The organism is Neorhizobium sp. USDA 3394 (assembly GCF_056280385.1).
The window spans coordinates 3,967,501-4,024,144 of sequence record NZ_JBWCDU010000001.1 but is presented as its reverse complement, the minus strand read 5'-3'; the positions used below and the strand labels follow the sequence as shown (position 1 = coordinate 4,024,144).

The 56,644-nt window shown below is 62.3% G+C and carries 48 protein-coding genes, 1 tRNA gene, 2 rRNA genes and 1 pseudogene (1 of these 52 cut by a window edge); 30 read left to right on the top strand and 22 right to left on the bottom strand.

What is annotated here, in order from left to right; translation table 11 throughout:
* Nucleotides 1-265: 265 nt before the first annotated feature.
* The gene (locus tag ACZ9EJ_RS19795; RefSeq protein ID WP_046641777.1) at nt 266-1,084 is read left to right on the top strand and encodes a sugar phosphate isomerase/epimerase family protein; all 819 of its coding nucleotides are present in this window, start codon (nt 266-268) and stop codon (nt 1,082-1,084) included.
* Between the two features lie 41 nt (nt 1,085-1,125).
* Here ACZ9EJ_RS19795 and ACZ9EJ_RS19790 read toward each other — a convergent pair whose 3' ends face one another.
* On the bottom strand, nt 1,126-1,818 hold the full coding sequence (locus tag ACZ9EJ_RS19790; RefSeq protein ID WP_046641757.1) for a GntR family transcriptional regulator: 693 nt from the start codon (nt 1,816-1,818) through the stop codon (nt 1,126-1,128).
* Between the two features lie 249 nt (nt 1,819-2,067).
* On the opposite strand from ACZ9EJ_RS19790, the gene ACZ9EJ_RS19785 reads away from it, so the two are divergent.
* The gene (locus ACZ9EJ_RS19785; protein ID WP_046641756.1) at nt 2,068-3,345 is read left to right on the top strand and encodes a cysteine desulfurase-like protein; all 1,278 of its coding nucleotides are present in this window, start codon (nt 2,068-2,070) and stop codon (nt 3,343-3,345) included.
* Between the two features lie 43 nt (nt 3,346-3,388).
* Here the strand turns inward: ACZ9EJ_RS19785 and ACZ9EJ_RS19780 are convergent, their stop codons facing one another.
* Genes ACZ9EJ_RS19780 through ACZ9EJ_RS19770 form a run of 3 tightly spaced genes read right to left on the bottom strand, consistent with a single transcriptional unit; the run spans nt 3,389 to nt 5,690 of the window.
* Entirely contained in the window at nt 3,389-3,898 is a 510-nt protein-coding gene (locus ACZ9EJ_RS19780; protein ID WP_046631610.1) for a flavin reductase, read from the bottom strand.
* A complete protein-coding gene (locus tag ACZ9EJ_RS19775; protein WP_046641755.1) occupies nt 3,895-4,989 on the bottom strand; it encodes an LLM class flavin-dependent oxidoreductase in 1,095 nt (364 codons plus the stop codon). Before ACZ9EJ_RS19775 ends, ACZ9EJ_RS19780 begins: the two co-directional genes overlap by 4 nt.
* Nucleotides 4,986-5,690, bottom strand: coding sequence for a GntR family transcriptional regulator (locus tag ACZ9EJ_RS19770; protein ID WP_251090430.1), 705 nt, complete (start codon nt 5,688-5,690; stop codon nt 4,986-4,988). The genes ACZ9EJ_RS19775 and ACZ9EJ_RS19770 overlap by 4 nt, the downstream gene beginning before the upstream one ends.
* Nucleotides 5,691-5,888: 198 nt before the next feature.
* Between ACZ9EJ_RS19770 and ACZ9EJ_RS19765 the strand changes: the two genes are divergently transcribed.
* Nucleotides 5,889-6,644 carry an HpcH/HpaI aldolase family protein gene (locus ACZ9EJ_RS19765; RefSeq protein WP_046641754.1) on the top strand — a complete coding sequence of 252 codons (756 nt, stop codon included), beginning with the start codon at nt 5,889-5,891 and terminating at the stop codon, nt 6,642-6,644.
* A 28-nt stretch (nt 6,645-6,672) separates the two neighbouring features.
* The gene (locus ACZ9EJ_RS19760; RefSeq protein WP_046641753.1) at nt 6,673-7,599 is read left to right on the top strand and encodes an NADP-dependent oxidoreductase; all 927 of its coding nucleotides are present in this window, start codon (nt 6,673-6,675) and stop codon (nt 7,597-7,599) included.
* A gap of 6 nt (nt 7,600-7,605) precedes the next feature.
* On the opposite strand, the gene ACZ9EJ_RS19755 is transcribed toward ACZ9EJ_RS19760, so the two are convergent.
* On the bottom strand, nt 7,606-8,412 hold the full coding sequence (locus ACZ9EJ_RS19755) for an aspartate/glutamate racemase family protein (RefSeq protein ID WP_046641752.1): 807 nt from the start codon (nt 8,410-8,412) through the stop codon (nt 7,606-7,608).
* Between the two features lie 98 nt (nt 8,413-8,510).
* Here ACZ9EJ_RS19755 and ACZ9EJ_RS19750 point away from each other — a divergent pair, with 98 nt between their 5' ends.
* Nucleotides 8,511-9,053: a winged helix DNA-binding protein gene (locus ACZ9EJ_RS19750; RefSeq protein WP_051903914.1), complete on the top strand. Its 543-nt coding sequence runs from the start codon at nt 8,511-8,513 to the stop codon at nt 9,051-9,053.
* Here ACZ9EJ_RS19750 and ACZ9EJ_RS19745 read toward each other — a convergent pair.
* From ACZ9EJ_RS19745 to ACZ9EJ_RS19720, 6 genes are all read right to left on the bottom strand, one after another.
* Nucleotides 9,032-9,823, bottom strand: a complete 792-nt coding sequence (locus ACZ9EJ_RS19745; protein ID WP_046641751.1) for a cyclase family protein — start codon at nt 9,821-9,823, stop codon at nt 9,032-9,034. The two genes, ACZ9EJ_RS19750 and ACZ9EJ_RS19745, sit on opposite strands and share 22 nt — an antisense overlap.
* Nucleotides 9,820-11,064 (bottom strand): SDR family NAD(P)-dependent oxidoreductase, encoded by a 1,245-nt coding sequence (locus tag ACZ9EJ_RS19740; RefSeq protein ID WP_046641750.1) that lies wholly within the window; start codon nt 11,062-11,064, stop codon nt 9,820-9,822. Before ACZ9EJ_RS19740 ends, ACZ9EJ_RS19745 begins: the two co-directional genes overlap by 4 nt.
* Nucleotides 11,061-12,239 (bottom strand): thiolase family protein, encoded by a 1,179-nt coding sequence (locus tag ACZ9EJ_RS19735; RefSeq protein WP_046641749.1) that lies wholly within the window; start codon nt 12,237-12,239, stop codon nt 11,061-11,063. The genes ACZ9EJ_RS19740 and ACZ9EJ_RS19735 overlap by 4 nt, the downstream gene beginning before the upstream one ends.
* Complete coding sequence (locus ACZ9EJ_RS19730; protein WP_046631594.1) at nt 12,239-12,664, bottom strand: organic hydroperoxide resistance protein; 426 nt, start codon at nt 12,662-12,664, stop codon at nt 12,239-12,241. Before ACZ9EJ_RS19730 ends, ACZ9EJ_RS19735 begins: the two co-directional genes overlap by 1 nt.
* Nucleotides 12,665-12,738: 74 nt before the next feature.
* Complete coding sequence (locus ACZ9EJ_RS19725; protein ID WP_046641748.1) at nt 12,739-14,349, bottom strand: AMP-binding protein; 1,611 nt, start codon at nt 14,347-14,349, stop codon at nt 12,739-12,741.
* Between the two features lie 10 nt (nt 14,350-14,359).
* Entirely contained in the window at nt 14,360-14,788 is a 429-nt protein-coding gene (locus ACZ9EJ_RS19720) for a hypothetical protein (protein WP_046641747.1), read from the bottom strand.
* A 400-nt stretch (nt 14,789-15,188) separates the two neighbouring features.
* On the opposite strand from ACZ9EJ_RS19720, the gene ACZ9EJ_RS19715 reads away from it, so the two are divergent.
* The 5 genes from ACZ9EJ_RS19715 to ACZ9EJ_RS19695 all read left to right on the top strand — a co-directional run bounded on the left by ACZ9EJ_RS19715 (nt 15,189) and on the right by ACZ9EJ_RS19695 (nt 21,748).
* A complete protein-coding gene (locus ACZ9EJ_RS19715) occupies nt 15,189-16,724 on the top strand; it encodes an ABC transporter substrate-binding protein (protein ID WP_052764671.1) in 1,536 nt (511 codons plus the stop codon).
* A gap of 76 nt (nt 16,725-16,800) precedes the next feature.
* Nucleotides 16,801-17,817, top strand: coding sequence for an ABC transporter permease (locus ACZ9EJ_RS19710; RefSeq protein WP_046631936.1), 1,017 nt, complete (start codon nt 16,801-16,803; stop codon nt 17,815-17,817).
* 1 nt (nt 17,818) lies between these two features.
* Nucleotides 17,819-18,694, top strand: a complete 876-nt coding sequence (locus tag ACZ9EJ_RS19705; RefSeq protein WP_046631587.1) for an ABC transporter permease — start codon at nt 17,819-17,821, stop codon at nt 18,692-18,694.
* 1 nt (nt 18,695) lies between these two features.
* Complete coding sequence (locus ACZ9EJ_RS19700) at nt 18,696-20,573, top strand: dipeptide ABC transporter ATP-binding protein (protein ID WP_052764670.1); 1,878 nt, start codon at nt 18,696-18,698, stop codon at nt 20,571-20,573.
* Nucleotides 20,573-21,748 carry an alpha-hydroxy acid oxidase gene (locus ACZ9EJ_RS19695; RefSeq protein ID WP_046641746.1) on the top strand — a complete coding sequence of 392 codons (1,176 nt, stop codon included), beginning with the start codon at nt 20,573-20,575 and terminating at the stop codon, nt 21,746-21,748. Before ACZ9EJ_RS19700 ends, ACZ9EJ_RS19695 begins: the two co-directional genes overlap by 1 nt.
* A 16-nt stretch (nt 21,749-21,764) precedes the next feature.
* On the opposite strand, the gene ACZ9EJ_RS19690 is transcribed toward ACZ9EJ_RS19695, so the two are convergent.
* Nucleotides 21,765-22,469, bottom strand: a complete 705-nt coding sequence (locus tag ACZ9EJ_RS19690; RefSeq protein WP_046641745.1) for an EthD domain-containing protein — start codon at nt 22,467-22,469, stop codon at nt 21,765-21,767.
* Between the two features lie 374 nt (nt 22,470-22,843).
* Here ACZ9EJ_RS19690 and ACZ9EJ_RS19685 point away from each other — a divergent pair, with 374 nt between their 5' ends.
* Both ACZ9EJ_RS19685 and ACZ9EJ_RS19680 read left to right on the top strand, forming a co-directional pair.
* The gene (locus ACZ9EJ_RS19685; protein WP_046641773.1) at nt 22,844-23,641 is read left to right on the top strand and encodes an ABC transporter substrate-binding protein; all 798 of its coding nucleotides are present in this window, start codon (nt 22,844-22,846) and stop codon (nt 23,639-23,641) included.
* A gap of 79 nt (nt 23,642-23,720) precedes the next feature.
* A complete protein-coding gene (locus ACZ9EJ_RS19680) occupies nt 23,721-24,395 on the top strand; it encodes an amino acid ABC transporter permease (RefSeq protein ID WP_007754488.1) in 675 nt (224 codons plus the stop codon).
* Between the two features lie 9 nt (nt 24,396-24,404).
* Here ACZ9EJ_RS19680 and ACZ9EJ_RS19675 read toward each other — a convergent pair whose 3' ends face one another.
* Nucleotides 24,405-24,920 carry a MarR family winged helix-turn-helix transcriptional regulator gene (locus ACZ9EJ_RS19675; protein ID WP_046631578.1) on the bottom strand — a complete coding sequence of 172 codons (516 nt, stop codon included), beginning with the start codon at nt 24,918-24,920 and terminating at the stop codon, nt 24,405-24,407.
* Nucleotides 24,921-25,377: 457 nt separating this feature from the next.
* On the opposite strand from ACZ9EJ_RS19675, the gene ACZ9EJ_RS19670 reads away from it, so the two are divergent.
* The 3 genes from ACZ9EJ_RS19670 to ACZ9EJ_RS19660 all read left to right on the top strand — a co-directional run bounded on the left by ACZ9EJ_RS19670 (nt 25,378) and on the right by ACZ9EJ_RS19660 (nt 28,354).
* Nucleotides 25,378-26,160 (top strand): cyclase family protein, encoded by a 783-nt coding sequence (locus ACZ9EJ_RS19670; protein ID WP_046641744.1) that lies wholly within the window; start codon nt 25,378-25,380, stop codon nt 26,158-26,160.
* 65 nt (nt 26,161-26,225) lie between these two features.
* On the top strand, nt 26,226-27,815 hold the full coding sequence (locus ACZ9EJ_RS19665) for a phytoene desaturase family protein (protein ID WP_046641743.1): 1,590 nt from the start codon (nt 26,226-26,228) through the stop codon (nt 27,813-27,815).
* A gap of 29 nt (nt 27,816-27,844) precedes the next feature.
* A complete protein-coding gene (locus ACZ9EJ_RS19660; protein ID WP_046631931.1) occupies nt 27,845-28,354 on the top strand; it encodes a MarR family winged helix-turn-helix transcriptional regulator in 510 nt (169 codons plus the stop codon).
* A gap of 5 nt (nt 28,355-28,359) precedes the next feature.
* On the opposite strand, the gene ACZ9EJ_RS19655 is transcribed toward ACZ9EJ_RS19660, so the two are convergent.
* The 4 genes from ACZ9EJ_RS19655 to ACZ9EJ_RS19640 form a co-directional block, all read right to left on the bottom strand.
* Complete coding sequence (locus ACZ9EJ_RS19655; protein WP_046641742.1) at nt 28,360-29,730, bottom strand: virulence factor family protein; 1,371 nt, start codon at nt 29,728-29,730, stop codon at nt 28,360-28,362.
* Nucleotides 29,727-32,309 carry a bifunctional lysylphosphatidylglycerol flippase/synthetase MprF gene (gene mprF, locus ACZ9EJ_RS19650; protein ID WP_046641741.1) on the bottom strand — a complete coding sequence of 861 codons (2,583 nt, stop codon included), beginning with the start codon at nt 32,307-32,309 and terminating at the stop codon, nt 29,727-29,729. Before mprF ends, ACZ9EJ_RS19655 begins: the two co-directional genes overlap by 4 nt.
* A gap of 99 nt (nt 32,310-32,408) precedes the next feature.
* The gene (locus ACZ9EJ_RS19645; RefSeq protein ID WP_046641740.1) at nt 32,409-33,956 is read right to left on the bottom strand and encodes an indolepyruvate oxidoreductase subunit beta family protein; all 1,548 of its coding nucleotides are present in this window, start codon (nt 33,954-33,956) and stop codon (nt 32,409-32,411) included.
* A 3-nt stretch (nt 33,957-33,959) separates the two neighbouring features.
* A complete protein-coding gene (locus tag ACZ9EJ_RS19640) occupies nt 33,960-36,116 on the bottom strand; it encodes an indolepyruvate ferredoxin oxidoreductase subunit alpha (RefSeq protein ID WP_046631566.1) in 2,157 nt (718 codons plus the stop codon).
* Nucleotides 36,117-36,413: 297 nt separating this feature from the next.
* Between ACZ9EJ_RS19640 and ACZ9EJ_RS19635 the strand changes: the two genes are divergently transcribed.
* The 15 genes from ACZ9EJ_RS19635 (at nt 36,414) to ACZ9EJ_RS19565 (ending at nt 53,313) form a co-directional block, all read left to right on the top strand.
* Complete coding sequence (locus tag ACZ9EJ_RS19635; RefSeq protein WP_046641739.1) at nt 36,414-38,759, top strand: bifunctional salicylyl-CoA 5-hydroxylase/oxidoreductase; 2,346 nt, start codon at nt 36,414-36,416, stop codon at nt 38,757-38,759.
* A 10-nt stretch (nt 38,760-38,769) separates the two neighbouring features.
* Nucleotides 38,770-39,567 carry an SDR family NAD(P)-dependent oxidoreductase gene (locus tag ACZ9EJ_RS19630; RefSeq protein WP_046641738.1) on the top strand — a complete coding sequence of 266 codons (798 nt, stop codon included), beginning with the start codon at nt 38,770-38,772 and terminating at the stop codon, nt 39,565-39,567.
* 42 nt (nt 39,568-39,609) lie between these two features.
* The gene (locus tag ACZ9EJ_RS19625) at nt 39,610-40,056 is read left to right on the top strand and encodes a cupin domain-containing protein (RefSeq protein WP_038594288.1); all 447 of its coding nucleotides are present in this window, start codon (nt 39,610-39,612) and stop codon (nt 40,054-40,056) included.
* 59 nt (nt 40,057-40,115) lie between these two features.
* Nucleotides 40,116-40,958 (top strand): enoyl-CoA hydratase family protein, encoded by an 843-nt coding sequence (locus ACZ9EJ_RS19620; RefSeq protein WP_046641737.1) that lies wholly within the window; start codon nt 40,116-40,118, stop codon nt 40,956-40,958.
* The gene (locus ACZ9EJ_RS19615) at nt 40,958-42,133 is read left to right on the top strand and encodes an acyl-CoA dehydrogenase family protein (RefSeq protein ID WP_046641735.1); all 1,176 of its coding nucleotides are present in this window, start codon (nt 40,958-40,960) and stop codon (nt 42,131-42,133) included. Before ACZ9EJ_RS19620 ends, ACZ9EJ_RS19615 begins: the two co-directional genes overlap by 1 nt.
* An 8-nt stretch (nt 42,134-42,141) precedes the next feature.
* On the top strand, nt 42,142-42,573 hold the full coding sequence (locus tag ACZ9EJ_RS19610) for an acyl-CoA thioesterase (protein ID WP_046641734.1): 432 nt from the start codon (nt 42,142-42,144) through the stop codon (nt 42,571-42,573).
* Complete coding sequence (locus ACZ9EJ_RS19605; protein WP_046641733.1) at nt 42,551-42,946, top strand: RidA family protein; 396 nt, start codon at nt 42,551-42,553, stop codon at nt 42,944-42,946. Before ACZ9EJ_RS19610 ends, ACZ9EJ_RS19605 begins: the two co-directional genes overlap by 23 nt.
* A gap of 7 nt (nt 42,947-42,953) precedes the next feature.
* Entirely contained in the window at nt 42,954-44,915 is a 1,962-nt protein-coding gene (locus ACZ9EJ_RS19600) for a 3-hydroxyacyl-CoA dehydrogenase NAD-binding domain-containing protein (protein ID WP_046641732.1), read from the top strand.
* A 353-nt stretch (nt 44,916-45,268) separates the two neighbouring features.
* Complete coding sequence (locus ACZ9EJ_RS19595; RefSeq protein ID WP_255743269.1) at nt 45,269-46,840, top strand: ABC transporter substrate-binding protein; 1,572 nt, start codon at nt 45,269-45,271, stop codon at nt 46,838-46,840.
* Nucleotides 46,840-47,994 (top strand): acetylornithine deacetylase, encoded by a 1,155-nt coding sequence (gene argE, locus ACZ9EJ_RS19590; RefSeq protein ID WP_046641730.1) that lies wholly within the window; start codon nt 46,840-46,842, stop codon nt 47,992-47,994. The genes ACZ9EJ_RS19595 and argE overlap by 1 nt, the downstream gene beginning before the upstream one ends.
* Nucleotides 47,995-48,004: 10 nt before the next feature.
* Nucleotides 48,005-48,976 (top strand): ABC transporter permease, encoded by a 972-nt coding sequence (locus ACZ9EJ_RS19585; protein ID WP_046641729.1) that lies wholly within the window; start codon nt 48,005-48,007, stop codon nt 48,974-48,976.
* Nucleotides 48,973-49,917, top strand: a complete 945-nt coding sequence (locus ACZ9EJ_RS19580) for an ABC transporter permease (RefSeq protein WP_046641728.1) — start codon at nt 48,973-48,975, stop codon at nt 49,915-49,917. Before ACZ9EJ_RS19585 ends, ACZ9EJ_RS19580 begins: the two co-directional genes overlap by 4 nt.
* Nucleotides 49,914-50,903, top strand: coding sequence for an ABC transporter ATP-binding protein (locus ACZ9EJ_RS19575; RefSeq protein WP_046641727.1), 990 nt, complete (start codon nt 49,914-49,916; stop codon nt 50,901-50,903). Before ACZ9EJ_RS19580 ends, ACZ9EJ_RS19575 begins: the two co-directional genes overlap by 4 nt.
* Complete coding sequence (locus tag ACZ9EJ_RS19570) at nt 50,900-51,907, top strand: ABC transporter ATP-binding protein (protein ID WP_046641726.1); 1,008 nt, start codon at nt 50,900-50,902, stop codon at nt 51,905-51,907. Before ACZ9EJ_RS19575 ends, ACZ9EJ_RS19570 begins: the two co-directional genes overlap by 4 nt.
* A 17-nt stretch (nt 51,908-51,924) precedes the next feature.
* Nucleotides 51,925-53,313: a M20 family metallopeptidase gene (locus tag ACZ9EJ_RS19565; RefSeq protein ID WP_046641725.1), complete on the top strand. Its 1,389-nt coding sequence runs from the start codon at nt 51,925-51,927 to the stop codon at nt 53,311-53,313.
* Between the two features lie 15 nt (nt 53,314-53,328).
* Here the strand turns inward: ACZ9EJ_RS19565 and ACZ9EJ_RS19560 are convergent.
* The 5 genes and pseudogenes from ACZ9EJ_RS19560 to ACZ9EJ_RS19540 form a co-directional block, all read right to left on the bottom strand.
* Nucleotides 53,329-54,046 (bottom strand): annotated as a pseudogene (locus ACZ9EJ_RS19560) (anti-sigma factor).
* Nucleotides 54,043-54,585, bottom strand: a complete 543-nt coding sequence (locus tag ACZ9EJ_RS19555) for a sigma-70 family RNA polymerase sigma factor (protein WP_046641723.1) — start codon at nt 54,583-54,585, stop codon at nt 54,043-54,045. Before ACZ9EJ_RS19555 ends, ACZ9EJ_RS19560 begins: the two are co-directional and overlap by 4 nt.
* Nucleotides 54,586-54,810: 225 nt before the next feature.
* Nucleotides 54,811-54,887, bottom strand: a tRNA-Met gene (locus ACZ9EJ_RS19550).
* A gap of 259 nt (nt 54,888-55,146) precedes the next feature.
* Nucleotides 55,147-55,261: ribosomal RNA gene (gene rrf / locus ACZ9EJ_RS19545) — 5S ribosomal RNA — on the bottom strand.
* Between the two features lie 236 nt (nt 55,262-55,497).
* Nucleotides 55,498-56,644 (bottom strand): 23S ribosomal RNA (locus ACZ9EJ_RS19540); it runs 1,654 nt beyond the window's last position.

Sequence of the window (56,644 nt, the reverse complement as noted above, 5' to 3'; positions counted from 1 at the left end):
CGCCCGCCCGAAGAAAAACGATAAGAAGCGTCTTGCTGCCGCTCACGACGACCCCCTGATTTGCAGGGGTTATTTGGCCAGCCTGTGTTTCAGTTCCGTGACGCTATCTTGGCGATTCGATGAAATTGAACACGGATGCAAATTTCATCATCGCGCGTTACAAATGTAATATTGCCGACACAAAATTCTGACATCGAACCCTCCGCGCGGATTTTCTTCCGACGCGTTCCCCTCCCCAAATTTCCTTTGTTTAATGGAGTTTTCCATGTCCTCCCTCCCCGTGATCGGCGCCGCCATGACGCTCGGCGAGCTCGAAATTCACCGCAACTGGCTTTTCGAAAAGCAGCGCGATCTCGAACTCCAGGATTTCACCACCGGTGACATATTGAACGGCGACTGGACGCCGCTCGCCGAGCGCGCCAGGAAGCTGCTCGATGGTTTCGAAGGCCGCCTCGGCATCCACGGCCCGTTCTGGGGCTTCACCATCGCCTCCCAGGATCCGGACATCCGCGCCGTCGTCGCCAAGCGCCTTAAGCAGGGCCTCGACGTCTGCGCCGCGATCGGCGCAACCCAGATGGTCGCCCACAGCCCCTACACGACCTGGTCCTACAACAACCTCGACAACAACAAGGGCGAGGGCGAGCGCGTCGTCGAACACGTGCACATGACGATGCGCGATGCCGTCAAGCAGGCCGAGGATATCGGCGCTGTAATCGTTCTGGAAAACATCGAGGATATCGACCAGCATATCCGCGTGGCGCTTGCCGACAGCTTCAACTCGCCGGCCGTCGCCGTGTCGATCGATACCGGCCACGCGCATTATGCGCATGGTTCCACCGGCGCTCCGCCGGTCGACTATTATGTGAAGGCCGCCGGCAACCGCCTGCAGCATGTCCACCTGCAGGATGCCGACGGTTACGCAGACCGCCACTGGGCACTCGGCGAAGGCAATATCCTCTGGCCGTCGGTCTTCCAGGCACTTGCCGATCTCACCAGCAATCCGCGCCTGATCGTCGAGATCAGGGACAAGTCGAAGATCCCGGCTTCGGTCGAGTATCTCGCTTCGCTCGGCCTCGGCCAGTAAGTCTGATTCTAAGGCTTAAGCCCCGGCGCACCGCGCCGGGGTCACCGCAATTCCGGGGACATGTCCCGCAGGTGCGACTGGGTGGCGAGGATATCCCCCACCATCATCTCTCGCGCCAGCGCGCCGTTGCGCTCTCGAAGCGCCGCGACGATCCGGAAATGATAGGACGAGAACGGGTACACGACGCCCTTGTCGAATTCCTTTTCCACGTAGTTGGTCAGCATCCGCATATAGGGGCCGAACCGCAGCCAGAGCATTTCGATATGCTGTGGCAGCACTTCGGAGCGCGATGCCTCGTAGATACCAAAATGGAATTCCTGGTTCTTGCGCAGCATGCCATAGACGTCGCCGGCCTTGCCGGTCTCGTCATGCTCGCGGGCGAGCGCTTCCGAACGGTCGATATCCTCGTCGGTCATATGCGCGGCGGCGAGTTCCGTCGCCAGACCCTCGAGCGCGATGCGCGCCTGGCAGAGATCGTCGAGCCGCTCGCGGGAAACCGCCGGCACCCGCGCCGATCCGTTATGGCCGATCTCCAGTCCGTTCTCCGCCGCGAGCCGCCTCAACGCCTCGCGCACCGGCATGTGGCTGGTGCCGAACTCGGTTGCCAGCGACGAAATGGTAATGGCCTGCGCCGGAGCGAAGGAACCCCACATCAACGCCCGGCGCAACTGTTCGTAGACCGTATCCTGAACAGTCACGCGCGACGTGACCTTCAAAAGCCCGCTATCCGCCATCCTTGTCCTCTGATCCATTCCCATCACAACCAGGCCTCGCATAACGGGCCGCGCTCTTCAAGTCTCCTCGCGTCCGGCCATCCACTGCTCCCGACGCGATTCCCCTTGATCAAATGCCAACAGCACAATAGAACATTTGAAATTTTGATCAAATGCTCATTCAGCAACAAGCCAAAACATAGACAGGGGGAAGCTCGTTGTCACCTGCATCCCTCTTCTTCGACGAATATGACACCCTGGGAGAAATCCATGAACACTCATGTTACGGCAGGCGACAACCTCGCCAAGGCTTTTCCGGTCGATGAACTCAGGCTGAAATTTCCGGCTCTCCAGAAATACAAGGAATTCATCTTCTTCGAAAATGCCGGCGGCGCTCAGGTGCCCCAGGCCGTGGTCGACGCCGTCGCAGCCCATCTCGTCGATTGCAACGTGCAGCGCATGGCGCCCTATCTGCACAGCCAGGGCGTCGACCGCACGATCACCGATGCTCGCGTCTCGGTCGGCCTGCTGGTAAATGCCTACCGTCCGGAGGAAATCTCCTTCGGGCTCAACGCCACGTCCTTCATCCGCCTCGTCAGCCTCGGCATCGCCAAGATGCTTCAGGAGCGCAACGAGATCATCGTCACCGACATGGACCATGACGCCGACATCGCCACCTGGATGGCGCTGGAAGCCGACGGCGCCAAGATCGTCTGGTGGAAGATGCGCGAAGACGGCATGCTGCATACCGACGACCTGAAGCCGCTGCTGAACGACAGGACCCGTCTCGTCGCCTGCACCGTGACTGCCCATTCGATCGGCACGATCGTCGACGTGGCGACCGTCGGCAAGCTGGCGCATGCCGCCGGCGCCGAGGTCTTCCTCGACTGCGTGCATTACGGCCCGCATGCGCTGATCGACGTTCAGGCCTGGGATTGCGACTATCTGGTCTGCTCCGGCTACAAGAACTTTTCGCCGCATATGGGCTTCCTCTGGGGGCGCTATGACGCGCTGGTCAAGCTCCCCACATTCAAGGAAGACTTCATTCCGGACGTTCCGCCCTACAAGATCGAGGTCGGCACCTTCACCTACGAGAACGTCGCCGGCATGAATGCCGCGGTGCTTTATCTCGAGGACCTCGGCCGCAGGTTCCTGCCCGAAGGCGAACATTCGCGCCGCGCCGCGCTTGCCGCCGCCATGGGCGCCATCCGCGCCTACGAGCAGACGTTGTCGAAGAAGATGCTGTCTGTACTGAAGAAGCACGGTGCCACGATCTACGGCGTTTCCGATGAAAGCCAGGTGGAAAAGCGCGTTCCGACGATCTGCTTCAACATTCCGGGCCTGACGCCGCAATACCTCTCCGCCGAACTCGGCAAGAACAGCATCGGCAGCCGCGACGGCCACATGTTTGCGCCGCGCCTGATGAAGCGTCTCGGGCTCACCATGGAAACCGGCTGTATGCGGGTCTCCATGGTCCACTACAACAAGGTGGAAGAGATCGACCGTTTCGACACGGTGCTCGGCGAGATCATCGCCAAGGCCAGGTAATGCAAAGCCCTCCGCGGGACGCTTTCCCGCGGAGGGCTTCATCTCACTTGAGATGGTGATAGCGGCGCCGGAAATAGACGAGCGCCTCTTCGTCCTCCGGGCCATGGGCAATCCCGACGACCCGGCAGAACAGCACGTGATGGGTGCCGCTCGCAACCGCATTCTCCACTTCGCAATCGAAGGACACGACCGCATCGGTCAACCGCGGCGATCCCGTCGCGGCGAGCACCCAGTCGCCCACCGCGAACCGGTCGTCCTGCGGCGTCGAACCGCCGAACAGTCTCGACATCGGCTCGTGGCCAGCACCCAGAGTGTTGACGCAGAGCACGCGATTTTTCTCGAACATCCCTGCAACCGAACTCGACCGGTTGAGGCAGACGAGCAGCGTCGGCGGCCGGTCCGTCACGCTGCAGACAGCTGAGGCCGTGAAGCCCGCAAGCCCGCCCGGCCCATCTGTCGTGACGATGTTCACTGCCGCCGCCAGCCGCGCCATGCCTTCCCGGAAGGCGAGCCGCGTCGCGTCCACTTCGTCGCTCAAGATATCCACCGTCATTCGCCCCTCAGTCCCGCCTTCCTCAACAAAGGCATGACGCGATCGCAGAAGAAAGGCAGCTCATAGGTGTAGTTTACGAAGGACATGGCAATACCGGAATACCCCTGTTTGGAGATCGCGATCATGTCTTCGACGATCTTTTCCGGTGTGCCGACCAGCGGATAACCGCCCGCGCCGCCTGCAAACCGCTTGCGATAGAGATCGTAGGCGCTTTTGTCATGAGACTGGGTAAATTCCTTCTTGCCCGCCATATGCGCATCGACGGCCGCGTGATCGGCCATCGTCACCGCGTAACGCTCGTAGTAATCTTCCGCCTCCTGTTGCGTTTCTCGGCAGACGACGTGGCAGACCGTATAGGCACCGACCTCGCGATCGAGCTTGTCCGCACGGGCCTTGATGTCTTCCACATGCTTTCCGGCCTCGGAAATCTCGGTGAACGTGGTGAACAGATATTCGCAGTTCTTGGCCGCGAAATCCCGGCCCGGCCCGCCAAAGGCGGCATTCATGGTGACCGGCCGCGGTGACTGCAGGCTGGCCGGCCGGCTGACGACGTCCTTGAGCTTGTAATAGGTGCCATCGTAATCGAACGGAGCGTCGGACGTATAGGCCCGCTCCATGATCTCCAGCCATTCGCGGGCCTGGTCGTACCCCTTCTCGACCAGCGGTACGCCGAACATGCCGAATTCCTTGGGGTTCCAGCCGCATACGATGTTGAGGCCTGCCCGGCCGCCGCTGATATGATCGACGGTCGCCAGCGCCTTCGCCGCGTAGAGAGGGTGTACGAGCGGCACATGCACAGTCATAAAAAGCCCGATCCGCTCGGTGACGGAAGCAAGGCCGGCCGCCCAGGTGAAGGTCTCGAACGACCATTCGCGCACCCGGTTCTTGCCGCCGAACCCCTTCCAGCGGGCGATCGGCAGGAAGAAATCCAGCCCGCCGCGATCGGCGATCTGCACGGCGTTGAGATTGTCTTCCCAGCGCGCCTGCCAGCGTTCCGGCACGTCGGTAATCGCAAGCCCACCGTCTGCATTCGGAGAAAACACGCCGAGTTTCAGTCTGCTGGGGCCTTTCAGCGGATGCGGCTTGATCATGCTGTTCCTCTCTTTTGTGTTCTTCTGCGGGCGGGGCGTTGGGCCTCCGCCTCTTCCAACTGGCGCCGCCGGACGGAGAGATAGGCCTCCTCCGCCGCGAACATGAAAAGCGTCATGCGGTCCTGGACCATCAGCGGATCGTGCGCGAGGAAGGCCGCGTGAATGCGGGAAAGACCGTCGATATACTGGTAGGCGGCGCTCGGATCGGCGAACGTGCCGAGCCGTACCGACTGGAAATAATCGATGAAGCGGGAAATCGTCGCCGCCATATGCGGATTGTTGACCGCCTTCAGCCAGGCATTGCGAAAATCGACATTGGCCGCCAGCAGCGCCGGAATATCGCTTTCGCTCAGCGCCCGTTCCACCCGGTTCATCGCCGCCGTGATCTCCGCCTCGATCTCCGGCGTCATGTCGCGGGCAGCACCGGCCGCCGCGCGGGGCTCCAGCTGGCGGCGCACTTCGAAAAGCCCGGAAATGTCTTCAAGCGATAATTCCCGAACTGCAAAGCCGCGCGTCGTGCCGACGAGATAGCCTTCCGAAACCAACCGAAGCAGGGCCTCACGCGCCGGCATGCGGGAAATGCCATGGGCATGAGCGATCTCGGTATCCACCAGGCGATCGGTCGGCGAAACGGCACTCCGCTGCAGCTTCAGCCGCAGATCGGCGTAGATCGCATCCACCAGATTGTCACTCGGCTTCAATATGGGCATCTCCTGTCAAAACAGTATACTGCTTTTGCCATTCTTCAAGCTAATTTTTACGAAAACCGCTGCAACGGCAAAAATTATGTCATTTTTAGTATACTGTTTAATTCGCTTGCGGCACCAGGAATTTTAGGCTTAAACTTTAATTTGGCGCGGCTTTCATAGCCGTATCAGCAGATGTCACAGGGCCTTACGATGAGCGAATTCCGCAGGAAATGTATCGGTCATGAGCGCGTCATCGGCACATTCGCGGCCATCCCTCATCCGGTCGCAATCGAAGTGACGGCTGCGGCGGGCCTCGACTTCATCTGCATCGACGCCGAGCATGCTCAGATCGGCCGTGAGCTGATCGAAAATCTCGTCCGCGCCGCCGATGTCCATCGCGTGCCCGCCATGGTCCGCGTTCCGGGCCACGCCCCCGAATCGATCGCCGGCGTGCTCGACGCCGGAGCTGCCGGCGTGCTGGTGCCGCGGGTATCGAACGCCGCCCAGGCCAAGGCCGCCGTTCTGGCGACCCGTTATCCGCCGGCCGGCGAACGCGGCGTCGGCCCCGGACGCGCCGCCGGCTACGGTTACCGTATTCCCGACTATCTGAAATCGGCGAATGAAAGCCTCGTCCTCGCAATTCAGGTCGAGACCGCCGAAGGGCTTGCCAATGTCGAGGAAATCGCCGCCGTCGAGGGGATCGACGTGATCTTCATCGGGCCTGGCGACCTTTCCGTCTCGATCGACGCGATGGGGCCAAAAGGCGCCAAAAAGCTCGACGCGGCCATTCTCAAGATCACCAAGGCCGCCCGCAATGCCGGCAAGGCTGTCGGCATCTTCCGCCCCTCCGCCGACGACGTCGGCAAATGGTCGGAAGCCGGCATCAGCTTCTATCTGCTCTCGAGCGATACGAGGTTTCTCGGCGCCGGCATCGCTGCCGACGTGGCCGCGGCGCGCTCCGCATAAGCCGCATCAACTTCCAGGGAGCGAAGACATGAAGGCCATCCAGTACAGCGAACACGGCCCGGCCGATGTCATGCACTATGTCGATCTGCCCGATCCGGTCGCCGGACCGGGCCAGATCCTGGTGAAGCTCGAGGCTGCCAGCGTCACGCCTTTCGACTGGAAACTCCGCGCCGGACACCTGCAAAGTCACTTCACCCTGCCGATGCCGAGCGTGCCCGGCCGCGACGGTGGCGGCACGGTGATTTCCGTCGGCGACGGCGTCACCGAGTTCAAGGTAGGCGACCGGGCCGCGGTCATGGCCGGTGCCTTCGCACAAGGCGGTTATGCGGAAATGATCGCCGTCGATGAAAAGCATGCTGTCAAAATTCCGGATAACCTCTCGACCGTCAATGCGGTGGCGCTGACCAATGCCAGCTTGAGCACCTGGATCGCGGTGCGGACTGCCGAAGTCAAATCCGGTGACAGGGTTCTCGTCCATTCCGGTTCCGGCGCAGTCGGCGGATTGCTGGTCCAGCTCTGCCACCACCTCGGCGCCCACGTCACGGCCACCTGCCGCTCGACCAATCGGGACTATGTGCTCAGCCTCGGCGCCGACCGCGTCATTGCCTATGACGAGGAGGACTTTTCCGAACTCCTCGCCGATCAGGATATCGTCTTCGACCTGATGGGCGGCGAAGTTCACGACAAGTCCTACAAGGTGCTCAAGAAGGGCGGCCATATGGTCTGGCTGGTCGCCGACCCGATCCGGGATCGCGGCGAGGAATTCGACGTCAAGGTCACCCGGGCGATGATCACCGACGACAAGTCGGCGCTTCAATCGATGATGGATCTCGCCGGCGCCGGCCTGCTCAAACCCCAGGTCGCCCGCACCATGCCCCTGTCGGAAGCGGCCGAAGCCCATCGCCTGATGGAAAAAGGCGCCATTTCGCGCGGACGGCTGATGCTGACGATGTGACGTTCTTCAGGTGCCGCTCGGAAACAGCGGCGCCTGACGGCCGTTGGCGACAAAAGTCCGGAAATCCTCGATCGCATGCTCGTTGGCGAGCGAACAGAACGGCCCGCGGCTCACCTCGATCCCGTTGATCTTCTGAAGCCGCACATCCATTTCGGCGCTCTTCAGTGCCACCGCCGCCGTGTTGACGACCGGCGCATGCAGCACCTTGAACCCGTATTCGCCCCCGACCAGCAGGCCCGGCAATACGCCTGCCGGCACCACGACGTCGGCGCCGTCCCGCACCAGCGGCTCGGCGCAGGCCGTGAAATTGGCAAGCATCCGCCGCCGCGCTTCGTCGTCGCCCGCAAAGGCGGCGCTGAAATCCGAAGGCTCGCAATTCATGCCGACGACGTGCTTCACGCGGCCGCCGAGACCGTAGAGATCGGCCTGCTCGTAATGCCAGGCCTGGAAGACGTCATCGAGCGTAACCAATGCCATGCGCCGCCCGAGCCGGGCGGCATAATGCATGCAGACCTCTCCGGCGCCGATCACCGGAATGGTCAGCGCCGACTTGAGCTCATAGAGGCCGGGATCCTGGAAATGGCCGATGACGACGGCGTCATATCCGCGGCTCGCCGCTTCCAGCCCGTTATCGATGGCGATCGCCGCGCAGCGGAACTCCGCCAGCCGCCCGAAATGCCGGTCCGGCGGACTGATACCGAAGACGTCCACTGTCGTGCCCGGCTCGGCAATGTTGTTCAGATAGTCCGAGAGCCGCGTCATATAGGCGGCGCTTGCGGTGGCATCGATGAAGCTTTGCCAGAAGATGCGCATATTCCCCTCGTTCCGTTCATTTCCCGGGTGCGATTCGCACTCGTCAAAACACCAATTTAAGGCTTTACTCCGGGCCCAGAAACCGCCCGGAGAGCCGCATGACTGTGTCGACCACGCCCGAGAACCCGCTGAGCGATACGACCGTCGAGATGTCGGAAGCAGCGCTGACCGAGTTCGAATGGTCGCTCTGGCGGATTTCCGCTGCCTTCCTGCGATGGCAGTCGGAAAGTTCAAGCGAGCTTGCGGGCGCGGGCCTGAGTGGCCTCGACACCGCCATCCTGCACACGATCCGCTACCGCAACAAGCCGAAGGGACTTGGCGAAATCTCCCGCCTGCTCGGCCGCGACGACACCGCCAACATCCAGTATGCCATCAAGAAGCTGCAAACCCTGCAGCTGATCGAGCGGGTCAAGGGTCGGTCGCGCAAGGACACGCTCTACACGCCGACCCGCAAGGGCACCAAGCTTACCCAGGATTATCGGGCCCTGCGGCGGCAGCTTCTCGTGTCGCTGATCCAGAAGATGGATCACGCGGAACAGGGGCTTGGCGAGGCGACCGAAATGCTGGAACTGCTCACAAGCTTCTACGACACCGCCGCCAGACGCGTGGCGAGCGGATCTCATCTGGTGGAGCGCTCCTGAACCAGCGCCAGAACGCGCAAGGGACTGCCCGAACCGTTCTGGATCTTCAGCGGCGCGGCGACGATCATCGCGCCGGTCGGCGGCAGTTGGTCGAGATTGGTGAGGCATTGCAGGCCGTAGCGGCCGGCGCCATGAAGGTAATGGTGCGCCGGATAGGGCGGCGAGAAATGCCCCGCCTGGCCGGCGTCGGTGCCGATCGTCTCGGTGCCGAAGCCGATAATCCCACGTTCCTCGACCAGAAAGCGCATTACCTCCGCATCCGGCCCGGGGGTATGGGCACCGTCTGCTTGCAGATTGGCATAGGCGGCGGCAGACTTCTTGGACCAGTCGGTGCGCAACAAGACCCATGATCGTGCGGGAATGCTGCCGTGCTGTTCTTCCCACTTCACGATGTCGGCAACCGTCAGCAGGAAATCCGCATCCTCGCTCGCCTGCCGCGAACAATCGATTACGCAGGCCGGCGCGATCATATCGGCCGGCGGCAGGGTATCGACGGAATTGAGCGGCAGATCGCGGCCCGTATACCAATGGATCGGCGCGTCGAAATGGGTGCCGGTATGCTCGCCGAAGGAGAGGTTGTTCCAGTACCAGGCCGGCCCGCCGCCATCGTAGCGGGAGATCCTCTCCATGCGGAACGGCGCCGATTGCCCCAGTTCCGGCGGCATGACGATGACCGGGAAATCCGGCGACAGCGTGTGGGTGAGATCGACGACGCGGACCGCGCCGCTCGCCAATGCCCCCGCAAAGACACCAAGAATATCGCCGCTCATTGGCCAGCCTCCCGCTCGACGGCTTTCGGATTGTCGAACAGACGCGCCTCGATATCCTTGGCGACATCGCCGACATAAATGTCTTCCAGCCCGCGCTTCAGCCCGTCGAGAACGGCATCGGCCACGGCCTTTGGCGCCACCTTCGGCGGCGGCAACGTCTGGAACCATTCGGTATCGAGCGGCCCGGTGAATGTGTTGATGACCCGGACACCGCCCGGCCTGAGCTCGGTGCGCAGCCATTGCGACAGCGACAGGCAGGCGGCATGCGCGGCGGAATGGACGCCGAACTGCGGCACATTGCTGAGCCCATGGACCGAGAGTACGTTGACCCAGGCAACGGCTCCGGCCGCGCCGTCGGCGCCGCGCGAACGCATCACCGGCCCAAAAGCCTGGGCAAGGCGCATCAGTCCCATCACGGTATGATCCATCGCCTCCCGCGCCGCATTGGCCGCGCCGGCATCGAAGAGATGCGCGGGCCGGACATGATCGGCCGTATTGACCAGGATCTCGACCTTGGCGCCGATATCCATCGCCAGCTCCTGCACGGAACGCTCGCTCGTCAGATCCAGATCGACGAATTCGACGCCCTCGATCGCCGCCAGCAACGCCTGCTGGTCAAGAGGTTTCCACCGATCGGCCACGCCGACGAAAATCCTGGCCGCTCCCGCTTTCTTGAGAGCCTGCGCCATTGGCAACGCAAGCGGGCTGCGCCCGTCGGTGATCAAGACCCGCCTGTGCTTCGGATCGGCTGTCATCTCGCGCCATTGGGGATCGTCTTCCATGTGCGGGGTCTCCGAAACGGGTTTGGCGAAGAACACGGCCTGTCCAGCCCGGTCCAGCTGCAAAGACAGCTTGAGCTGACTACCGGGCCCGCCGCAACCGCCATGCAGATGCACGATAACAATCGGCCCGCAATCGAGCTGAACCAGCCCGGTGCGCCAGGGCATATGCTCGCGGAAATAGGGGTCGCTGGTGACCTCGATCCGCGTTTCCGACAGCAGCGAACCGCCGGTCGGCGCGTCCTTGAACGTCAGGTCGGACGAAAGGCAGTTCGCGCAGGCCTCGCGTGCGGGATAGGTGTAGCGGCCGCATTCGCCGCAGCATTGCAGCACGAAGCGGCCGGTCGCGGCAGCGAGCGTCAACCCATGCGCCTTGCGGCTGCGCGCTTGAGGCGGCAGCAGCGGCTGCGTGGTGCGGGCGAGCGGATTCTTTCGCTTCGGCTTGAGAAAGGGTCCGGTCATGATGCCCTCGCCAGAATGGCGGTCGCGGAAGCGAGCCCTCGGTCGTAGTTGATCATGCCGAAACCTGAAACCAGCCCGAGCTTCGCATCCTTGACCTGCGTACCCTCTGCCGTCCCCAGAAGCTGGCGCATCGCTTCGGTAAGCCCGAGATGCCCGCCCGCGGCACCCGCCTGACCGGCAGAAAGCTGGCCGCCGGACGTATTGTGCGGAAAGGACCCGTCCACCGTGAACGTGTGCTGGCGCACGAAATCCGGTCCCTCGCCCTTGGCGCAGAAACCCAGATCCTCAAACTGCATCATCGAGATCACCGCATAATCGTCATAGGTCTGGACAAAATCCATATCGCCGGGCGTCGAACCGGCCATGCCGTAAAGCTCGTCGCGATCGACCACCCAGCCGCCCCGCACCTGTACCGGATCCTCGGCAAACGCATTGTGGCGCTCGGTGGCCGAGAGCAGCCGGACGAAGGGAAGCCCGAGCGAAACGGCCGTCTCTTCACGCATCACCAGAAAGGCCTCCGCACCGGCGCAGGGCATGACGCAATCGAACAGATGGAACGGCTCGGCGATCGGCCGCGCCGACATATATTGCTCCAGCGTCAGCGGCTTTTTCATCAGCGCATTCGGGTTTTTGAGGGCGTTGTCGCGCTGGGCGACGCAGAGCTTTCCGAAATCCTCGCGCGTCGCGCCGTAACGATCCATGTAGTGACGTGCGATCAACGCAAAACTCGCATTGGGGCCGCCTGCGCCGTAGGGATAGGACGCGTCCTGCGCGAAGCGGGAGAAGTTGGCGAGCGTCTTGCGGAACGTATCAACCTGGTTGGTGTCGGCCGCCACGCAGGCGACGATATCCGCGTCGCCCGCCTGAACTGCCCGCGCCGCGCGGCGGAGCGAGACGATGCCCGCAGCGCCACCCATGGGAACGTGGTCGATATGGCGCGGCGACAGCCCGAAATGCTGAGTCAGAGCGACGGCCACATCCGGCCCCATGGTGAAGCTCGCGACCGAAAAGCCGTCGAAATCCCGGTGGCTGATGCCGGCGCCATCGGCAAGAGCCCTGAGCGCCTTGCCCATCCACCAATGCGCGGTCTCGATGGAATAGCGCTGGTAAGGCACCGTCACCGGCAACGCCAGAACCACGCCGTCGTAGGATTGCCGCGCGCGGGACAAGACCATCAGGCCACCGTCAGCTTGACGTCGACATTGCCGCGCGTCGCATTGGAATAGGGGCAGCGTTCATGCGCCCCGGCGACGATCTCTTCCGCGACCGCACGCTCGATGCCGGGCAAGGACGCGACGAGCTCGACTGCCAATGCATAACCGACCGGCACGGGTCCGATGCCCACCTTGGCAGTGATCGAAACGTCGTCCGGCAACGCGATCTTGCTGGTGCGTGCCACGAGCTTCACCGCGCCGAGGAAGCAGGCCGCATAACCGGCGGCGAAAAGCTGCTCCGGATTGGTCCCCTCGCCTCCGGGCCCGCCGAGCCCCTTCGGCACGGAAAGGTTGACGGCAAAGCTGCCGTCGGTGCTCTGCGCCTTTCCTTCCCGGCCGCCATGGGCGGTGACGGACGTCTCATAAAGGATTTTCTCCGGGGTCATGCCTGCCTCCATGGCGTTATTTAAGCTGTAATTCATGTTATAACAGACGGGATGATGAATCCTAAGGGAATTCATCAAGCCTTGCGGATCGAAGCCTTCAGCTTCCGCAGATCGATCGCCGAACCGTCCTCGACGGCCTTCGCCGCCATCGCCTTGATCTCGCCACGCTGCAATTTCTGGGTCGAGCTCACCGGCAGCCTGTCGATGAAGACCACGTAGCCGGGAAGCTTGTGATAGGCGATATGAGCGCCGGCGGTTTCGATGATGCGCTTGGCCTTCCCGGCCGGCTCGTCCGCTCCCGCGGGTTCGTTCTCGACGATGAAGGCAAAAACTTCCTCGCCGCGCAGATCGTCCGGCACCGGCGTCACCGCCGATGCCTTGACCCCCGGATCCTTGGCAAGGGCCGCTTCCACTTCCAGAACCGCGATGTTCTCGCCGCTGCGGCGTACGATGCTCTTCTTGCGGTCGAAGAAATAGAGAAGTCCCTTCTCGTCGGCATAAACGACATCGCCGGTATGGAACCAACCGCCCTCCCACGCCTCTTCGGTCGCCTTTTCGTCGTTGAGATAGCCGCTGAAGAAACCGTCGCGCGGGTTTGCGCCCTCGGCGCGCACCAGCAGTTCCCCGGGCTTGCCGAGCTCCGCATCATTCCCCGCATCGTCGACGATCCGAAAATCCATGCCCGCACGTGGCCGGCCGATACAGCGCAGGCCCGGCGTATAGTCATCCGCCGCGGTGGTGGTCACGGCCCGGCCGCCGGTTTCGGTCATTGCCCAGGCCTCGACGATCGGAATGCCGTAGCGCGACTCGAACTCGATCTTGTGGCGGGCATCGACGCCCGGTCCCAGCGCGAATTTCACCCTGTGTGCCCGCTCGGCTTCGACGGCCGGAAGTTGCAGCAGGATCGCGGGAATGACGCCCAGACAATGAATGATCGTCGCGCCCGAATCGGCGATCGACGCCCACCAGCTGCTCGAATGGAACCGATCGAGCGGCACGATCGCGCCGCCCTTCATGATCATGCCGACAGCGGTGCAGCCGAGCGCATTCATGTGGAACATCGGTAGCGGCGTCAGCGCCACTTCGGTTCCCTCGCCCATCTCGGCGATGCCGCCCTGCGTCGTGTACCATTCGGCGATGCCGATGAAGTAGATATTCGAAAGAATGCAGCCCTTCGGCTTGCCGGTGCTGCCGGAGGTAAAGAGCAGAGCGCATTCGGCATCCGGGCCGCCGGGCCGTGCCTCGCGTGTTTCCGGCGAAGGCGGAATGTCGTCGCCCGCACCGATCACCGCCACCTTGCCCGGCGATATGGAACGCAGATCATCCAGCCGCTCACGGACGACGACCATCAACGAAGCCTCGGACATGTCGAGCTGAAAGAGCAACTCGTCGCGCCGCAGGTCGGGATTGATCGGCACGATCGAGACGCCGATCGCGTTCAACGCCAGCCAGTAGTCGAAGAATTCCGGGCGGTTTTCGAGCAGGAGGGCGACGCGGGCGCCGATCCCATATCCTGCCGCCGCGAACTTCTGCTTCAGCAGACCGACGCGCGCGAAAACCTCGCCATAGCTGTAGCGAAAGCCCTTAGGCGCATAGGGAAGCTTGGCGCTGGCCGGCGCGATCAGCATCGGCGCATCGGGGCTTTTCAGCGCTTGGTTTTCGAATAGGAGATAGGGAGAATGCATGGTCCTGTCCTTATGCCCGTTCCAAGATGCCTTTGATCAGGAACATTTCTGCCTCGTGGATCGTGCCGAACTGGATCCACTCCGCATCCGTCTGCGTCTCCAGCCGCCAGGTCAGCAGCGTCACCACGCACCTGTCCGGCGACATGCGCAGGAGTTCGCCCGGGATGACCCGGGACATGTTGCGAAACTGCATGGCGTCCTTGGTCGCGCCGACTTCGTAGTCCACCTGGAAGCGGGGCCGGTCGACATTGAGCCGCACGAATGTCTGTTTTCCCGTGAAGGTCGAGGTGCCGGCGAAGAGACCCGGCTCGACCTCCGTGCGGTTGAGGCTGCCCCACGCCCACTGGCCCTGTTTCAGCCCGTCCGACATCAGATCGAATGCGACCGCCGCCGGGCGCTCCACCATGATGCTGCTGGAATGACAATGCGGATCGATCATGAGCGTCCCTCTTTCAGCTGCGCTGAGGCGTCATTTTTCTAAAAGACATTTTAAGCATAAAATAATTGGAAAGGACGTCAATGGATTTTTACCGGGGTGTTTTTTGACCGCCCATTTAGTGATCGCCGTCATCAGGTCCTCAACCTGCAGGCTGACAAAAAACCGGCATTTCCGGCCTTTACACGCATAAGTCGACGGGATTCTCAATTTCTCATGATCGGAAATTTTAGGCTTGAAGTAATTTATACCGCGTTCTACGATCCCCTCAATTGTTAAGGGGACGACCGCAAAAAGCGGCATCGAAAATCAAGAGAAGCCCCTGGCAGGATTGCAGGCTTGCGTTTCACCAACCGCCGCAGGTCCGTCGGTCACGATCGACGGGCAAACCAGAGGGATCGTCATGACTTTTGAAATCGACCGCAGAAATCTCCTGCAGATGCTCGGCCTTGCCGCGGTCAGCGGCTCCGTGCTCTCGCAGGCCAGCTTCGCCTTCGCCCAGGGCACCGAGAGCGTCACCATCGGCTGGCCGTCCGACGTGCCGTCCTGGGACCCGAACCTGCGCTTCGTTCCGGATGCGCAGCCGCTCTTCAAGATGGTCTTCGACCAGCCGCTCGACCAGTCGCCGGACCTGAAGCTCATCGGCAATCTCATCACCAAGTGGGAGCTGAAGCCGGACGGCCTTTCGATGCCGTTCGAGATCCGCAGCGACGTGAAGTTCCACAACGGCGATCCGATGACGATGGAGGACTTCAAGTACACCTTCGTCGACCGTATCAAATCCGGCCTGAAGCTCGACATCGCCAATTCCTGGCGCACGCTGACCGACATCGAGATCCTCTCGCCGACATCCGGCGTCATGAAGTTCTCGGCACCGACTCCGACAGCGCCGCAGTGGCTTGCCTTCCTCGGCAGCTATCTGGTGCCGAAGAAATATATCGAATCCGTCGGCCCGGAAGAATTCGCCAAGAAGCCGGTCGGCACCGGCCCCTATAAGCTCGTCGACTATCAGATGAACTCCCGCATCGTGCTGGAGCGCAACGACGACTATTTCGGCACCAAGCCGAAGATCAAGCGCGTCACCATCGACATCATCAAGGACCCGTCGGCGCGCACCGCTGCCATCCAGTCCGGCCAGGTGGACCTGACCGTCAATATTCCGGTGCGTGAAGCCGAGCGGCTCGGCAAGACCGACGGTCTGACCGCCGAGATCAACCCCTTTACCCGCCTGATCCTTCTGCAGATGCGCAACGACCTGGGCTTTACGGACAAGGCCGTCCGTCTTGCCGCCCACCATGCGATCGACAAGGCAGCGCTTTCCAAGGCGTTCTATGGCGGTGCCGCCGTGCCGCTCTCGATTCCGGCAACCCCCGGCACGCCGGGTTACCTGCCCGACTACAAGTTCCCCTACGACCCGGAACTGTCGAAGAAGCTTTTGGCCGACGCGGGCTACACCGCGGACAAGCCCGCAACCTTCAAACTCGCCGCGACCAACGGCCAGTTCCCGAGCGACTTCGATATCGCCCGCGCCCTGGTGCAGATGTGGCAAAAGGTCGGCCTCAAGGTCGAACTCGAACAGATCGAATACTCGAAATATTTCGAGCTCAACCGCGGCGGCAAGCTGCCGGAAGCGACCCTCTACAGCTTCGACAACGCCACCGGCGACCCGGAAATCTTCTCCGGTTATCTGATGAACCCGAAAATGCCGTTCGGCGCCTGGAAGGGTCCGGAGATCGGTGAGAAGATCCTCAAGCTCTTCGTCGAACCGGTCTATGAGAAGCGCATCGCCGGTTACAAGGCCGTCGCGCAGGAAGCTGTCGAGACCGGCGCCAATATTCCGATCCTGCAGAGCGTCCAGACGCTGGTCAAGAAGAAGAGCCTCAACTACGTCAAGTATGGCAATGCCTGGGTTCTGGGCAGCACCATGTCCTGGTCCTGATACCGGCTGACTTCGCCATCCTGGGGTCCGGGTACGCCCGGACCCATTCCTTCACATCGTCATACGGGGCATGCGCATGTTTGCGACCATTGCCAAGCTCTTGGTAAAGCGTGTCCTCACCGCGATACCGATCCTGCTGCTTGTTTCCGCGCTTCTCTTCTGCATCCTGCGCATCCTGCCGGTCGATCCGGCCGCGATGTCCCTGCCGCCCAATGCGACGGTCCAGGAAGTCGAGGCGATGCGCGCGGAAATGGGGCTCAACCTGCCGCTCTATCAGCAGTATGGCATCTGGCTGAACAAGCTCTTCCACGGCGATATCGGCCGCTCCATCCATTTCCGCCAGGATGTGACGAGCCTGATCGGTTCGACACTGCCCGCCACTATCGAGCTTGCCGTCATCGCCATGATGGTCGCAACCGTCTTCGGCCTCGCGGGCGGTCTCTTCCTGTTCTACGTGCGCGGCACCCGCGCCGAAGCCGTGATGGATTTCTTTTCCATCCTGCTGCTCTCGCTTCCTGAGTTCCTCTGGAGCCTGTTCCTGCTCCTCATATTCGGCGTCTTTTTCGAGGTTCTGCCCTTTACCGGCCGCCTCAGCCCCGGTTTCGAGCGCCCGCTCGTCACCGGTTTCCTGCTGCTCGACAGCCTGATCACCGGCAATATCCCGACATTCTTCAATGCGCTCCAGCACATGATCCTGCCGTGCCTCGCACTCGGCATCGCATTGTCTCCGTCGCTCATGCGCGTGCTGCGCTCGAGCCTCCTCGATGCCTACCAGGATGACTACATCCAGCAGGCCCGCCTTCGCGGGCTTTCCGAAAAGCGCATCCTGATCCGCCACGGCCTGAAGAACGCCATCCTGCCGACGCTCAGCCTGATGGGCGTGCAGTTCGGCTTCCTGTTCGGCGGCACGCTGCTGGTCGAAATCATCTATTCCTATCCGGGCATGGGCAACCTGATGGTCGATGCCATCCGCAACGCGGACCTGCCGATCATCCAGGGCGCGGGGCTTACCTATTGCGTCGCCGTTCTGGTGATCAGCATCGTGGTCGACAGCCTCTATCTGATCCTCAACCCGAAACTGAGGGTGCGCTGACATGCTGCAATATACGAAGGGGCGACCGCTTCCACTCTGGCTGAAATCCGGCCGTGTCCAGACAGGCCTTGTGATCATCTTCATTCTGGCCGTCTGCGCGATCTTCGCACCCTACCTGGCGCCCAACGATCCGAACGAGCAGAACCTGCTGTCGATCCTGACCCCTCCGATCTGGGCCGAAGGCGGCGATGCGATGTTTCCGCTCGGCACGGACAGCCTCGGCCGCTGCGTCCTCTCCCGCCTGATTTTCGGCGCCCGCGTGGCGCTCACCGTCGCGTTCACGGCCTCGATCGGCGCGATGGTCATCGGCGCCTTTTTCGCCCACGTCGCAGGTTATTTCGGCGGCTGGGTCGATTGGGTGATCGGCCGCATCGTCGAAATCTGGCTCTCCTTCCCTCCTGTCATTCTGTCCCTGATCCTGATGGTCGGCCTCGGCACCGGGTTGCGCAACGTCGTGCTCGCCATCATCCTGGTCGACTGGACCCGTTTCTGTCGCGTGCTGCGAAGCGAAGTGATCGTCCTGCGCCGGCGCGACTACGTCTCTGCCGCGCAGCTCATCGGCTTCTCGCACTGGCGCACCATCACCCGCGAAATCCTGCCCGGTACCCTGCCGCTGCTCATCACACTGATGAGCCTCGAAATGGGCGTCGCCATCATCGTCGAGGCGATCCTCTCCTTTGTCGGCATGAGCGTCGGCTCGGAAACGGCGGCCTGGGGCCAGATGATCGCCGATGCGCGCCAGAACATCTACGACGCGCCGTTCAACCTGATCGCGCCGATCTTCGCGATCTTCTTCGCGGTCTTCGGTTTCAATATCCTGGGCGACGGCCTGCGCCGCACCCTCGACACGCGCCTGACCCAGACGGAGCGCACCTGACATGGCCATTCTTACCGCCCAAAATCCCATTCTTTCCGCAAGGAATCTCTGCGTTGAATCGGTAGGAGCCAAGGAAAGCTTCCCGGTCCTGACCGATCTCAACTTCTCCCTGGAGCCCGGCAAGATCCTCGGCCTGGTCGGCGAATCCGGGGCTGGCAAATCGATGATCGGCCGCACCATCTCGCAATATCTGCCGAAGGGTTTCGCGGTCACCAAGGGCACCCTCGCCTTCGACGGCGAGGACCTGGTGAGCATGTTGCCGGAACGACGCCGCAACCTTCTCGGCCGCGACATCGCCTTCATCCCGCAGGAGCCGCTTTCCGGCCTCAACCCGGTGCTGACTGTCGGCCAGCAGATCAAGGAACATCTTCTGCGGATCGGCCTTGCCGCCGGAGAGAACTGGCGCGAGCGGGCGCTGAAGGAGTTCGAATCCGTCCATCTGCCGCATGGCGCGGCACTGCTGGAAAAATACCCGCACCAGCTTTCCGGCGGCATGTGCCAGCGCATCCTGATCGCCATGGCCTTTGCCAGCCGCCCGCGCCTGCTGATCGCCGACGAACCGACCACCGCACTCGACGTCACCATTCAGGCCCGCATCGTCAAGCTGATCGCCGAAATGCAGAAACGCGACGGCACGGCGGTGATCTTCATCACCCACGACCTGCGCCTCGCTTCGCAGATCAGCGACGAGATCATGGTGCTCTATGCCGGCCGCCCGGCCGAGCGGGGCCCTGCCAAGCAGCTTTTCTCGTCCCCGGCGCATCCCTATACGCGCTGCCTGCAACTCGCCAATCCGACGATCACAGGCCCCCGCCGCGGCCTCTTCATCCTGCCCGAGCGGATGCCTGGCCTGCGGGTGCTCAAGGAGTTGAAAGGCTGCCGTTTCGCCTCGCGCTGTCCGAACGCGATCGAGGCCTGCACGGAGATCGAACCACCGCTTGCCGATATCGGCCCGAACCATATTGCCGCCTGCATTCGCACGGAAAAGACGCCGGACATCGTGCCGCCGCCGCTGGCGCCCGGCCGCGAGGTCGCATCGGCCAGGATCCATCTCAACGGCGAGAAGCTCACCAAGGCCTACACGACCGCCTGGAGCCCGTTCGCCAAGCGCAGCAGCTTCAAGGCCGTCAGCAGTGTCGACTTTTCACTCGGCGAGGGTGAGTTCGTCGGCATTGTCGGCGAAAGCGGCAGCGGCAAGAGCTCGCTCGCACGCCTCGTCGTCGGCCTCGATACGCCGACAGATGGCAGGATCACGCTTGCCGGCCGCGACATCACCGCCAACGGCAATGCCGACCGGGCCTATCGTCGCGAATACATCCAGATGGTCTTCCAGGACCCGCAATCGGCGCTCAACCCGCGCCGGCGGATCGGCAGCATCGTCACCCAGGCGAACGAGGCAAGCGGGCTGCACAACAGTACCCGCGAACGCATGGACCGCGCCGCCGAACTCTTGAAGGAAATCGGCCTGCCGCCGGATGCGGCGATGCGCTTTCCCTCGCAGCTCTCGGGCGGCCAGAAACAGCGCGTCAACATCGCCCGCGCGCTTTGCACCCTGCCGCGCATCCTCGTCGCCGACGAGATCGTGTCCGGCCTCGACGTCTCGGTGCAGGCGCAGCTTCTCGACCTTCTGCTGAAACTGCGCGACGAACACGGATTCTCCATGCTGTTCATCAGCCACGACCTTTCGGTCGTTCGTTATCTCTGCGATCGGGTCATGGTCATGTATCGCGGCGAGGTGGTGGAAAGCGGCAGAACGGAAACGGTATTTGCCGATCCACAGCACGCCTATACCCGCAGCCTGCTCGCCGCAGTGCCGCCGGATGACGTCAATGCCGAATGGTCGCCGGTGCTGGCGGAAGCCGGCTATCAGGTCGAGTGATGGCGATCGCCGGACGGCGATATTATAGCGGCAGGAATGTCGGCCGCGCCGTCACGATCGCGGACCTCCAGGCCATGGCGCGCAGCCGCCTGCCCGCCTTCGTGCTGGAATATCTCGAAGGCGGCGCCGAGGAGGAATGGACGCTCCGCCGCAACCGCGAAGTCTTTTCGGAAATCGAGTTCCGCCCCTCGACACTGACCGGCGTCGGCGTGCCCGATCTTTCGACGAAAATCTTCGGACGGACGATGCGGCTGCCCTTCATCATCGCACCGACCGGCTTCAACGGCCTCTTCCAGTATCAGGGAGACCGGCTGCTGGCTGAAGCGGCCGCCAAGGCTGGTGTCACCTTCACCCAGAGCACTGTCTCCAACATGCGGATCGAGGAGCTTTCCAACATCCCCGATCTGAACCACTGGATGCAGCTCTACGTCTTCCGCTCGCAGGCCTTCATGGACGAACTGGTCGGCCGCGCCGAAAGAGCCGGCTGCCAGGCGCTGATGGTGACGACCGATGCCGCGACTTTCGGCAACCGCGAATGGGACCGCCGCAACTACCGCTCCGGCATGGACCCGACCTTCCGCCACAAGCTGGATATTTTCTGCCATCCGCGCTGGGCTTTGTCGGTCATGGCGCGTGGCATCCCGCCCTTCGGCAACCTTCTCGATTTCCTCCCCGTGGACCAGCAGACCTTCGCCCGCACGGCCATCTGGTCGCGCGAGCAGGTGGAGCCGGACCTTCACTGGAGCCACATCCGCCACTTGCGCAAAATCTGGAAGCGCCCGCTGATCATCAAGGGCGTCATGACGCTGCGCGATGCGGAGCTGGCCGTCGATGCGGGCGCAGATGGCATCGTCATCAGCAATCACGGCGGACGCCAGCTAGACGGCGCACCGTCGCCGATCACCATCCTGCCGAAGATCGCCAGCAAGCTGAAAGGCAGGATCACCATCCTCGCCGACAGCGGTTTCCGCCGCGGCACGGATATCGTCAAGGCCCTGGCGCTCGGCGCCGATGCGATCATGACCGGCCGCGCCACGCTCTATGGACTTGCGGCCGGCGGCGAGGCGGGTGCGGCTCGCGCCATCGCCATCCTCGAAGAAGAGACCCGCCGCACGATGGCGCTTCTCGGATGTCGCTCGGTCGCCGATCTCAACCGCGACCATATCAAGCTCTGAATGAACTCATCGCCCTTCAAGGGACGATGATCTTGGTTTCCATCGGGAAATGGGAATTGCCGCCTTCGAAGGGCGGGAAGGTCTTGAAATCCTCACGCATGGCGATGCGCGCCGGAGATTGCAGCGCGGCCTGCAGTGCTGCCGGGCTGTCGAACATCACCCGGTTGCGCTGCATGTGGTTGACCCGTTCCCAGGGAAGGAAACCGCACCAGTCGATCCGCGACAGGACCTCGATCTTGCGAATGCCGGGGAAAGTGCGCATCACCGGCGGATGATGGCTGACATAGTGATGCATCCAGACGTTCAGGTCTTCGGCCGGGCCGGTGTAATGCACCACGTAGGAACAGGGATTTCCGTTCTTCGCCATATCGAGCCTGGCCTCGTCGACCGGGAAATGCCGCGCATACATGGCCTGCTGCGTGCCCTTGGCGCCGCGGATGCTCGACAGTACGCCGGAGGCGGCAAGCTGTTGCAGGTGCCCAGCCGGCGCCATCGCGTCTTCCAGGTCCGTTAGGTCGTTGAAGTAGAGCTGCATGCCGAAGATCGGCGACTGCTCATCCTTGTTGTACATGTCCTTGGTGACTTCGGGCGTGTAGAGATTGGCAGCGGTGAGGCCAGGTGTCAGCTTGACGATCTCGGCAACCGTCTCGACATCCGCCTTGCTCACTTCGAGCTGGCTTCCATCGACATTCTCGAAAAAGGCGAAATAGGCAAAACGCATGGCGTGGCTTCCTGCTTCTCTATGGGGCCGCAACGATTGCCGGCGGCCTCTGTTCCCCGGTCGTAGTCCACTATCGAGCCGTCGGCGGTGAAAAACAAGTTTAGACCTAAACTATTTTCAAGCTTGTTTTACGGACCGAAACGCACCGCAGGGGACATGATTTAAGCTTCAATCTTTCCGCTTGAATCTTGCTGGATTTTCGATCACGATCCGCTTCCACGCGCGTTGAAGAGGATAGGGACGCCGCCGGATAGCTCTTGGGAGAGGGCCTGCGCCACGTCGCTCCACCTGCCGATCATCAGGAATAATTTCGCATCCGATCCGGCTGGAAAAGCGCCCGCCGGCACCAGAACAGAGGGAACGCAATCATGACCATGAGCCTTTTCCGCCGCGCCTTTTTCGGCCTCGCGGGTGCCGCCGCCCTGTCCGTCGCAAGCGCCGGTTCGGCCTCCGCCGCAGCGCTTGCCGTTGGCTCCTATCCCAGCAATCCGCCCTTCGAATACAAGACCGCTACGGGTACTTTCGAGGGTTTCGAGGTCGATATCGTCAACGAAGTCGCCAAGCGCCTCGGCATGACGGTCGAGATTTCCGACCTCGGCTTCCAGGCTCTGTTCGCCGCCACTTCCTCGAAGCGTATCGATGTCGCGATCTCCTCGATCACCATCACCAAGGAGCGCCTCGGCAGCCAGTCCTTCACGCAGGCCTATTATGACGCCGACATGGGCATAGCCACCCGCAAGGAAGCGGCCATTTCCAAGGTCGAGGACCTCAAGGGCAAGGTCGTCGGCGTCCTGGCCGGCTCCACGGGCGACAAGTGGGCCAAGGACAACAAGGAAAAATACGGCATCACCGACATCAAGAGCTACAACGCCCAGCAGGACCTGCTGATGGATCTCTCCGCCGGCCGTGCCGACGTGGCGGTCAGCGACGTCCCGGGCATGGAATACGCCTTCCTCAAGATGAAGGACCTCGCCGTCAAGGTACGCATCAAGACCGGCGAACAGTACGGCCTGATGATGACCAAGGACCATCCGCTGCTCGCCAAGGCGAACGACGCGATCACCGCCATGAAGAAGGACGGCACGCTGGCCGCGATCCACAAGAAGTGGTTCGGCTCCGATCCCGCCGCCGGTTCCGCCTCCGCCGTCGAACAGCCGCTGCCGAAGCCCTGAGCCGGCTATCGATTTCGCAAATCCCAGTCATGCCGGCCGGCGACGGCCGGCATTTTCTTGAGCATAGAGGCACCAGGAAATGACACTCCTCGACACTTTCTTCAATCTCGGGGTTCTCGGCGACGCGTTTCCGGCGCTGCTGCGCGGACTGATCAACACCTTCCTGCTCGGCGTCGCCGGCATCGGTTTCGGCATTCCCATCGGCCTGGTGATCGCGCTTCTGCGCCTCTACGGGCCGAAGCCGGTGCGCTATCTGATGGTGCTCTATATCGACATATTTCGCGCTGCGCCGATGCTGGTCGTGCTCATCCTCATCTATTACGCGCTGCCCTTCGTCGGCATCCGCCTGTCCTCGTGGACGTCCGCGGGTCTCGCCTTCTCGATCGTCATGGCCGCCTATTCGGCGGAAATCTTCCGCTCCGGAATCGAGGGGATCCCCCGCGGCCAGTTCGAGGCCGCCGCGGCGCTCGGGCTGCCCTTCTCCGTCACGCTACGCAAGGTCGTGCTGCCGCAGGCGATCCGCATCGTCATTCCGCCGATGACCAACAACTGCGTCTCGATGTTCAAGGATACGTCACTTGCCTCCACCGTCGCACTGCCCGAACTCCTCAAGGAGGCGACGGACGCGCAGGCGCTCTATGCCAACCCGACGCCGCTGATCGGCGCCGCACTGATCTATATCGCCTTCCTCTGGCCGATGGTGCGGCTGGTCAACCTTCTCGAACAACGGTTCAACAAGGAAAAGAAGCGCTGACGGTAAAGCCTATTCGAAGGCAGCGCCTGAGAGATGGTTGTTGGCGGAGCTCTTGATCGTGCCGATCTCCGACCACAACGCCGTTGTCATGCGCGGATCGACATCCGCCATCATGTCCTGCAGCCAGGCCTCATGCGCCGTGGCCATCGCCGCAAACAGCGTCATGCCCGCCTCGGTGAGTGTCGCGACCGTCACGCGCCGGTCGCCGTCCGGCGTCACGCGCTGGACATAACCGTCCGCTTCCAGCCTCTCGACAAGCCCGGTGACATTGCCGTTGGTAACCATGGTGCGCTTGGAAAGCTCGCCGAGCCGAAGCCCGTCCTTCTCGCGATAGAGCTGCGCCATCAAATCGAACTGCGGCAGCGTCGCGCCGAATTCGGCACGCAGGCGGCGGCGGATTTCCTGGCTGATCAACTTGGTGGTCGACAGCATACGCAGCCAGAGCCGCAGCTCCGGCTTCGACCGCCCCTGGGCGCCCTGAACGATGATCTCCAGATCGACGTTGATCGCTTCCGCTTCTGCCATTCCGAATATTGCCTCTGTAACCGAGCCACCGTCTAGAAGCAGATATTTGAAATGTCAAAGATTCCCGGGCCGGATCGCCCGCTGACGGATGCGGCCCACAAGCCCTTTATCACCGCCCCGATCGCCACAGCGTCAAAGAAAGCGCCCTCCCTCGTTCCAATTATCCATCCATATGCATATATTTTCCGAGGAGAGCAGCGAGCACGGGCAATTTGTCTGCAGCCGAACTGCCGCTCGCACTTGCCCTCAATCGAGTCGGAAACAAGCGGCTTCGAACAAAACTTGGCGATTTTTCACGGCGCATACGGAACGGAAATTTGCTCGCTGCCGCCCCTCCCGATTGCTTGCATCCTCATATTTTCTGCAATAGGCTCCCTCATCGGTTAGCGGCATCCGGCGAGGAAACCGGCTGCTGCCCGGCTCACGAAACCGGTCAATTCAAGGGGAACCCGGCACCATGTCTTCCAGCACGCTTACCAGTCTCGCTTCCGCTCTTCTTTCCGGCTCGGTCAAGGTCGTGGACCTGACGGCGCCGCTCGGGCCGGATACCCCCGTTCTCTACCTGCCGCCGCAGTTCGGCAAGAACACGCCGAAGGTCGCCGTCCACACGATCTCGGAATATAACGAGGACGGTCCGTTCTGGGCCTGGAACTGGCTGGAGCTCGGCGAGCACACCGGCACCCATTTCGACGCGCCCTGTCATTGGATCACCGGCAAGGACAAGCCGAACAACACCACCGACACCATCCCGCCGCAGAATTTCGTGGCGCCGGTCAATGTCATCGACCGTTCCAAGGAAGCCGCCGAAAACCCGGATTATCTGCTGACCGTCGACAGCATCAAGGAATGGGAAGCAGAGCATGGCGAGATCGAAGCCGGCAGCTGGGTGCTGATGCGCTCCGACTGGTACAAGCGCAACGGCTCGACCGAAACCTTCCTGAATGCCGACGAGAACGGCCCGCATTCTCCCGGCCCGACCGCCGAAGCGATCCAATACCTGATTTCGAAAGGCATTATCGGCTGGGGCCAGGAAACCATCGGCACCGACGCCGGCTCGGCCGGCGGCATGAACCCGCCCTTCCCGGCCCATAACCTCATGCACGGCGCCGGCAAATACGGTCTCGCATCGCTGTCGAACCTCGACCAGCTTCCGCCGAAGGGCGCCGTGCTGATCGCCGCACCGCTGAAGCTCGTCAAGGGCACCGGCTCGCCGGTCCGGGCGCTGGCTCTGATCGCCTGATCCAATCGAAGGGCCGGACCGGGAAGGTTCCGGCCCTTTCTGTATCCAGCGGAAAGACAGGCGGGATGGCGGATTTCGACTACATCATCGTCGGCAGCGGCATCAACACACTGGTCGCCGCCGCCATGCTCGGCAAGAAGGGCAAGAAGGTCCTCCTCCTGGAACGCAGCGACCGCATCGGCGGCTGCCTGCGCACGGAAGAGATCACCGAGCCGGGCTTTACCCACGACGTGATGGCCACCACCATGGTGCTGTTCCTCACCTCTCCCGCCTATGCCGCGCTCGGCAAGGACCTCGAAGCACACGGCCTTGAATTCGCCCATGCCGACCTGCCGACCGGCGTGCTGCGGTCCGACGGCTCCTCCGTCATCTTCTCCAAAGACAGGCAACGCAATATCGCGACGTTCGAAGCGCTCGCAGCCGGCGACGGCAGGACGTTCGACAAGGAAATGAGCGCCCTTGGCGCGGATGCCGCCTTTCTGTTCTCGCTGCTCGGCGGCGCGCTCTGGTCCGGCGCAACACTGAAGACGGTCGCCAGACAGGGATGGGGCAAAGGCCTGCGCCAGCTCGCCGCCTGGTTCGGCGATGCGCTGACGCCGGCACGCGGTTACCTCGAAACCACCTACAGGTCGGAAGCCGCTCACGCCCTCTGGGCGCCCTGGGTCCTGCATTGCGGCCTTGCTCCGGAAAGCGCCTATTCGGCCGAGATGGTCAAAGTCATCGGTTTTGCGATCGAACTTGCCGGCTGCCCGATCGTCAAGGGCGGCGCGGCCAATCTCGTCCGGGCCTTCGAACGGCTGATCGCGGATCAGGGCGGAGCGATCCGCACCGGCGCGGATGTCGAACGCATCCTTGCCGGCCCGGGCAACAAGGCCGCCGGCGTGCGGCTGGTTGGCGGCGAGACGATCGACGCCGCGTCCGGCGTGGTCTGCTCGACGACGCCCAACCAGATCTATGGCCGGCTGCTGAAGGACTGGCCGCAACCGGCCCCGGCCGAGATCCAGGAAGGCGTCGCCCGTTATCGCTATGGCAAGGGCAATATGCAGATCCACTACGCCCTTTCCGCGCCGCCGCGCTGGAAGGGCGATCCGGATCTCGCCAAGGTGGCGCTGCTGCACCTGACATCCGGTCTGGACGGCGTCTCGCGCGCCACCAACGAATGTGAACGCGGTCTGCTGCCCGCCGAGCCGACCGTTTGCGTCGGCCAGCCTGCCAGCTTCGATCCGTCACGCGCGCCGGAAGGCAAATCCGTGCTTTGGCTGCAGCTTCCCGAAGCGCCCCGCTTCATCAAGGGCGATGCGGCCGGTGAGATTGCCGCACCTGCGGACGGCCGCTGGACCGACGAGCTGCGCGAACTTTATGCCGACCGCATCGAGGCGCTGCTTTCCCGCCACATCGAGAACTTTGCCGAAATCAAGCTCGCCCGCCGCGCCTATTCGCCGGCCGATCTGGAATCGCTGAACATGAACCTCGTCGGCGGCGATCCCTATGGCGGCTTCTGCGGGCTCGACCAGTTTTTCCTCTGGCGACCCTTCAAGTCGTCTGTTAACCACCGCACGCACGTGCCGGGCCTTTATCATATTGGCGCCTCGACCCATCCGGGACCGGGGCTTGCCGGCGGCTCGGGCTTTCTGCTCGCATCGTCGTTGCGTTGAAACGACGTGGTCTAGGAGACATGGATTTCATGGCAGAACGGTTTTCAGGCGTGGTGCTGCGCTGGCATCAGGAGGGCGATCAGGAAAATCGGCCGACCATGGGCGAGATCGGCCTCAACCATTTCGCACCCTACCTGATGAACCGCATCATCTCCCGCTGGAACTCCAACATGGCGGAGGAGCTGCGTGAATACGACCTGTCGACTGCCAAGATGCGAACGCTCGCGGTCCTCAGCGTCTCCGCCTCGCTCACCATCAACGAGCTTTCCGTGTTCGCCGTCATCGAACAGTCGACCATGAGCCGCACGCTCGATTCCCTCGAAGACCAGGGTTACATCCGCCGCACACCGCGCGTCGAGGACATGCGCATCCGCGATGTGACGATCACCGAGGAAGGCCGCGCGGCCTTCGGGCGCTTCTGGCCGACCATGTACGATTCACTGCTGCGGATGTTCGACGGCATCGACGAGGAGGAATACCGCGCCTTTACGGGCACGCTCCACAAGATCCTCCTCAACATCCGCAAGCACGAGATCTGACCGGTCTATTTCGTCAGCCGTGTCTGAAGGCTGTCGCGGATGCGCTTGCCGAGCGCCTGGTAGTTCTCGTCGAAATGATGTCCGCCCTCGATCGGCACGACTTCGATGCCCTTGTCCTTCAAGGTCGGGCAGGGATCGTCGTCCTCGTCGGTGCCGTAGACGCATTGGATGAGCTTCGGATCGATCTTGACGATATCGGTCATCGGATCGCCGCCCTTGCCGTCGCCAGCGACGCCAAGCCAGCCGGTCACGGAAATTTCGTAGTCCACCTCATGCGACAGGCCGAGCAGGGTAATCTGCTTGACGCGCGCCCGGTCTGCTTCCGGCAGGAGGTTGTAGGTGGCGGGCAGAACATCCGCCCCGAACGAATAACCGACCAGCAGCACGTTCTGAACGCCCCATTGCCGGCGATAGTGTTCGATGATCTTCGCCAGGTCGTCCGCGGTCGCCTGGGGGCTGCGCTCGGACCAGAAGTAACGCAGCGAATCCAGCCCGATCGTCGGAATCCCCTGGGATTGCAGATAGCCGCCCACTTCGCTGTCGAGGTCCCGCCACCCGCCATCGCCGGAAAAGATCACCGCCATCGTGTTCATGGCCGGCTTGGCTTCGAGCACGTTCAATGGCAGGTCGAGCGGCTGGTTGGTCCGGCCGGCAGCCGCGATGCGAGCGGCAAGCGCCTGGGAGAGCGCCACATCGGAGGTCTCGTTCGAATTGCTGAGCTCGACCTCGGGGTGATCCTGTTTCAGGCGAAGACCATGTGCCTTGCCGGCGGTATCGGCTGTGGCTGTGGAAATGATCGTCACGACTGCAGGCAGAGCACCGTCGTCAAAGCCATAGACCGTGCGATCGCCGACCTTCTGCTTGGACGCCGGCGTGCAGAGTTCCTTGCCGAGCGGGATGCCGGCCAGCGGATCGACGGCAATCGCCTCCTCGATCGTCGCATTCGGGCTCTGGGAGATCATCGCCAGCGCCAACGCACCGCCTTCTCCGATGCCGGCGACAATCGGGTGGCGGTACTGCGTATTGCCGATCCGTCGCTGCACCTGCTGGGAGACGTCCTCGATATCGGAAACCATGTAGATGCATTCGCCGTCATCGGCGCCGAGCGACTTGATATAGGAGGGGAAATCGATGCCGACCACGGCGGCACCGGCCGCGAGCAGCTTCTGCGCCTCGATGTCCTCCCGAGCCCCCCAGCCCTGCCCGCCCGAAATCAGGAAGACGATGCCTTCGAGTTCGCTGCCATTGTTCGGCACGAGGATACGCGGCTGCGGGATAAGGCCCGTATGGTAATCCTGCTGATCCTGTGCAGCCGCCATCGGGACACCGGACAGCAGCGCTGCAAACACGATAACAAGAAAACGCAGATACATCATTTACCAACCACTCCCCTCAAGCCGCCGCCGATCAGGAGCGTTGCGTCCATCATCACGATGGCGGGGCTGACGCCCCCTGCCACAGCGAGATAACGCGGCTCCCAGGCAGGATGGAACTTCGACTTGAAAGCCTTCAACCCTTTGAAATTGTAGAACCGTTCACCGTGCTCGAAAACGACGCTGCCGATCCTGTCCCAGGCGAGCGCCGCCTCGCGTGTAGACATGCCGGAAAGCGGCGCCATGCCGAGATTGAAATGTCCATAACCGGCATCGCGCAGATATTCCATAATCTTCACGAACAGGAAGTCCATTGAGCCTTTCGGCGCATCCGGCATGAAGCGCATCAGGTCGACCGTGCCTTCCTGCTTCGTGTCCGTCAGCGACAGCGTCGCGAAGGCGACGATCCGGCCGTCCTTCCGCAGGATCGCGACCGGCTGGGCGCTGACATAGTCATCCCGGAAGGCACCGAGCGAAAAGGTCTTCTCGCGCGTGTTGTGATCTTCGAGCCAGGCATCCGACACGCGCCGCAGCTCCTCGATATGCGCCATCACATCCGGCTGCTCGATGACCGAAAATTCGAGCCCCTCGCGGGCACCTTTGTTGACGGCCTGACGAAGCCCGGCCAGCCGGCCGCCCTTGAGGTCGAAGCTGGACAGGTCGACGATCGCCAGTTCGCCGAGCTTGAAGGCCCTGAGGCCTGCATCGGCGCAATGCGAAAGGAGGCTGGGCGAAATCTGATAGAGCACGGCGCGGCCGCCTCGAGCCCGGGCTTCCTCGACGAAACGCCAGACGAGATCCGCTGTCTCCTCCTGCGGCCCGACCGGATCGAAAAGCGCAATCCAGGAGCGGCCCTGGATGCCGTACATGATGAAGGCATTGCCGCTGTCGGAGAACATCAGCCGCTTGTCGCCCATCCGGACAAGATTGGCGTCGGCATTGTCCTGGGCCATGACGAGCTGGATCGCCCGCTCGAGATCGTCCGCCGTGGACAATGCCGAACGTCGGGCCGCCGGCCGCAACAGGCTGAACACGGAGATCGTCGCCGCAAAAATCGCAAGGCCAAGGACCGCACGCAATCCGCGCGGAGCTTCCTCGGAAAACTCGAACTGCCACCAGAGTTCGCGGCTGTATTCCACTTCGCGATAAACGAAGAGCAGCACGGTGATCGCCGCGGCGACGACGATGAACATGGCGGCGATCCAGCTCGGCGTCAGCACCTGACCGAACAGCGACGCCCGGCGTTTGAACTGCTTGGCACTGAGGAAGAGGCTGACCAGCAGGATGATCAGGAACGTCGCCTCGAAAAGCGCGATCGCCCGCATGAAGGCGAAAACCAGCGCCAGAGAGGTGCAGACCATGGCGGTCCACCACGCCCCGTCCAGCCGCTGGCCGATGCCGCGCGCCGCGACGAACAGCAGGAGGCCGAGGATGCTGGAGAGAAAATGCGCGCCTTCGAACACCGGAAGCGGCAGGTAGTTGCCAAGAAAATTGATGTCGGAATCCGGCGTCGGCGTCACGCTCGAGAAGATCAGCATTGCGCCGGCGATCATCGAGAAGGTCGCCAGAAGCGGCGGCGCCAGGCGGAATTCAAGCTTTCGAAGCGTCGACGCAATGGGGTGATGGGCAAGTTGGCGAATTTCGACGCCGATCACCACCAGGGTGGCGATGAGCAGCGGCAGGACATGATAGATGACGCGGTAGAGGACGAGGCTGCCGAGCACTTCATCGAGGCTCACCGTATTGCCGAGTGCCGCGACGATCACCGTCTCGAAGACGCCGAGACCGGCCGGCACATGGCTGAGGACACCCAAGCCGATGGCGGTCGCATAGATCGCCAGGAAGGACGGCCAGCCGATTTCCGTCTGCGGCAGAAGCACGTAGAGGACGGAGGCGGAGGCGGCGACGTCAAGCGCCGTGATCAGGAACTGCTGCGAGGATGTACGGCTGTCCGGCAGGCGGATGCTCAATCGTCCGATGGATACCGTCCGTCCGCCACGCCCGAGGATCATAAGAGCGATGAGCACGAGGATGATCACGATCGCGCCGGCGCGGACCCACGTTCCGTCGATGTCGAGGATTGCTCCGATCCGCGGCGCCGTGACCAGCGATGCGAGTGCCGTGACCGCCAGAAGCCCTATACCGAAGGCGAGCGTCACAAATGCGATGACTCGACCGATATCGTCCGGCGAAAGCCCCAGGCGCGAATAGGCGCGGAACCGGATCGCTCCGCCGCTGAGGGCTCCGAAACCGGCCGTGTTACCGACCGCATAGGCGCTGAAAGCCGTGATCGCGACAGGCACGAAAGGCAGCGTCCGGCCGATATAGGTGATCGCGTTGATGTCGTATCCGACCAGCGCCGCGAAACTCAGTGCCGTGAAGAAAACAGCAAGGCCGACCGAAGACCAGCGCGTATTGCCAAGCGCCTCGATAACGTCGTCGTAGCTGACTTCGTTGGTGAGTTTGTAGATGGCAAATGTCGTGAACGCGAAAACCGCCAGCGCCGCCAGGGCGATGAGGTAAGGACGGTACGTCTCAAGGATGTCTCGAAAGCGACTTGGCTGACGATCCGTGGATTCCATGTGGGCTGCCGGGGCTGAAGAACTGCGCATCTAGGTTTCGGTCAGATGCGCAGCAAAAGCAACGGGATCGCGGCTATAATGTGTCTTTATGCTTAAAACCTAAAGCGTAGAGACCGTCTTCAGCGCACCGTCCAGCGCTATGCCGCTTTCATCGAGCAGTGCCGCCTGGCGCAGGCGTTTCATCCAGGCCGCACCGTCGTCGCGGTCCGCCAAGGTCGTCAGCGCCGACATCACCCGGTCGAATTTCGAAAGCCCGCGCGCGTGGGTGTCGGAATAGCCCTTCACCAGGCGGCGATTGTTGATCACTTCGACCGCGAGATCGTAGTTCCGCGACAGAAGCGAAGTCGCCGCACCGAGCCAGGCTTCGCGATGCTCGGCTTCCCGTGCGTGCCGCAGCGTGCCGCGGCGGATACGGCGCAGAGCCGCCAACGTGTAGAGCGTCAGGAACCAGAAGAGCGTGCCAGTCTGCACCCGGCGGCCTTTGTTGATGCGGCGGTCGAGCCAGGCGAAAACCTTCGGACGGCTTTCGACCCAGAGGCCGAGCTTCTTAGGCATGGTGCCGACGACCTCTTCCATCCGCGGATGCATGTATTCGGTCATGTAGAGGATCTGGTCCTGTTTGACGCCGACTTCCTTGGCCACACGATCGAAACGCGAGCCACGGGTTTTCAGGTCGGCGACGCGGATCACATCGTCATAGGCCATGGCGACGGCGACGTATTTCGCGGACTGGACGGTGAAGGCATAATCATGCTCCTCGCCGCCATTGGCACGGTCGAGAGCATGAAGTTTGCCGACCCGATCGAGATATTCGCCGGCATAGGCCGGATCCTGGAAATCCGTGAGCTTCTTGACGCCCGCAAACAGCAGCGGCCAGGCGACCTCAGGGAATTCGGCGCGCATGCGATGCACCAGCCGGTCGAGATCCGGATGGCCGGCGGTTTCCGGCATGACATCGAAACGCTTCGGCGCCGAGGCGGTGACTTCGTCCCGCGGCTTGGCCTTGGTACGCTCATAGGCGGCGTTGAAGGCACGCAGGCTGGGCTCGACACCCTTGCCGCCGCCGCGAATGGTCGCCTCGAAGGCCTCCTTCGGGAAAGGCAGCACATCGGCGGCTGCAAGAGCGCCGAACATCGAGGCGGAAATCACGCTGCCGTTTTTGGTCGCCAGGGTATCCATGTCGAAGGCGATGGTGCGCTTGGCGGCGAAATCGGTCGCACCGACCACTACGGTCGGATCGCCGATACCGTCGCCCGGCTTTTCCTTTTCGCCGACCGCAAAGGAGCGATGCGTCGAGGCGATCAGCGTTGTCTTGTCGGGGGTCACGAGACCGCGCAATACAGAGCGTCCGGCTTCCATCAGTTCGGCGGCCAGCACGACATCCACATCGCCCGGCGTCGGCATCAGCGAGAAGATCGGCGACACGCCATCGCGGGCGGGCAGCATCTCGATGTAGTAGATCGTCGCACCGGTGCGCTGGGCAACGCCCGGCACGGAGGTCGACTGCGCCATCCAGCCCTGCTCTTCGGCAAGACCGACGATCCAGTCGGCGAGCACGCCGCCGCCCTGGCCGCCCATGGCCATGATCGCCAGTGTCAGCGGCTTTTCGGAAGCGTAGAGCGTCTTGAGGTTCACGGTTTCGTTCATCGATCAAGCCTCCGCGAAGACGACGCGGCCGGCAGCGCGGCGGGCCTGCAGCCAGCCGATCACCGAAGCGCGGAATTTCGAGAGGAACTTGTCCCAACCGGTCGGATTCATGATCACATCGGCGCGGTAGAAGGATGGACAGAGAACGGCGGCCTCGGAAACCTCGCCGCAATTGCCGCAGCCGACGCAGCTATTGTCGATCGCCGCGACCGGATCGTCTTTCAAAGGATCATCCGTGTGTTTGACCGACAGCGACGGGCAGCCAGAAAGCCGGATGCAGGCGTGATCGCCGGTGCAGACATCCTCGTCCACCCCGAAGCGTTCCTTCACCATGCGCTTGCCGTCCTTGACCGCCTGGTTGAACTGCGGCTTCACCCGGCGCTGCTTGTTCAACATGCATTCGGAGGAGGCGACGATGATCTTCGGACCCTTTTCCTTGCTCGTCAGCGCTTCCTTCAGCGTGTCGCGCATCTTGGCGACATCGTAGGTGCGGTCGATCTGGCGCACCCAGGTGGCGCCGATGCCCTTCACCGCGTTGACGATCGAGTTGTTGGTCTTGCGGTTCGGGTTGATGGCCCGTGACGACAGGATGTCCTGCCCGCCGGTCGCCGCCGAATAGAAATTGTCGACGACGAGGATGACGCCATCCTGCTTGTTGAACACCGCATTGCCGACCGAGGTCGCCAAGCCGTTGTGCCAGAAGCCGCCATCGCCCATGACCGCGATCGAGCGCTTGTCCGACTCGACGTTGAAGGCGGAAGCGGAAGCCGGGCCGAGGCCGTAGCCCATGGTGGTACCGCCGATATTGAAGGGCGGCAGGATCGAGAACAGGTGGCAGCCGATATCGGCCGAGACGTGGTGTTCGCCGAGTTCCTTTTCGACCAGCTTCATGGCCGCAAAGATCGGCCGCTCCGGACAGCCGGTACAGAAACCGGCCGGGCGTGCCGGCACGACTTCGGCCAGAGCCTTCACCTTGGGATCGTTGAGAACATCGCTCGGATCCGGCACCGGCGGCTGGTTGCCGAGCAACAAACGGTCGTACATCTCGATGAAGGTCTTCAGACCCTTCATCATCACGGGCGCGGTATATTCGCCGCCAAGCGGCAGGATGTCCTTGCCGTGCAGACGCGTCTGGATGTCGCGGCGCCGCATCAGCGTGTGAAGCGTCTGCTCGATATATTCCGGCGCGCCTTCCTCCACCATGATCACGGCCTTCTTGCCGAGACAGAAATCGACCACCTCGTCGTCGATCGTTGGGTAGGCGACGTTCATCACGTAGATCGGCACCGACGAATTGCCGTAGACATCCGCCAGGCCAAGCTGCTGCAGGCCGCGCATGACGCCGTTGTAGAGACCGCCAAGCGTGATGATGCCGATCTCGCCTTCCTCAGGGCCGAAATGCTCGTTGAGCTTCCTTTCCTTGATGAAGTTGACGGCAGCCGGCCAGCGGCGCTCCAGCTTGTCCTTCTCTTGCCCGAAATTCGCCGGCGGCAGGACGATGCGGTTGACGTCGCGGACCGGGTTTTCCAGCGCCTCGCGGAGCGTGAACTTTGGCCGCTGGTTGTCCTTGGCGACGAACTGGCCGTGCACGTGACAGGCGCGGATGCGCACTTCCAGCATGACAGGGGTGTTGGAGGCTTCCGAAAGCTGGAAGCCGTCTTCCACGGCCTGAACCATTGCCGGCAGGTTGGGACGCGGGTCGAGAAGCCACATCTGCGACTTCATCGCGAACGCATGGCTGCGTTCCTGCATGATCGAAGAGCCTTCGCCGAAATCCTCGCCGAGGATGATCAGCGCACCGCCATTGACGCCGCCGGAGGACAGGTTGGAGAGCGCATCCGACGCGACATTGGTGCCGGCCGTCGATTTCCATGTCACGGCGCCGCGGACCGGATACATCACCGAGGCAGACAACATCGCCGCCGCTGCGGCTTCCGAGGCCGAGGTCTCGAAATGGACCCCGAGGTCCTCCATGATGTCCTTGGCGTCGGCGAGCACATCCATCAGGTGCGAGATCGGCGAACCCTGGTAGCCGCCGACATAGGAAACGCCGGATTGCAGCAGCGCCTTGGTGATGGCGAGAATGCCTTCACCCCGGAAAATCTCGCCCTCTCCAAGTTTGAGATCCTCGACTTCGCGCGCAAAAGATCGCTCGGCCATGGCAGTTCCCCTTCGCCTTTTCGGCTTCAATCCATAATCATTTGCAAAAGCATATTTTCGCCGGCCGCCATTTGTCAATTCACAAATGCTGCCGGAACAATGAGCCTTGCTTTAACCGAACATCGAGCGGGACGGAGGAGCGGGCAACTGGAGGCATTATATATGCATATGCATATTATTTGGCCGATCCCGCATGAAAACTGCCGGCGTTACCGCAAATCCGCTTGACGGGCCGATCAAACGCCATATAGTTTAAACTTAAAATAATCAGCGACTGAACGTCAGGAGGACTTGGATATGCGCATCGTCTGTATCGGTGGCGGCCCGGCCGGTCTCTATTTCGCGCTCCTGATGAAGAAGCTGCATCCCGAGCATTCCATTTCCGTCGTCGAGCGCAACAAGCCTTACGACACGTTCGGCTGGGGCGTGGTCTTCTCCGATGCCACCATGGTGTCGATGAAGGCGTGGGACCCGGAAAGTGCTGCCGAAATCGAGGATGCGTTCAACCACTGGGACGATATCGAGCTGCTCTTCAAGGGCACGCGCCAGCGCACCTCCGGCCACGGCTTTGTCGGCATCGGCCGCAAGAAGCTCTTGAACATCCTGCAGCGCCGCTGCGAGGCGCTCGGCGTCGAGCTTGTTTTTGAAACCGATTCCAATGGCGATGTCGATTATCCGGATGCAGACCTGATCATTGCCTCGGACGGCTTCAACTCCAAGATCCGCAACCGTTATCCGGAGGTCTTCGAACCGGATCTCGTCGTGCGCCCTAACCGTTATATCTGGCTCGGCACCAACAAGCTCTTCGACGCCTTCACCTTCGATTTCCGCAAGACGGATCACGGCTGGTTCCAGGCGCATATCTACAAGTTCGACGACAAGACCTCGACCTTCATCGTCGAAACGACGGAAGAGGCCTACGAAAAGCACGGCCTCGGCCGGATGGACCAGCAGGGATCGATCGATTTCTGCCAGGACCTGTTCTCGGAAGTCCTCGAAGGCTCCGAATTGATGACCAATGCCCGCCATCTGCGCGGCTCGGCCTGGCTGAACTTCAACCGCCTGATCTGCGGCAAGTGGAGCCATTTCAACGGCAACTCGCATGTCGTGCTGATGGGCGACGCCGCCCATACCGCCCATTTTGCGATCGGTTCCGGCACCAAGCTCGCCATCGACGACGCGATCGAGCTCAGCAACCAGTTCAACAAGCTCGGCCATTCGAAAGACAAGATCCCGGCAGTCCTCGAAACCTACGAGGAAATCCGCCGAGTCGATGTCGCCCGCATCCAGAATGCGGCCCGCAACGCCATGGAATGGTTCGAAGTGGTCGGCCAGCGTTACGCCGATACGCTGGAGCCGGAACAGTTCATGTATTCGATGCTGACCCGCTCGCAGCGTATCAGCCACGAGAATCTCCGCCTGCGCGATCCCAAATGGCTTGAAGGTTACGAACGCTGGTTCGCCAGGAAAAACGGTATCGAGGTGACCGGCAACGGCCGCACCCTGCCGCCGATGTTCACGCCCTATTCGCTGCGCGAAACCCATCTGCCGAACCGTATCGTCATGTCGCCGATGGCGATGTATTCTGCGAAAGACGGGCTGCTGGACGATTTCCATCTGGTCCATCTCGGCTCCCGCGCGCTCGGCGGCGCCGGCCTCGTATTTGGGGAAATGACCTGCGTCTCGCCGGATGCCCGCATCACCCCCGGCTGCCTCGGTCTGTGGAACGCTGAACAGGCGTCGCAATGGAAGCGGCTCGTCACCTTCGTCCATGAGAATTCCGCGGCAAAGGTCGGCATTCAGCTCGGCCATGCGGGCCGCAAAGGTTCGACCAAGGTCGCCTGGGAAGGTATCGACCAGCCGGTCGAAGAGGGTGGCTGGTCGCTGATCTCGGCTTCGGCGCTCCCCTACCTCAAGACCAGCCAGGTTCCGAAGGCTATGGACCGCGCCGACATGGATCGTGTCATCGCCGACCATGTGCGCTCCGCAAAGTTCGCGGCCGAATCCGGCGCCGACTGGTTGGAGCTGCATTGCGCCCACGGCTATCTTCTATCGAGCTTCCTCTCGCCGCTCACCAACATCCGCACCGACGAATACGGCGGCAGCCACGAAAACCGCGCGCGTTATCCGCTGGAAGTCTTCAAGGCGGTCCGCGAGGTCTGGCCGCAAAACAAGCCGATTTCCGTTCGCCTCTCCTGCCATGACTGGTTCGAAGGCGGAAACACGCCTGAAGACGCGGCGATCTACGCGCGGATGTTCAAGGAGGCCGGAGCCGACCTGATCGACTGCTCGTCCGGCCAGGTATGGAAGGAAGAAAAGCCGGTCTATGGCCGCCTCTTCCAGACGCCCTTCTCCGACAAGATCCGCAACGAGATCGGCATCCCGACCATCGCCGTCGGCGCGATTTCGGAGGCCGATCATGCGAACTCGATCATCGCCGCCGGCCGCGCCGATCTCTGCGCCGTCGCCCGCCCGCATCTCGCGGATCCGGCCTGGGTTCTTCACGAGGCGGCCAAGATCGGCTTGACGGACATTCCCTGGCCAAAACAGTATTATTCCGGCAAGGCGCAGTACGAGACCAACCTCGCGCGTGCCGCGGCCACCGTTGCTCCTCCGGCGGCCGGCCCCGCGGCAGCGAAATAAGGATCGCATCATGAGCGAAGCGCCCTTTGCCAAACTTGCCAACCGTCACGCCCTCGTCACCGGCGCGGGCTCGGGCATCGGCGCGGCGATCGCAACGGCGCTGGTGGAAGCCGGCGCGCGGGTGACCCTCGCCGGCCGGCGGGCCGAGCCTCTGGAGGCACTTGCCGCAACGCTTGGCAGGGAAAAGGTCTGCGTTGCCGACGGTTTCGACGTCACCGACGAGATCGCCATCGACAACGGCCTGAAGACGGCACGGGCCGCGTTCGGTCCTGTCGACATCCTCGTCAACAATGCCGGCGAAGGCCCGAGTGCGCCGTTCGAAAAGACCTCGCTTGAGATGTGGAACCGGGTGATGTCGGTCGATCTCACCGGCGTATTCCTCGTGACCCAGGCCGTGCTGCCGGATATCAAGGCTTTTGGCGCAGGCGCCCGCATCATCAACATCGCCTCGACCGCGGGGCTCACAGGTTATGCCTACGTCTCTGCCTACGTGGCAGCCAAACATGGCGTTGTCGGCCTTACCCGTTCCCTGGCGCTGGAGCTTGCGAGGACCGGCATCACCGTCAACGCCGTCTGCCCCGGCTTTACCGACACACCGCTGATCGCCCGTTCGATCGAGACGATCGTCGCAAAGACCGGACGGACGGAAGAGCAGGCGCGACAGGAACTTACCAGGAGCAATCCGCAGGGGCGGCTGGTGAAGCCGGAGGAGGTTGCAGACACGGTTCTGTGGCTGGCATCGCCCGGAGCCGCGTCGATCAACGGACAGGCAATCGCGGTTGCCGGGGGAGAAGTCATGGCGGGTTAGTCGGCCTCGGCATGAACCAGGAAACGAAACCGGGAGATCAGGATGGAACTGGAAAAGGGCATAACAGAGAATGGTAGCGGGTATAATGGCACCAGCTGGAATATCCTCGGCCAGGTCTATTTCCCAAAGGCGGTCTGCGACGACACCTTCGCCTTTGAAACCAACAGCCTCCCGGGACAGTTCGTGCCTGTGCACGTCCACCCGACCCAGGACGAATTCATCCTCGTGCAGGAAGGTGAACTCGATCTCAAGCTCGACGGCCAATGGGTCAAGGCGAAGGCCGGAGATCTGGTCCGCATGCCGCGCGGCATCCCTCACGGATACTTCAACAAGTCCGACAAGCCCTGCCGGGCACTTTTCTGGGTCTCACCGGCCCGCAAACTCCAGAAGCTTTTCGAAGAGCTGCATGAAATGACCGATGTGGAGGAGATCGTGAAGGTTTCCGCCGCGCACGAGGTGGATTTCCTGCCGCCTTCCGCCAACGACTGACCCGGGAGAGGTCCCGCCGCCCGGAAAGGGACGGTCGGCGAAAAGGAGAGGAGACGAACATGAGTGACGTGATGAAGGACATGAAGCACGGTTTTCGCGATTACCAGCCGAAACATTTCCTCTGGGAAGTGAGCGAAAACGGCCGCGTCGGAACGGTTCGTCTCAATCGTCCGGAGCGCAAGAACCCGCTGACCTTCGAAAGCTATGCGGAATTGCGCGATCTTTTTCGCGATCTCGTTTACGCCTCCGACATCCGCTCGATCGTCCTGACCGGCGCCGGCGGCAATTTCTCCTCCGGCGGCGACGTCTTCGAAATCATCGAGCCGCTGACCCATATGGCGATGCCGGACCTGCTGGCCTTCACCCGCATGACCGGCGATCTCGTCAAGGCCATGAAGAAATGCCCGCAGCCGATCGTGGCTGCCGTCGACGGCATCTGCATGGGAGCCGGCGCGATCCTCGCCATGGCGTCGGACATGCGGCTGGCGACGCCGGAAACCAAGACCGCCTTCCTCTTCACCCGCGTCGGCCTCGCCGGCGCCGACATGGGCGCTTGCGGGATCCTGCCGCGCATCATCGGTCAGGGCCGCGCCGCCGAGCTTCTCTTCACCGGCCGTACGATGAGCGCTGATGAAGGCCAGGCATGGGGTTTCTACAACGCACTCCATGCCCAGGACGCCGTCGAGGCGGAGGCCGTGAAGCTGGCCCATTCGCTGGCGGACGGCCCGTGGTTCGCGCATACGATGACCAAGACCATGCTGAACCAGGAATGGGCCATGGGCATCGAGGAGATGATCGAGTCGGAAGCCCAGGCGCAGGCGATCTGCATGGCGACCAAGGATTTCCGCCGTGCTTTCGAGGCTTTTGCCGAAAAGCGCAAGCCGGTCTTCGAGGGCGACTGATGGCCAATCCCACAACCCTCAAAGGACCGGCGCGCGATTTCCTCGACTGGCCTTTCTTCGACGAGAGCCACAAGGCGCTCGCCGAAAAGCTCGATGCCTTCGCGGCTTCGGGCGCGCTGAGCCATATCGACCATTCGGATACCGACGGCGCCTGCCGGGGGATCGTCAAGGCGCTCGGACAGGCCGGCCTTCTCGACGCGGCGACCGGCGCCGGCGGCAGCCAGCCGATCGACAGCCGCGCCGCCTGCCTGACCCGTGAGACGCTGGCCTGGCATGACGGATTGGCGGACTTCGCCTTCGCCATGCAGGGTCTCGGCACCGGCGCCATCGGCCTTTCCGGTTCCGAGGAACTTCGCCGAACCGTTCTGCCGAAAGCGCAGTCCGGCGAGTGGATCTCCGCCTTCGCGCTCTCTGAAAAGGAAGCCGGCTCGGATGTCGCCGCCATGGCCTGCGCTGCCCGAAAGGATGGCGACCACTATATCCTCGATGGCGAGAAGACCTGGATTTCCAACGGCGGCATCGCCGATGTCTACACCGTCTTTGTCCGCACCGGCGAAGCGCCCGGCACGCGCGGCATCTCCGCTTTCGTCGTGTACGCAGACGATCCCGGCTTCTCGATCGCCGAGCGCATCGACGTGATCGCCCCGCATCCGCTGGCGACGATCCGCTTCGAAAACTGCCGCATTCCCGCGTCGCGCCTGCTGGGCGCGCCCGGTGAAGGCTTCAAGATCGCCATGCGGACCCTCGACATTTTCCGAGCCTCCGTCGCCGCCGCCGCTCTCGGTTTTGCCAAGAGGGCACTGGACGAAGCGCTCGCCTATGCCAAGGCGCGGCCGATGTTCGGCAATCACCTCTCCGACCTGCAGCTCACCCAGGCCGCCTTCGGCGACATGGCAGCGCAGATCGATGCCGGGGCGCTCCTCACCTACCGCGCCGCCTGGCGCCGCGACGTACAGGGCCTGCCGACCACCAAGGAAGCCGCGATGGCCAAGATGGTGGCGACGGAGAACGCACAAAGCGTCATCGACCGAGCCGTGCAGATCTTTGGCGGCCGTGGCGTGAAGAGCGGCGAGATCACCGAGAGCCTCTACCGGGAAATCCGGGCGCTACGCATCTATGAGGGCGCGACCGAGGTCCAGAAGCTCATCATTGCCCGCGAACTGTTGAAGGCGTGAGGACGATCATGGCTTACACGACCTCCCGCCGATTGAACTTTGGAGATTGCGATCCTTCCGGCATCGCCTATTTCCCATCGTATCTCAACATCATGGTCGGCGTTTGCGAGGAATTTTTCGGCGCGATCGGTTCGCCCTGGCCGGACATGATCAGTCACCGCAAGATTGGCGTGCCGACCGTGACGCTGGACGTCGCCTTCAAGAGCCCAGGCTACCATGGCGATATGATGGATTTCACCGTCAAGGTTATGCGGGTCGGTAACAGTTCCGCCGATCTCGAATACGAGGTGCGGGCAGGCGACCGGCTGCTCTGGACCGCCAGGCAGCGTCTGGTCGCCACCTCGAACGAAACCCACAAGGCCCTTCCCTGGCCCGATGATATGCGCGCCGCGCTGACACAGCATTTGGAGAGACAAGATGCACACGATTCTGCAGCCTGAAGGCTGGGCAAAACCGATCGGTTACGCCAACGGCGTCGCCGCCACCGGCCGCCAGGTCTTCGTCGGCGGACAGATCGGCTGGAACGGCCAATGCCAGTTCGAGACCGACGATTTCGTCGGCCAGGTGCGCCAGACGCTTCAGAACATCGTCGCCGTACTGGCCGAGGCCGGCGCTGGCCCGCAGCACATCACCACCATGACCTGGTACTTTACCGACAAGGCCGAATATCTCGGCAACCTCAAGGGCATCGGCCAGGCCTATCGCGAGATCATCGGCAAGCATTTCCCGGCCATGGCCGCCATGCAGGTCGTGGCGCTGGTGGAAGACCGCGCCAAGATCGAAATCCAGGCGACCGCCGTCATTCCGGCCTGAGGCAATCATGAGCAAGACGACCGAGTTTTCCGCCACGGTTTCAGCCACGACCCGCAACGGAGTTCTGGTCGTCACGATCGACAATCCGCCGGTCAACGCCACCTCCGTCGATGTCCGCAGCGGACTGGAAAAGGCGCTCGCCCACTCCGAAACGGCTCCCGATGTGATCGGTGTCGTTGTCACCGGCGCAGGAAAGACGTTCATCGGCGGCGCCGACATCAAGGAATTCGGCAAGCCGGCCACGGAACCGACCTTGCCTGATGTCATCGAGACGATCGAATGCCTGTCGAAGCCGGTCGTCTCGGCGCTGAATGGCGCGGCACTCGGCGGCGGTCTCGAAGTGGTGCTTGCCTGCCACTATCGCATTGCCTCGCCGGCAGCACAGGTCGGCTTGCCCGAAGTCAAGCTCGGCATCGTACCCGGCGCCGGCGGCACGCAACGCCTGCCGCGCCTGATCGGCATTCCGGCGGCACTCGACCTCATCACCTCGGGACGTTCGGTGAAGGCCGACGAGGCCCTGAAGCTCGGGATCATCGACGAGGTGGCCGCAGGCGATCTCGTTGAGGCTGCAATATCCTCGGCATTGGCGCTGGCCGGCAAACCTCTCCGCCGCACGGGCGATCTGGATGTCGCCGCTGCCGATCCGGTCGAAATCGAAAAAGCCTCGGTCAAGATCCTCGCCCGGGCGCGGGGCCAGAAAGCGCCCGCGGAAGCGGTCCGGCTGGTCATCTCGTCCAACCGTCCGCTCGCCGAAGGCCTGGCGGACGAGCGCGCCACCTTCCTCGCACTGCGCGACAGCCGCGAGGCTGCGGCCCTGCGCCATGTCTTCTTCGCCGAACGGGAATCCTCCAAGGTCGAAGGTCTGGAAGGCGTCGAACCTCGCCCGGTCAAGACGATCGGCATCTGCGGCCTTGGCCTGATGGGCAGCGGCATTGCCGTCGCGGCCCTTGGCGCCGGTTATTCGGTGATCGGCCTCGATCAGACTGTCGAAGCTGCCGAAAAGGGCCGCGAGCGCATCGTCGGCCTGCTGGAACGCAACCTCGCCTCCGGCCGCCTCGACCAGGCCGGCTTCGAAGCCCAGAAGGCGCGGCTTTCCGTGACTGCGGAAGATGTCGATCTCGCTCCCTGCGATCTCGTCGTCGAAGCCGTATTCGACGATCTCGCCGTCAAGACCGATCTCTTCCAGCGTCTCGACAAGGTCATCCGCCCGGATGCCGTGCTGGCGACCAATACCAGTTACCTGAACCCGGACGAGATCGCCGCCGCGACCGCCCACCCGGAACGGGTTCTCGGCCTGCACTTCTTCTCGCCCGCCCATGTGATGCGCCTGCTCGAAGTCGTGCGTTGCGCCAAGACCGCACCGGACGTGCTGGCAACGGGGCTGGCGGTCGCCAAGAAACTGCGCAAACTGCCGGTCGTCACCGGCGTCACCGAAGGCTTCATCGGCAACCGCATCTTTTCCGCCTATCGCCGCGAAGCCGAGTTCCTGTTGGAGGACGGCGCCCTGCCGCACGAGATCGACGCTGCGCTGGAGGATTACGGTTTCCCGATGGGTCTCTTCGCCGTCTACGACATGGCCGGCCTCGAAATCGCCTGGGCACGCCGAAAGCGGCAGGCGGCTACGCGTGATCCTTCTGCCCGTTATGTCGAGATTGCCGACACGCTCTGCGAAGCGGGTCGCCTCGGCCAGAAAGCCGGCCGCGGCTGGTACGCATACCCGGACGGCAAGCGCACCATCGATCCGGAAGTGACGGCCATCATAGAAGCCGCCCGAGCTAAAAGGGGCGTTACCCCCCGCGCATTCTCGAAAAGCGAAATTCTCGAAAGAATGCTCGGTGCGATGGCTTGCGAAGGTGAGGCTCTGTTGGCCGAGCGGGTGGCCGCAAGAGCCAGCGATATCGACCTAGTGATGATCAACGGCTATGGATTTCCAGCCCACAAGGGCGGTCCCATGTTTGCCCGAGCCTAAGGCTCGCAGCTCCCATCACCACATATGACATTGAAATTCTTCATATATTCCGATGCACCTGCGCTTCGGAAGCGCTTCCGCGCGCCGGTATTTTGCTCGCCCGAAAGAGTTGCGCTCATTTGATCAAACATGCTTGCATGTTTCGTTATTTCGCCTATTGTTTGCCCAAGCCCCGCAAGTAGGCATCTCAAAACAACGACAGGGAACGCTGCATGCTCGCAATTCCAGGGCTCACTCCGTCGAGATATTTTAACTATAAAATATCTACCGCATCGTTGTTCCATATTCCGACTGTCTCGTAGCGCGCTTAGGAGATCATGATGCCTTTCCCGTTTTCTGCATTCAAACGTAAGATGCTGCTGGGTACCATCGCCGCAGCCGCGATTGCCGCTCCGCTCGGGGGCATGGCCCAGGCGGCGGATTTCAAGTTCGCAGGTCCGCTCGATGCCTATACGCTCGATCCCCATGCGGTTTCGAACACGCTGATCTTCGCCGTTCTTGCCAATGTCTACGAGCCGCTTGTGCGCCGTAACGCCGAGCAGAAGATCGAGGGGGCACTTGCGACCGACTGGAAACAGATCGACGGCACGACCTGGGAATTCAACCTCCGCAAGGACGTGAAATTTTCGAACGGCAATGCCTTCACCGCAGATGACGTGGTCTTCTCGCTGACCCGCGGGCAGGCCGGCGGCATCAAGGCCAACCTGAATTCGATCGCTTCGATCGAGAAGGTCGACGACCACAAGATCCGCATCAAGACGCGCGCCATCAACCCCATCCTGCCGAACCAGATCACCAACTGGTACATCATGGACAAGGAATGGGCCGAGGCGAATAACACGGTGCAGCCGGGCGCCGCCAACAACGCCACGGAAACGTTTGCCAACCGCAATGCCATCGGCACCGGTCCCTACGTCATCAAGGAACGCGATCCGGGCGTGAAGACGGTCTTCGCGCCGAACGCCGGCTGGTGGGACAAGAAGACCGGCAATGTCGACAACGCGACGTTCTTCGTGATCCCCAACCCGTCGACCCGCGTATCCGCACTCATCTCCGGCGAAGTCGACATGATCGACGGCGTACCGCCGCAGGATGCCGAGCGCATCGAGAACGATCCGAAGCTGCACATGCAGGCAGGCCCCGACCTTCGCACCATCTACATCCAGCCGGATGTCGCCCGTGACAGCCTGATCTTCGGCAGCGAAAAGACCAAGAACCCCTTCAAGGAACTGAAGGTTCGCCAAGCCATGGAACTGGCGATCGACACCGGCGCGATCCAGAAGCGCATCATGCGCAATTTCTCGGTCCCGGTCGGCCTGCCGATCGGCAAGGAAGTCAACGGTTTCGATGCCGCCCTCGGCGCACCGGTCAAGCCGGATGTCGACAAGGCCAAGGCGCTGATGAAGGAAGCCGGCTACGAAAACGGCTTTTCCGTCACGCTCGATTGCACCAGCGACAGGTTCATGAACGACGAGGCGACCTGCCTTGCGGTCGCCGCCTCGCTTGCCCGCATCAATATCAAGGTCGATCCGCGCGCCCAGCCGACCGCCAAATGGGCGACCCAGGTCAACCCGCCGGAATACAATACCAGCATGGCGATGCTCGGTTACTCGCCGGCCACCTATGACGCCCACATCTTCCTGACTTCGATCGCTGCCACCCGCGATCCCAAGAGCGGCCTCGGCGCCTTCAACATCGGCGGTTATTCCAACCCGGAAGTCGACAAGCTGATCGACCTGATCGGCAAGGAGACCGACCAGGCCAAGCGCACCGGCTATATCACCCAGGCCTTCAAGCTCATGAAAGCCGACGTCGCCTTCATTCCGCTCCACCAGTTGAACATTCTCTGGGGCGTCAAGGACAACGTCACCGTCGTCCAGCCGGCCGACCTTGCCTACCCGCTGCGTTATTTCACGGTGAAGTAATGACCATTGTATCCGATATAACGAGGCAGCTTGCCGGCCTCGTTGCTTTCCCGACTGTCAGCGCCGTTTCCAATCTCGACCTGATCGAATATGTCGAAGCCCAGACCGCCCCCTTCGGAGGGCGCGTCCGGCGCTTCGCAAATCCCGAGGGAAACAAGGCCAACGTGCTGATCACGATCGGCCCGGAAGCGCCCGGCGGCATCATCTTCAGCGGCCATACAGATGTGGTGCCGACCGAAGGCCAGGCCTGGACCGGCGACCCATGGACGCTGAGGGAAGCGAACGGCCGCCTGATCGGCCGCGGCGCGACCGACATGAAGGGCTTTCTCGCCTGCTGTCTCGCGGCCGTGCCCAGCATTGCCGCCAAAAACCTCAAGAAGCCTGTACACCTCGCCTTTTCCTATGACGAGGAGGTCGGCTGCACCGGAGTCGGCTCGATGGCCGAGTGGGTTGGCCAAAGCGACCTGAAGCCGCGCCTTGCCGTGATCGGCGAAGCGACCAGCATGGACATGATCGCAGCCCACAAGGGCGGCCTGATCGGCTGGTGCCGCATTAAGGGCAAGCCCGGCCATTCCTCGCAACCGGACCGCTACGTCAACGCCGTCATGGTCGCCGGCGACATGATCGCCGAGATCAACCGCATCCGCGAGGACATGCGCAACGGCCCGCGGTTCGAAGGGCTCGACCCACCCTATTCGACCACCCAGGTCACCGTCATCAGGGGCGGCCTGCACGGCAATATCGTCTCGGAAAACTGCGAGTTCTTTTGGGAAATGCGCCTCATCCCGGGTCAGAACACCTATGAGGTTCTGGACCACATGAAGCGTTTCGCGGCCGAAAGCCTCGAACCGGCCATGAAGGCGATCGATCCGTCCTGCGGCATCGTCTTCGACGTCCAGGCCAGCATACCGGGCCTCAAACCCAACAACGATCCTGCGCTCGATGCGGAACTGTTGGCGCTTCTCGGCCGCAGCGAACCCCGCTATGTTTCCTATGGCACGGAAGCGGGCATCTTCCAGATCGCCGGCGTCCCCTCGGTCGTCATCGGTCCGGGCGATATCGCCGACGCCCATCAGCCGGACGAATCGGTTGCGATCTCCGAGCTCGAGAAATGTGCCGTCTTCCTCGACCGGCTCGGGGATAGCTGCTGCTAAGGAACTTGTCGTGCTGAATTATGCCGCATCACGCATCGTGCAGACGATTATCGTCCTGCTGGTGATCAGCTTCATCGCCTTCCTGCTGGTCGCCAATATCGGTGATCCGTTGGCGGCCCTCCTCTCCGCCGACGCGACCGTCAACGAGCGGTTGGAACTGATCGCCAAGCTCGGCCTCGACCAGCCCCTCTGGACGCGGTTCCTGCATTTTATCGGCAACATGCTGCAGGGCGATTTCGGCTTTTCCTATCGCACCCAGGACCCGGTCGCCAACCTGATCGCCGAACGCCTGCCCGCCACCGTCGAGCTCGCCTTCGTCAGCCTGCTGATCACCATCGTGGTCGGGGTGCCGGCCGGCATCTATTGCGGCGTCAATCCAAATTCGGTTTTCGGCCGCTTCATCATGCTGATCTCGACGGCCGGCATCACGCTCCCGAATTTCGTCGTCGGCATCCTGCTGATCGCGGTGTTTTCCGTTCAGCTTGGCCTGCTCCCGTCCTTCGGGCGCGGCACGGTGGTCGATCTCGGCTTCTGGAAGACCGGGCTTCTCAGCGTTTCCGGCTGGCGGGCGATCTTCCTGCCGGCAGCGACCCTTTCCACCTTCCAGGTCGCTTTCATCATCCGCATGCTGCGCACCCAGCTGATGGAAGTCGGCCAGAGCGAACACATCCGCTTTGCCCGCGCCCGCGGTCTGTCCGAAGCGCGCATCTGGTATGTCTACGCCATCAAGAACACGCTGCTGCCGGTCATCACCATGCTCGGCCTGCAGCTCGGCAACATTATCGCCTTTTCGGTGGTGACGGAAAACGTCTTCGCCTGGCCGGGCCTCGGCTCGCTCTTCCTGCAATCGATCCAGGGGGCCGACATTCCGGTCATCGCCATCTATCTCATCTTCGTCGGCCTGGTCTTCATGGTCATCAATCTGATCGTCGAACTGCTTTACCCGCTGATCGACGCCCGTGTGTTGAGGAGGCAATCATGACGCCTGTCGTCAACACTCCCGCGGCCGGCCCCATTCGCCGCAGCAGAGGCAGCAAGCTTCTGCGTGCCATGCGCAAGGCACCCGGTCCCACTCTCTGCGCCTTCGTGATCATCGCGCTGCTGATCTACGCCTTCGTCGTGCCGCTGTTCTCGCTGAACCCGTTCGAGTTCTCCGGCATGTCGGTGCTGGACAGTTTCATTCCGCCGGCATGGATGGCGGACGGTTCTCCCGATTTCCCGCTCGGTACCGACGACCAGGGCCGCAACTTGATCACCGCCATGGCCTATGGCATGCGCACCTCGATCATCGTCGGCTTCCTGTCGGTCACCATCGGCCTCGTCCTCGGCGGCAGCCTCGGCCTGATCGCCGGTTTCGTCGGCGGCAAGGTGGATGCCTTCATCATGCGCGTCGCCGACGTGCAGCTTGCCTATCCCGCCCTGCTGCTCGCGATGATCATCGACGGTGCGGCCCGTGCAGCACTCGGCACTGAACGCAGCGTCGGCACCGCCATCGCGATCGTCGTGATGTCGATCGGAATCGCGTTCTGGGTCCAGTATGCCCGCACCATCCGCTCCTCCGTGATGATCGAGCGCGACCAGGATTATGTTTCGGCCGCCCGCATCACCGGCCGCAGCAATCTTGCGATCATCGTCCTGCATATCCTGCCGAACGTCATGGCGCCGGTCCTGGTTATCGCCACCATCAATCTCGGTATCGCCATCATCACCGAGGCGACCTTGAGCTTTCTCGGCATCGGCATTCCGGTCACCTCGCCCTCGCTCGGCACGCTGATCCGCAACGGCAACAATTTCCTGCAGTCCGGCGAATGGTGGATTTCGGTCTGGCCCTGCCTGGTCCTCGTCCTCTTCGTCGTCTCGGTGAACATCCTCGGCGACCACCTGCGCGACGTCTACAATCCGCGCCTGCGGGGCCGCTCATGATCAACGCAGCCACTCCCCTCCTCGACGTCCGCGACCTTACCGTCACCATCAACCGCGACGGACGGCTGGTCACCGCGCTCGACAAGGTGTCCTTCTTCGTCAATCCCGGCGAAGTGCTCGGCATCGTCGGCGAATCCGGCGCCGGCAAGTCGATCACCGGTGCTGCGATCATCGATCTCCTCGTACCGCCGCTGAAGCGCACCGGCGGTACCATCACCCTTGCCGGCGAGCGGCTCGACCAGCTTTCCCCCAAGGCGATGCGCGGCGTGCGCGGCGGCAAGATCGGTTTCGTCTTCCAGGACCCGATGACCAGCCTCAACCCGGTCATCACGATCGGCCAGCAGCTCTGCGACACCATCCAGGCGCACCTGAGACTCGGCGGCAGCCAGACCAAAAAGAGGGCGCTCGACTGGCTCGACCGCGTCGGCCTGCCCAATCCGGACGTCCAGTTCAAGCGTTACCCGCACCAGCTTTCCGGCGGCATGCGGCAGCGCGTGGTCATCGCTCTGGCACTCTGCGCCGACCCGGCGCTGGTGATTGCCGACGAGCCCACCACCGCCCTAGATGTCTCGGTCCAGGCCCATATCCTCGAACTGCTGCGGGACCTGCATCGCGAAAGCAATGTCAGCATGATGCTGATCACCCACGACCTCGGCGTCATCGCCAAGATGGCCGATCGCGTCGCGGTGCTTTATGCCGGTCGCGTTGCCGAAATCGGCCCGGCCGGCGAGTTGTTCAATGCCCCTAAACATCCCTATACGCGCGGCCTCATCCGGGCGACGCCGATGCCGTCGGCCACCGGCGAGATGCGGCTCGACCAGATCCCCGGCGCCATGCCGGGGCTCGGTGCGGTTCCGCCCGGCTGCGCCTTCAACCCGCGCTGTTTCAGGGCGGAAGGCGATTGTCGCGCGACCATACCACCGCTTTATCATGAGGAAAGCTCTGCCTTTTCCTGCTTCCATCCGCTGGAAAGGGTGACCGCATGAGCGCTTCCGATTTCCTTATTCTCAACCACGTCAGCAAGGTCTATCGCCGCAACCAGAGCCTTCTCGAGCGGCTGAAGAAGAACGAGAGCGGCGGCACCAAGGCCGTCAGCGACGTCAGCCTCACCGTCCGCCATGGCGAAACCATGGGCCTGGTCGGCGAGAGCGGCTGCGGCAAATCCACGCTCGCGCGCCTCGTCTCCGGCCTGATGGCGCCGACATCCGGGGAGATCAGCTTTCCGCCGAATGCATCCGGCAACAAGCCGCGCCTGCAGATGATCTTCCAGGATCCCTATTCCTCGCTCAACGGCCGCTGGACGATCGAGGACATCATTGCCGAGCCGATCCGGGTGCACAAGCTGCGCCAGGGCCGCACCGCGATCCGCGCCCGCGTCGACCAACTGCTGGTCCAGGTCGGCCTTTCCGCCGCAGACGCCGAAAAATATCCGCAGGAATTTTCAGGCGGCCAGCGGCAGCGTATCTGCATCGCCCGGGCGCTTGCCGGAGAACCGGACTTCCTGGTTCTCGACGAACCGACTTCGGCGCTCGACGTCTCGGTTCAGGCGCAGATCCTCAACCTGCTCCGCGACCTCCAGAAGAACCTCCACCTCACCAGCCTGTTCATCACCCACAATCTCTCGGTCGTGCGCATCATGGCCGACCGGATCGGCGTCATGTATCTTGGAGAACTGGTTGAGGAGGCGACGTCTGACGAACTGTTCCACAAGCCGCGCCACCCCTATACGCGCCTGCTGATCGATGCCGCGCCGGACATGGACACCAGCGACCGGTCGCTGCATCCGATCGCCGGCGAGCTGCCTAACCCGGCCTTCCCGCCTTCCGGCTGCCGTTTCCACACCCGCTGCCCCTTCGCGCAGGATATCTGCCGCAATACCTCGCCGCCGCAGAAAGCGACCGAGAGCGGCGGCATGTTCCGCTGTCATTTCGATCTCGATCTGTCGAACGCGACGGTCTTTCCGCCGGCCGCACAGGTCAGGATGGCCTGAATTTTCAAGGATACCCCATGACGACCGTCTCCCGCCAAGCAACGATAGACAAAGCCGTCGGCTATCTCGATGACGGTTCCTTCGAAGAAACCTTGCGACGGCGCGTGGCGATCCCGTCCGCCAGCCGCGTCGCGGCCAACAAGCCGGACCTTTGGCGCTACATCACCGAGGACATGCAGCCCTTTTTCGAGCGCCTCGGCTTCACGACGAAAATCTACGAAAACGATAGAGCTCCCGGCCCCTTCCTGCTGGCCGAACGCATCGAGGACCCAAGCCTCACCACCGTCCTGCAATACGGCCACGGCGATGTCGTCGCAGGCCTCGACGGCCAGTGGGAGACAGGTCTCTCGCCCTTCGAGATGACCGAGAGGAACGGCGCCTGGTACGGCCGCGGCACGGCCGACAACAAGGGCCAGCATGCCGTGAACCTCGCCGCGATCGAAGCACTGCTTGCGACAAAAGGCTCGCTCGGCTTCAATCTCAAATACCTGATCGAGATGGGCGAGGAGTCCGGCTCGCTGGGGCTGGAGGAAATGTGCGCGGCGCATAAGGACGAGCTGAAGGCGGACGTCTTCATCGCCTCAGACGGTCCGCGCCTCGCTCTCGACCGCCCGACGATCTTTCTCGGCGCCCGCGGCGGCATGTCCTTCCATCTGGAGATCGATGCGCGCGAAAGTTTTCAGCATTCCGGCAACTGGGGCGGCCTCCTCTCCAATCCCGGCATAGAACTCTGCCACGCGATCACCGCGCTCGTCGGCCGCACCGGCCAGATCAAGGTGCCCGAAATGACGCCGGGTTCGATCCCGGAAAACGTCCGTGCGGCACTGAAGCATTGCCACATCAGGCCCGCTGCCGGCGATCCGCCGATCGAGCCCTGGTGGGGCGAGCCCGGCCTGACGCCGGAGGAAAAGGTCTTTGCCTGGAGTTCCTTCGAGGTGATGGAGATGGAATGCGGCAACCTCGCCCAGCCGCTCTACGCCATCCCGCCAAGGGCGCGCGCCCGCATGCAGCTTCGTTTCCCTGTCGGCGTCGATCCGGATGTGGTCGTCCCGGCCGTCCGCAAAGCGCTGAAGGACGCAGGTTACGACCGCGTCGTGGTCAAGGATCCGACTGACGCGATTTTCCCCGCCAGCCGCCTCGATCCCGATCATCCGTGGGTCAGACGGGTCGCCGCTTCGATTGAAAAAACCGTGGGCGCGCCACCGGCGATACTGCCCAATCTCGGCGGCTCGCTGCCGAACAACATTTTCTCTGATCTGCTCGGCCTGCCGACCATCTGGATCCCGCATTCCTATCCGGGCTGCCTGCAGCACGCGCCGAACGAGCACCTGCCGATCTCGATCGTCCGGGAAGGGCTCGCGATCATGGCCGGGCTCTATTGGGATATCGGCGAGACTGCGGCCTGACCTTCAGCTTCGGCGTCAGGGCCTGCGCACGGCGCCGCTTGCTATGACCGGACCGGTCGCCACACCGGTCGGCGAGCCGCCGAACGGTTCGAGGCTGACGGCAAGCGTCGCGCCCTCGGCCATGTCGCGACGCAGACCGGCGGGTATCACGAGCTCTCCTTGCCTGATCCGGCTCAAAGACGCCGAGAGACAGCGGCTTACCGCCTCCGGGCACCAGCCAGAGCTCCAGCGATTTCTCCTCCCGCCCGCCGGCCGCGACCGGTACGATCCGCAGACGCCCGTTTCCGGCATCGTAGGACGCAAGCAGGTTGATCTGGCTATCGGTCGAGGACAATTCCGCCACCAGCGGCGCGGATCCCTGCGGCCTTCGGGTCACGCCCGATGCATAGAAGACGGCAGCCACCGCAACAGCCGTCGTGGCGAACGAGAGCCGTCGCCAGAACAGCGCGGAATTCCATACGCCCCATGAGGACGGGGCAGCCCGGGCGGGACCGAAGAGCCGCGTTTCGATCCGGCCGAAAATCGCCGGACGCGGCATCACGTCCTCGTAGTCGTCGTTGAATGCGGCGAGGTCTGCCTGCCATCGCTCGACGAGCCGGGCAAACGCGCGGTCATTGGCGATCCGCTGCTCGACAGCGCGGCGGGCCTCGAGCGACAGAACGCCGAGCACGTACTCGCCGGCCAGGATCTCGTCCTGCGGCCGCCTGCCCTGACTTTGTTCGCCCGACGTCATCGCTCCATGCACTCTCTTAGTTTCAAAAGGCTCCGGCGCAGCCACGTGCGCACCGTATTCAGCGGTACCTTCAATTCTTCCGCCAGTTCAAGATAACTCAAACCTTCCACATAGGCACGTCGAACCGCACGCGCATGCACCGAGGCAAGCTCCTGCATGCACCTGTCGATGCGACGGCCTTCATCCGCATTGGCCACCTGCTGTTCGGGATCGAGCGTGCCGTCATCGGCAAGGTCGTATGCATCGGCCAGGTCTTCGGCGACAGGCTTTCTCGCCCGGAGGATGTCGATCGCATGATTGCGTGCGATCGCCGCCAGCCAGGCGAGGGGTGAACCGGTATCGACTGCGAAAGTCCTGGAGCGCTGCCAGACCCTCACATAGATTTCCTGAAGCGCCTCTTCCGCGTCGGCCCTGTCTTTCAAGATACGCAGGCAGATCGAAAATAGTTTCGGGCTCGTCGCATTATACAACGAGGCGAACGCTTTGCGATCACCCATCGCCACGCGATTGACCAGAGCCGCGATCTCATTGCTTTGCATTCGGAAAAAACCTCGCCGTCCCCATCTATAGAGAACGCTGATCTCAAAAAACAAGACGCCTTCGTCGCAAAACCTGCAAACAGGGTCTTCTATCCCGCCGCAGCCGATGTCCCGCGATGCGTTGTTTCTCAATCCTGGAAGACCTGCTGGGCCGCGCTGGCGCAAATGAAGGCCGGAAACGCAAAAAGCCCCGTGATGGGGCTTTGTTATTATCGCAGGAATGTTTGGTTGCGGGGGCAGGATTTGAACCTGCGGCCTTCAGGTTATGAGCCTGACGAGCTACCGGGCTGCTCCACCCCGCGTTATAAGCTTTTTGCCGAAGGCAAAATAGCGAAGCGCAAAACCGTTTTGGTTTTGTCGCGTTGGCGTAACCGGTTGAGCGGTTACGCCTTGTTCCGGAGCAAATTGCCGAAGGCGATTTGTCTCCTGTAAGGGACGCAGAACGATTGCACCCCGAAGTTTTCATATTCTGCAAAGCAAAAGGGCCGCTTTGTGGGCGGCCCTTGGGTCGGCCAGGGGCCGCAGATTTCGTGGATCGAGAAGATATGTTGCGTTTTGCAGACCTGGCAGCGACCTACTCTCCCGCGTCTTGAGACGGAGTACCATTGGCGCAGGGGCGTTTCACGGCCGTGTTCGGAATGGGAACGGGTGCGGCCGCCCCGCAATAACCACCAGGTCAGCGAAGCGCAACATTTTTGAGAAGCTGGTTGAGGTAAACCTCATTTTTTAGTCTTTGAACACGTCTTTAAACCTTTCCAGACCCGATGGCGCTTTGGGCACCCATACAGGCCAGAGGCCGTCGCGCCATGTGGCGCGGGCCGTCCGCAGGCAGCAAACCAAAGGTTTGCGTACGCCGTCAGGACAAAGGTCTTAGGCACATCGAACTTCGTTCGATGAGCATAATCAATGAGAACGATCAAGCCAATCGGGCGATTAGTACCGGTAAGCTTCATGCATTGCTGCACGTCCACACCCGGCCTATCAACGTGGTCGTCTTCCACGGCCCTGATAGGGAATACTCGTTTTCAGGTTGGTTTCCCGCTTAGATGCCTTCAGCGGTTATCCATTCCATATATAGCTACCCTGCTATGCCCTTGGCAGGACAACAGGTCCACCAGAGATATGTCCATCCCGGTCCTCTCGTACTAGGGACAGATCCTGTCAATATTCCTACACCCACGGCAGATAGGGACCGAACTGTCTCACGACGTTCTGAACCCAGCTCACGTACCGCTTTAATTGGCGAACAGCCAAACCCTTGGGACCTGCTCCAGCCCCAGGATGCGATGAGCCGACATCGAGGTGCCAAACAACCCCGTCGATATGGACTCTTGGGGGTCATCAGCCTGTTATCCCCGGCGTACCTTTTATCCGTTGAGCGATGGCCCTTCCACGCGGGACCACCGGATCACTATGACCGACTTTCGTCTCTGCTCGACTTGTCAGTCTCGCAGTCAGGCGGGCTTATGCCATTGCACTCGACGACCGATTTCCGACCGGTCTGAGCCCACCATCGCGCGCCTCCGTTACTCTTTCGGAGGCGACCGCCCCAGTCAAACTACCCACCATACACTGTCCCGGATCCGGATAACGGACCGCGGTTAGACATCCATGACGATAAGGGTGGTATTTCAAGGATGGCTCCACGAAGACTGGCGTCCCCGCTTCAAAGCCTACCACCTATCCTACACATGCCGACACGAATGCCAGTGTAAAGCTATAGTAAAGGTGCACGGGGTCTTTCCGTCTGACCGCAGGAACCCCGCATCTTCACGGGGAATTCAATTTCACTGAGTCTATGTTGGAGACAGCGGGGAAGTCGTTACGCCATTCGTGCAGGTCGGAACTTACCCGACAAGGAATTTCGCTACCTTAGGACCGTTATAGTTACGGCCGCCGTTTACTGGGGCTTCGATTCAAAGCTTGCACCTCTCCTCTTAACCTTCCAGCACCGGGCAGGCGTCAGACCCTATACGTCGTCTTTAGACTTCGCAGAGCCCTGTGTTTTTGATAAACAGTCGCTACCCCCTGGTCTGTGCCACCCCATTATGGTTGCCCA

Excerpts from the sequence above, each read along its gene's own strand:
- ACZ9EJ_RS19795 (WP_046641777.1), top strand. The coding sequence starts at position 266 with ATGTCCTCCCTCCCCGTGATCGGCGCCGCCATGACGCTCGGCGAGCTC.
- ACZ9EJ_RS19790 (WP_046641757.1), bottom strand. The coding sequence starts at position 1,818 with ATGGCGGATAGCGGGCTTTTGAAGGTCACGTCGCGCGTGACTGTTCAG.
- ACZ9EJ_RS19785 (WP_046641756.1), top strand. The coding sequence starts at position 2,068 with ATGAACACTCATGTTACGGCAGGCGACAACCTCGCCAAGGCTTTTCCG.
- ACZ9EJ_RS19780 (WP_046631610.1), bottom strand. The coding sequence starts at position 3,898 with ATGACGGTGGATATCTTGAGCGACGAAGTGGACGCGACGCGGCTCGCC.
- ACZ9EJ_RS19775 (WP_046641755.1), bottom strand. The coding sequence starts at position 4,989 with ATGATCAAGCCGCATCCGCTGAAAGGCCCCAGCAGACTGAAACTCGGC.
- ACZ9EJ_RS19765 (WP_046641754.1), top strand. The coding sequence starts at position 5,889 with ATGAGCGAATTCCGCAGGAAATGTATCGGTCATGAGCGCGTCATCGGC.
- ACZ9EJ_RS19760 (WP_046641753.1), top strand. The coding sequence starts at position 6,673 with ATGAAGGCCATCCAGTACAGCGAACACGGCCCGGCCGATGTCATGCAC.
- ACZ9EJ_RS19755 (WP_046641752.1), bottom strand. The coding sequence starts at position 8,412 with ATGCGCATCTTCTGGCAAAGCTTCATCGATGCCACCGCAAGCGCCGCC.
- ACZ9EJ_RS19750 (WP_051903914.1), top strand. The coding sequence starts at position 8,511 with ATGACTGTGTCGACCACGCCCGAGAACCCGCTGAGCGATACGACCGTC.
- ACZ9EJ_RS19745 (WP_046641751.1), bottom strand. The coding sequence starts at position 9,823 with ATGAGCGGCGATATTCTTGGTGTCTTTGCGGGGGCATTGGCGAGCGGC.
- ACZ9EJ_RS19740 (WP_046641750.1), bottom strand. The coding sequence starts at position 11,064 with ATGACCGGACCCTTTCTCAAGCCGAAGCGAAAGAATCCGCTCGCCCGC.
- ACZ9EJ_RS19735 (WP_046641749.1), bottom strand. The coding sequence starts at position 12,239 with ATGGTCTTGTCCCGCGCGCGGCAATCCTACGACGGCGTGGTTCTGGCG.
- ACZ9EJ_RS19730 (WP_046631594.1), bottom strand. The coding sequence starts at position 12,664 with ATGACCCCGGAGAAAATCCTTTATGAGACGTCCGTCACCGCCCATGGC.
- ACZ9EJ_RS19725 (WP_046641748.1), bottom strand. The coding sequence starts at position 14,349 with ATGCATTCTCCCTATCTCCTATTCGAAAACCAAGCGCTGAAAAGCCCC.
- ACZ9EJ_RS19720 (WP_046641747.1), bottom strand. The coding sequence starts at position 14,788 with ATGATCGATCCGCATTGTCATTCCAGCAGCATCATGGTGGAGCGCCCG.
- ACZ9EJ_RS19715 (WP_052764671.1), top strand. The coding sequence starts at position 15,189 with ATGACTTTTGAAATCGACCGCAGAAATCTCCTGCAGATGCTCGGCCTT.
- ACZ9EJ_RS19710 (WP_046631936.1), top strand. The coding sequence starts at position 16,801 with ATGTTTGCGACCATTGCCAAGCTCTTGGTAAAGCGTGTCCTCACCGCG.
- ACZ9EJ_RS19705 (WP_046631587.1), top strand. The coding sequence starts at position 17,819 with ATGCTGCAATATACGAAGGGGCGACCGCTTCCACTCTGGCTGAAATCC.
- ACZ9EJ_RS19700 (WP_052764670.1), top strand. The coding sequence starts at position 18,696 with ATGGCCATTCTTACCGCCCAAAATCCCATTCTTTCCGCAAGGAATCTC.
- ACZ9EJ_RS19695 (WP_046641746.1), top strand. The coding sequence starts at position 20,573 with ATGGCGATCGCCGGACGGCGATATTATAGCGGCAGGAATGTCGGCCGC.
- ACZ9EJ_RS19690 (WP_046641745.1), bottom strand. The coding sequence starts at position 22,469 with ATGCGTTTTGCCTATTTCGCCTTTTTCGAGAATGTCGATGGAAGCCAG.
- ACZ9EJ_RS19685 (WP_046641773.1), top strand. The coding sequence starts at position 22,844 with ATGAGCCTTTTCCGCCGCGCCTTTTTCGGCCTCGCGGGTGCCGCCGCC.
- ACZ9EJ_RS19680 (WP_007754488.1), top strand. The coding sequence starts at position 23,721 with ATGACACTCCTCGACACTTTCTTCAATCTCGGGGTTCTCGGCGACGCG.
- ACZ9EJ_RS19675 (WP_046631578.1), bottom strand. The coding sequence starts at position 24,920 with ATGGCAGAAGCGGAAGCGATCAACGTCGATCTGGAGATCATCGTTCAG.
- ACZ9EJ_RS19670 (WP_046641744.1), top strand. The coding sequence starts at position 25,378 with ATGTCTTCCAGCACGCTTACCAGTCTCGCTTCCGCTCTTCTTTCCGGC.
- ACZ9EJ_RS19665 (WP_046641743.1), top strand. The coding sequence starts at position 26,226 with ATGGCGGATTTCGACTACATCATCGTCGGCAGCGGCATCAACACACTG.
- ACZ9EJ_RS19660 (WP_046631931.1), top strand. The coding sequence starts at position 27,845 with ATGGCAGAACGGTTTTCAGGCGTGGTGCTGCGCTGGCATCAGGAGGGC.
- ACZ9EJ_RS19655 (WP_046641742.1), bottom strand. The coding sequence starts at position 29,730 with ATGATGTATCTGCGTTTTCTTGTTATCGTGTTTGCAGCGCTGCTGTCC.
- mprF (WP_046641741.1), bottom strand. The coding sequence starts at position 32,309 with ATGGAATCCACGGATCGTCAGCCAAGTCGCTTTCGAGACATCCTTGAG.
- ACZ9EJ_RS19645 (WP_046641740.1), bottom strand. The coding sequence starts at position 33,956 with ATGAACGAAACCGTGAACCTCAAGACGCTCTACGCTTCCGAAAAGCCG.
- ACZ9EJ_RS19640 (WP_046631566.1), bottom strand. The coding sequence starts at position 36,116 with ATGGCCGAGCGATCTTTTGCGCGCGAAGTCGAGGATCTCAAACTTGGA.
- ACZ9EJ_RS19635 (WP_046641739.1), top strand. The coding sequence starts at position 36,414 with ATGCGCATCGTCTGTATCGGTGGCGGCCCGGCCGGTCTCTATTTCGCG.
- ACZ9EJ_RS19630 (WP_046641738.1), top strand. The coding sequence starts at position 38,770 with ATGAGCGAAGCGCCCTTTGCCAAACTTGCCAACCGTCACGCCCTCGTC.
- ACZ9EJ_RS19625 (WP_038594288.1), top strand. The coding sequence starts at position 39,610 with ATGGAACTGGAAAAGGGCATAACAGAGAATGGTAGCGGGTATAATGGC.
- ACZ9EJ_RS19620 (WP_046641737.1), top strand. The coding sequence starts at position 40,116 with ATGAGTGACGTGATGAAGGACATGAAGCACGGTTTTCGCGATTACCAG.
- ACZ9EJ_RS19615 (WP_046641735.1), top strand. The coding sequence starts at position 40,958 with ATGGCCAATCCCACAACCCTCAAAGGACCGGCGCGCGATTTCCTCGAC.
- ACZ9EJ_RS19610 (WP_046641734.1), top strand. The coding sequence starts at position 42,142 with ATGGCTTACACGACCTCCCGCCGATTGAACTTTGGAGATTGCGATCCT.
- ACZ9EJ_RS19605 (WP_046641733.1), top strand. The coding sequence starts at position 42,551 with ATGCACACGATTCTGCAGCCTGAAGGCTGGGCAAAACCGATCGGTTAC.
- ACZ9EJ_RS19600 (WP_046641732.1), top strand. The coding sequence starts at position 42,954 with ATGAGCAAGACGACCGAGTTTTCCGCCACGGTTTCAGCCACGACCCGC.
- ACZ9EJ_RS19595 (WP_255743269.1), top strand. The coding sequence starts at position 45,269 with ATGCTGCTGGGTACCATCGCCGCAGCCGCGATTGCCGCTCCGCTCGGG.
- argE (WP_046641730.1), top strand. The coding sequence starts at position 46,840 with ATGACCATTGTATCCGATATAACGAGGCAGCTTGCCGGCCTCGTTGCT.
- ACZ9EJ_RS19580 (WP_046641728.1), top strand. The coding sequence starts at position 48,973 with ATGACGCCTGTCGTCAACACTCCCGCGGCCGGCCCCATTCGCCGCAGC.
- ACZ9EJ_RS19575 (WP_046641727.1), top strand. The coding sequence starts at position 49,914 with ATGATCAACGCAGCCACTCCCCTCCTCGACGTCCGCGACCTTACCGTC.
- ACZ9EJ_RS19570 (WP_046641726.1), top strand. The coding sequence starts at position 50,900 with ATGAGCGCTTCCGATTTCCTTATTCTCAACCACGTCAGCAAGGTCTAT.
- ACZ9EJ_RS19565 (WP_046641725.1), top strand. The coding sequence starts at position 51,925 with ATGACGACCGTCTCCCGCCAAGCAACGATAGACAAAGCCGTCGGCTAT.
- ACZ9EJ_RS19555 (WP_046641723.1), bottom strand. The coding sequence starts at position 54,585 with ATGCAAAGCAATGAGATCGCGGCTCTGGTCAATCGCGTGGCGATGGGT.